Genomic DNA, 57,671 nt, shown 5'->3' on the forward strand with positions numbered 1-57,671 from the left:
GTTTTGCTTATTCTGCTTCGTCTGCTGGCAGCGCGTTCAATTGCCCAAAGTTCTGTTCGCCAATGCGATCATGCAGTTCAAGTTGTGTTTCGAGGAAGTCGATATGGCCTTCTTCGTCTGTGATCAGGCTTTCAAACAGGTTTTTAGACACATAATCGCCAACCTTGTCGCAGTGATTGCGGGCTTCGATGTATAGGGTGCGGGCATCGTGTTCCCCCGCCAAGTCACATTCCATAGATTCGCGCACGTTTTCACCGATGCGCAGGGGATCGAGGTGTTGCAGGTTTGGATGACCCCCCAGAAAGATGATACGATCAATCAGGGTGTCGGCGTGGTTCATTTCTTCGATGGATTCTTCGCGGGATTTCTTCGCCAGACGACCATAGCCCCAATCTTGTTGAAGACGGTAATGCAGCCAATATTGGCTGACGGCGGTGAGTTCAGACCGAAGGGCCTTGTTCAAATATTCAATGACTTTTGCGTCGCCCTTCATGGGTGCTTGCTCCTTATTTTTGCTAGCATTTAAATCGAAAATCACGCGGTTTTATTGAGATCAGCGCGTAAATTACACAATTCACGTGGAACACTAAGACTAGGGTTTGACCGCATATTAGCAACAAAAAGTTTCACGCAGCCGCCGCATGTCGGCTTTTTGCCGAGGGCGCGATAAATGCGTCCTGGGGTGATGACGACGTGCTCGTCCGAGGCGCGCATCCAGTCGATGGCGTTGTGGATGTCGCGGTCGGTTACGTGGGCGCAGCTGCAAATAATCATTTGAGTCGGTCTTCGTGTTGGCGTTGACCAATTAGTTGAGTATTTTACTCAGTATGTCAATTCCGATTATTTTAGTCGGAATTTTGCTACAGCGTTTGAGCACCCCAAAAGTGCGTAGTCGCGTGGTGATTGTTAACAGGTCTGCGTTTTAGGACTGTTGGGTTAGAAAATCAGAGTGCATCCAAACGGATTGGCCTGTTTCTTCGACAATCACTTCGGCCCAGTCCCCATCAGAGTTGCCTGTTGGGACAACTTCGGTTCCACGGCGCAGTTTTGCCAGAACTTGAGATTGCGTTGTGGGTTCAGAGCGGGCGTTCACGATTTTGCCCGCGACGATCATTCGTGCGGTTTCGGGTTTCTCGATCACCGGTGTTTTGGTCAGTTTTACTGTGCGGATCAGAGTGCTGGCGGCCAAACGTTGCGCGGTGAAACGGGATTTGATCGCGTCTTTCTCGGCCTTGGTCAGGGCGTTGATATGGGCGGTTTTGACGGGTTGTTGCGGATCGTCAATGAGGACCTTTGCAACGGCTGGTGTGACAGCAACGGTTTGAACCTGTGCTGCGGCAACAGGTTCGGAACGCACCACAGATGAGCCTGCGTTTGCGCCAAACCCATCGGTTTGGACATAGATGATGCCACCGAGCAGAAATAGGATAGTGAAATTTAAAATACGTGACATGTGACCCCCCACATTTTGCGGCGCGATGATCTGCGCCAACCCCCAAGTTGACGGGTAGGTAAGCATGGAATCCTGTTGTTCAATGGGGGGAGGGAGATTCTTTTGCAGAAAATTCTACCGCATCCAACTGTGCCCTAGACGGCCCTAATATGCTCGGTTATCACACGATCTATGGCAGATCAGATAGAAGACCCCAATTTGAGCGATGATGGTGGCATGACCACTGTTGAAACCCTGCGCCGTGCGATTGGCGATAGGTATCTGACCTATGCGTTAAGCACAATTATGCACCGTGCCTTGCCTGATGCGCGGGATGGGTTGAAGCCCGTGCATCGGCGGATTCTATATGCAATGAACCGCCTGAAGCTGGCATCGAACGGGAAGTACCTAAAATCCGCCAAAATCAGCGGCGACACGATGGGGGATTTCCACCCCCACGGGGACGCGGCGATTTACGATGCGATGGCGCGTTTGGCGCAGGATTTCAACGTGCGCTATCCAATGGTGGATGGGCAGGGGAATTTCGGCAACATCGACGGGGATAACCCTGCGGCGGCACGATATACCGAAGCGCGCATGACAGGCATTGCCGAAGCGATGCTGGAGGGTTTGGAAGAAGACTCGGTCGATTTTCGCGATAACTATGACGGGCGTTTGACGGAGCCTGCGGTTTTGCCCGCAAGCATTCCGAACCTGTTGGCAAACGGGTCCACGGGGATTGCGGTGGGGATGGCGACGAACATTCCGCCCCACAACATTGATGAGTTGTGTTCTGCCGCGATTAAGCTAGTGAAGAACCCCAACACCAAAATCGAAAAGCTGATGCAGTTTGTGCCAGGGCCGGATTTCCCGACCGGTGGCATTTTGGTGGAGCCGCAGGAAAATATCTTGCAGGCCTATTCCACGGGGCGTGGATCATTTCGGGTGCGGGCCAAGTGGGAATTGGAAGAGCTGGGCCGCGGGCAGTGGCAGATTGTGGTTACGGAAATTCCGTATCAGGTGGCCAAATCCAAGCTGATCGAAAAGATTGCCGAACTAATCAATGCGAAGAAAATTCCGATTTTGGCGGATGTGCGAGATGAAAGTGCGGATGATATTCGCCTTGTGTTGGAACCCCGTGCCAAGACGGTTGATCCAACGGTTTTGATGGAAACACTGTTCCGTCAATCCGATCTGGAAACGCGGTTTAGTTTGAACATGAACGTGTTGATTGACGGGCGCACGCCGAAGGTGTGTTCGTTGCGTGAAGTGTTGAAAGCGTTTGTGGATCATCGCCGTGAAGTATTGCAGCGCCGTTCGCAGTATCGCGTTGATAAGATCGAGCGACGGTTGGAGGTTTTGGAGGGCTTTATCCTTGCGTTCCTGAACCTTGATCGTGTGATTGATGTGATCCGTTACGACGAAGACCCCAAAGAGGCGTTGTTGCGTGAGGATTGGTCGCTGGATCATCCCAAAGCCACATCGGAGGCGGATTATCGGTCGCCGTCTGATGTAATTGCGGCGGGTGCAGAGCAATTGACCGAAGTGCAAACCGAAGCGATTTTGAACATGCGATTGCGGTCTTTGCGCAAGCTGGAAGAGGTCGAGCTGCGCAATGAACGGGATGCGCTGTGGGCTGAGCTGGATGAATTGGAGACGCTGCTGGGGTCCGAAGATTTGCAGTGGCAGCGCATCATCGGCGAGTTGAAAGAAACCCGCGCGAAATTTGGTAAGAAATCCGTCGGCGGTGAGCGGCGCACAGAATTGGCCGAAGCGCCCGAATTTGAAGAGGTGCCGCTGGAGGCGATGATCGAGCGCGAGCCGATTACGGTTGTGTGTTCGGCCATGGGCTGGATTCGTGCCATGAAGGGGCACATTGATCTGAGCCAAGAGTTGAAGTTCAAGGATGGAGATGGGCCACGGTTCATTTTCCATGCGGAGACCACGGATAAGCTGTTGTTGATGGGGGCAAACGGGCGGTTTTACACGCTTGGGTGTTCCACATTGCCCGGTGGGCGGGGTATGGGGGAACCTGTGCGCCTGATCGTCGATTTGCCCAATGAAGCGGAAATGGTCGCGATGTTCTTGCACAAACCAGGGCGCAAGTTGCTGGTTGCAAGCTCGGCTGGTGATGGGTTTGTTGTGGCTGAAGATGACGTGATTGCGCAGACGCGAACGGGCAAACAGGTGCTGAACGTGAAGGGGGATGTGAAAGCCTCCATCTGCACCCCAGTTGCGGGGGATCACGTGGCCTGTGTGGGTGAAAACCGCAAAGTGCTGGTGTTCCCAATCGAAGAACTACCTGAAATGGGACGCGGCAAAGGCGTTCGGCTGCAAAAATACAAAGATGGTGGGTTGAACGATGCCACCACATTTGTGCGGGCCGAGGGACTGAGTTGGTTGGACCCAGCGGGGCGGACGCGCACAGAAACAGAGCTGGACGAATGGACCGGTAAACGGGCCAGTGCGGGGCGTATGGCACCGCGTGGGTTCCCCAGAGATAATAAGTTTTGATATTTTAGAGCTTTGGGCGCATGATCGCGCCCAATAAAAAAGAATAATATTGAGGGCAGATCATGAGCAGTGATTTTTCCAACGACCCGTTTGCGCGATTGCGCCAATCAGATACGCGTGTGGCAGCGCCATCGAGCCCGCCGATGGAGCTGGAGTATCGGGGGGAGCAGGGGCCGCTGTTTTGGTTGGCGTTGAAGACGGCGTTGCTGACGTTGGTCACGCTGGGATTTTATCGGTTCTGGGCCAAGACGCGCATTCGCAAATATTTCTGGTCGGCCACGGCGCCCGGTGGGGACCCGATGGAATACACAGGCAATGGGTTGGAAAAGCTATTGGGCTTTTTGATTGCGGTGGCGTTTTTGGCAATTTATCTGGGCTTGTTTCAAGTGTTGTTGTCGTTTGTGGGCATGTCCGTTTTGTCAGGTGGGGATGGCCCTGAGGCTCGCGCGATGCAAGTTCTGTTGGGGCAGGCCACATTGTTGGCGGTGATCCCGTTCATCTTTTACGCGCAGTACCGCGCACGGCGATATATCTTGTCGCGTACCCGTTGGCGCGGGGTTCGGTTTGGCGTGGATGCGGCCGCATGGGGATATGTGTGGCGGGCGATAGTGCATTCGATCATCACCATTCTGTCGTTGGGATTGTTGCTGCCGCGCCAGACGTTTTGGCTCGAAAAGTATAAGATTGATCGCACGTGGTATGGCAACACAAAGTTCGTTCAAGGGGGCAAGTGGACAAACCTGTATCCCGCCATGAAACACTATTTCATTGCGGCGGCATTGATTGTGGGCCCTGGGCTGTTGGTGGTGCTGCAAGACCAATTTGTGTGGCTGTTCTTTACCTTTATCGGGGCGGCGTGGTTTTATTATGCTTTTGCCTATTATCGGGTTGAGAGCTTTCGCATTCTTGGGGATCAGAAACGGTTGGGTGATCGGGTGGGATTTATCACCGCCCCGCGCGCGGCCAAGGTGTTTTGGACCTATGTTTTGGGGGCGTTGCTGGCGTCTACTTGTGCGGGTCTGGTGTTTTCTGCGTTTTCGCTGGTTGCGTCGAATTTCATGGGTTTGACCACGCTTGATCTGTTGGCGCTGGGGGATCAGTTGTTTGATCCCAACAACCTGAGCGTGGCGTTTTTTTTCGGGGCGGCTTTGTTTGTGATCGGCTATATTGCGATGCTGCTGAGTTATGGTGTGTTTGGCATCATTTTTGTCAGCCAGCCCGTTTTGGAACACTATGTGGTGGAAACCAAAATTCTGAATTCCGATGCGCTTGATGATATTCAGCAACGTTCGCGCGATGAAATGGTTGAGGCCGAAGGCTTTGCTGATGCGCTCGATGTTGGGGCCGCGATTTAAGGAGAGTATGATGCTGCAATCCGCACCCGCAGAGGGCAAGTATTTCGATGGGAAATCCGCGCGGCAGTTGCCTGTTGGGGTGTTTGCCGATCAACGGCATGGCAGCCAAGTTCTGGTGATCCAACCGGTGAATGCCGCCGAGATTATCTGGCCGTTGGACGAATTGCGCGAGGTGCGCGAACAGGCGCGGGGCGAAGGTATTGTTCTGAAGCTGGGGCAAGAGGGTATCGCGCGGTTGATTTTGGTGCATGACGAGGCCGCAGAATTTGTGCGTGCCGCTGCGCCGAATTTGGGCAAGGTGCGGGTGCAGAAATCCAAGTTGCGGCAATTGGCGGTTTGGTCCGGGGGGGCCGTGGCATCGGTTTTGCTGATTATGTTCGTGATCTTGCCTGCCTTATCAAACCAATTGGCTACCATGATCCCTGTGGAACGTGAGGCGGCCATTGGCCAAGCGGCGATGACGCAAATTCATACGTTTCTGGGGGGCAGCGAAGAGAAAGATTTGACCTGTCGCAATCCTGACGGGCTGCGCGCGTTGCAAAAGATGACAAGGCGGATCGTGGGAGACACCGAGATCCCGTATGATTTGCAGGTCAAAGTGTACAAACACAAGATGATCAACGCTTTCGCCGTGCCAGGGGGCAATGTGGTGTTGTTTGAAGGATTGTTAGATGCGGCCCGATCCCCTGAAGAGGTGGCAGGTGTGCTGGGTCATGAAGTGGGCCATGTGGTGAACCGTGATCCCATGCGTTTGACCCTGCGGTCTGCAGGATCGGTGGGTATTTTGGGCATGGTGTTTGGCGATTTTGCGGGCGGGTTTATGGCGCTGGCGCTGACGGAACGGTTGATTTCGGCGCAATATGCACAGGATGCGGAATCTGGTGCAGATGAGTTTGCCCATGAATTGTTGGCGGATGCTGGATTGCCAGCCGCGTCATTCGCAGAGTTTTTCGTAACCTTGAAGGACAAGCACGGAGATCAGAAAGGGTTGATGTCCCATTTGGCATCGCACCCCAATCTGGACGGCCGTGCCGCCGCTGCGGTGGCCGCAGATGTGATTGGGGATGCGGAATATGAGCCGGTTTTGACCCCTTTGGAATGGCGCGCGTTGCAAAAAATCTGCGACTAGGGTTGTCGTTTTTAAGGTAGCGGGCAGGGAAACTTGGACGCAGGTTTGAGGGATGAAAGATATCCTAGACCTGTCCCGTTTCCCGATTGATCAAACTGGATCTGCCCCGTGGCATGATTTGGTTGCCCGATGTCGCGCTGATTTGGCCGCAGAAGGCATGTTCAACCTTGATGGTTTGTTGCGCCGCGAGGTTGCCGAAAAGACCGCAGCAGATTTGATGCCAAAGTTTGATAGCGAGAGTTTTTCGCATGTGCGGCAGCACAATATTTATTTCAAGAAGTCCATCCCAGAGCTGGACGATGATCATCCTGCATTGGTGATGCGTGAAACGTCAAACCGAACGCTGTGTGCCGATCAACTGGGGCAGGGGGCGTTGATGCGGTTATATGAATGGGAGCCGTTCATCGTGTTTTTGGCGGCCTGCATGGAAAAGCCCGTGTTGCACACGATGGGTGATCCCTTGGCGCGTGTGAATGTGATGGCGTATACTGATGGGCAGGCGTTGAATTGGCATTTTGACCGATCCGAGTTCACAACCACATTGTTATTGCAAGCGCCCGATCAGGGCGGCGCGTTTGAGTATTGTTCCGATTTGCGCCGTGATGATGATCCGAATTATGACGGCGTGGCCAGATTACTGCGGGGTGCGGAACCGACCAAACAGATTGATCTGTCCGCAGGGACGTTGAATGTGTTTGCGGGTAAAAACACGGCCCACCGTGTGACCCCTGTGATCGGGAATACGCCCCGTATGATCGCGGTGTTTTCGTATTACGAAACCCCTGATGTGATGTTTTCCGAGGAAGAGCGCCTTGGGTTTTATGGGCGGGTTTAGCCGCTGCATGTGCAGCAGATCGCGTAAAAAACCAGTGTGGGCGTTTAAACGGGCGTCACCTTTAGCGGAACGCCGCCTTCGGGGCGGAGTGTGACAACCAGAACGGGTTTCGGATCTTTGCCTGGGATGCGTTCAAATTTAAAGCGCGAGATCAGGGTTGAGAGAATGATTTGTGCTTCGATCATGGCAAAATGGCTGCCGATGCAGACGCGGGGGCCATCGCCAAAGGGCAGCCAACTGAAGCGGTCATACTCTGCGCCTTTGCCAAAGCGATCTGGATCGAACGTATCGGGGTCGTCCCACAGCAATTCGTTTCGGTGCAGTGCATAGACCGGCAGCATAACGGTGTCTTTGGGTTTGATATTGCGACCGCACAATGTGTCTGCGTCTTGGGCGGTGCGTGACAGGAATGCAGCGGGGGGATACAGGCGCAGTGTTTCTTTGATCACCTGTTCGCAGTAGGGCATTTTCGTCACGTCGTCGTATGTGGCGGTGCGCCCGTTCAAAACCGATTGAGACTCAGCGCGGAGTTTTTCCTGCACCTTTGGGTCAAAGGCACAGAGGTATAAAGCCCAGCCGAGGGTCAGGGCGGTGGTTTCATGCCCTGCTACGATAAACGCCAACAGGTTATCGCGCAGTTCGGATTGGTTCATTTGACGGCCCGATTTCGGGTCTTCCCCTTCCATCAGCAGATCGAGCAGGTCGGGGATGTCCTTGGGGCCAGAGGCGCGGCGGGCGTTGATGCTTTGATCTGCGATCTCTTTCATTTTGGTGAGGGAGTTTGGCCCGAATAGGCGGGATAGGCGTGGCACCCATGTGGGCACGCCCATAATGTCAAACAGCGACACGCGGGCAGTTTGGTCGATATAGGCATCAATGGCGCGGTGGACGGCATCAGGGTCCATGGCGCCTGATCCTGAAAAGGTTACGTCTGAGATGACTTCGAATGTGGTGCGCACCATTTCATCAAAAACGTCTGCTTCGCCATTCGCCGCGGCAAGACGATCGCTTGCGGCTTGGGCACGGGCGGACATGATGGGGGCAAGAGCGGCGATGTTGCGGTGGGAAAACACAGGGGCAGCGGCGCGACGTTGCCAGCGCCAGTGCGCCCCTTCGGCAATGAACATGCTGTCGCCAATGGCGGGGCGCAGGATGTTTTTGGTCACATCGGATTTTGGATAGATGTCGAGCTTGTCTTTTAAAATGCGGCGGTTGGCGGTGGGGTCCATGACCATATGCCAACGGATGATTCCCGTTTTACCCGTGACGATGGGTTGCTTTACGGCCACTTGCGGGATGATCGCGATCAGGTTTTTTCGCGCAAGTTGCAGGGTTTCCCAGATCGACATGATCCGCGTGACCAATTCAACCTTGGGCGGCTGTTCGCGTGTCATCTGTCCATCGGGCATTCTGTTTCCAATCGCGATAAATGTCTTGGACTAACTATAGGTGGATTTGTTGGTTTAACCAGTTACAGACACGAGTTTTGGCATTTTGCGCCTGAGGCGCAGATTTTCGAGACAAACTGCCCCAAAGCCCAATAATACTGGTTGATTTTTAAGCCAAGGCGCATTACGTGGCACGCATCTATTATAGGGGTGCAGATGCACCGCTGTCGGCCCATAGATCGGGCCAAGCAACACGGCGTAACACCGCGCCAAAGATAACGGAGGCCAGCGATATGGCAAAAGAGAAGTTTGAACGTAATAAGCCGCACGTAAACATCGGCACGATTGGCCACGTTGACCACGGTAAGACAACGTTGACAGCTGCGATTACAAAGCAGTTTTCGAATGAGTTTAAAGCCTACGACGAGATCGACGGCGCGCCAGAAGAAAAAGCCCGTGGGATCACCATTTCCACAGCGCACGTTGAGTATGAGACTGAAGGTCGTCACTACGCCCACGTTGATTGCCCAGGCCACGCTGACTATGTGAAAAACATGATCACGGGTGCGGCGCAGATGGACGGCGCGATCTTGGTTGTGAACGCGGCTGATGGCCCTATGCCACAAACACGCGAGCACATCTTGCTGGGTCGCCAGGTTGGCATCCCGCACATGGTTGTGTTCATGAACAAAGTGGACCAAGTGGACGACGAAGAGCTGCTGGAACTCGTTGAAATGGAGATCCGTGAGCTGTTGTCCGAGTACGATTACCCAGGTGATGATATCCCAATCATCGCGGGCTCTGCTCTGGCTGCTTTGGAAGACCGCGACGACAACATTGGTAAAGACAAGATCGCTGAGCTGATGGCGGCTGTGGATGAGTACATCCCGACACCCGCCCGTGCGGTTGACCAGCCGTTCCTGATGCCAATCGAGGACGTGTTCTCAATCTCTGGCCGTGGTACAGTTGTAACAGGCCGTGTAGAGCGTGGCGCGATCAACGTTGGCGACAGCATCGAGATCGTTGGTATCAAAGACACGACAACAACCACATGTACGGGTGTTGAAATGTTCCGCAAGCTGCTGGATCGCGGTGAAGCAGGCGACAACATCGGCGCGTTGCTGCGTGGTGTTGACCGTGATGCGGTTGAGCGTGGTCAGGTATTGTGTGCGCCGGGTTCTGTGAACCCACACACAAAGTTCGAAGCTGAGGTTTACATCTTGACCAAAGAAGAGGGTGGCCGTCACACGCCGTTCTTTGCGAACTACCGTCCACAGTTCTACTTCCGTACAACGGACGTGACAGGCACAGTTGAGCTGCCATCTGGCACAGAAATGGTGATGCCGGGCGATAACCTGAAGTTCAACGTTGAGCTGATCGCCCCAATCGCGATGGAACAAGGCCTGCGCTTTGCGATCCGCGAAGGCGGCCGCACAGTGGGCTCCGGTGTTGTGTCCAAAATCAACGAGTAAGTTGATTTTCGCCCGTTAATCCGGGCATCGAAATTTCAAGAACCCCGCGCAGTTTTGTGCGGGGTTTTTTCGTGGCAGGTTTGACAAATCGGCAACCATCCCAAAATGAATTTTGAATTTACGTTTGGTTCAACACGTGGGTCGGTTGTCTTGCCTATGCAATTCCGTCATTCTGGCCGCACACTTATCGCGTGTGTTTTGGGGGGCGTATGTCGCGTCGAAAGAAAATTCTGGTTACAGGCGGGTCTGGGTTTATCGCCAAGCATATCATTTTGCAGTTGTTGAATGACGGCTTTGAGGTGCGGGCGTCTGTGCGGTCTTTGGATCGGACCCCTGAAATTATGGATGCAATGGTTCAGCATGCCAAAGACACGCGCAATTTGGAAAAACGGCTGACATTTTGCCAACTTGATCTGATGTCTGATGATGGATGGTCCGAGGCGTTGGAAAATTGCCAAGCGTTGATGCACACCGCATCACCCTTTCCCATGGAACAGCCCGACAATGAAGACGATGTGATCAAGCCTGCGGTGGATGGCACGTTGCGTGCGTTGCGCGCAGCCCAAGCGGCGGGTGTTGAGCGTATTATTCTGACATCATCTGTGGTGTCGATTTACAACAAACGGTTGGCGGCAGGGCGTAATCGGTATGATGAAACCGATTGGTCTGAAAACAATTCGCCCATGGCCACGGCTTATTCCAAATCCAAAACACTGGCGGAAAAAGCGGCGTGGAATTACGTGCGCGAGCATCCTGAGTTGAAACTGACGACGATTTGCCCTTCGCTGGTGTTAGGGCCGCCGCTGGATGAAACAATTGGCACATCGTTGAAGGTGATTGCGCGTCTGTTGTCTGGCAAAGATCCGATGGTACCCAATCTGGGCATGGCTTTGGTGGATGTGCGCGATGTGGCGCAGATGCATGTGCGTGCGTTGCAGCGGCCCGAAAGTGCAGGCAATCGGTATATCGGGTCTGAACGGTTTATGTGGATGCGCGACATCGCATTGGTGTTAAAGGCGGAGTATCCTGATCGGAAAATTCCGATGCGCGTCGCGCCTGATTGGCTGATGCGGATCATGGGGATGTTCGACAAAACGATTAAGAGCATTTTGCCATCCCTTGGGCATGAAGTGCCTTTGGACAATTCCGCCGCTGCCGAAGTGTTAGGTATTGAATTCATCGAGGCGCGGCAGGCCATTCGGACATCCGCATCGAGCCTGATCCGCGCAGAGATTGTGTGATTTTACCGCCGATCTGTGGCGATTAAGACTCAGACCCAGAAGCAAGCGACCCTGACGCGGTGCGGCGGGTTCGGATCGCTTGATTTTGCGGGGCAACCGCGTGAAAACTGCGGCCATGGTAACAAATACACACTCCGCCAATCTGTTATGGCTTAAACGTTTGGTCATTTTGATCTTTGGGCTGGCCATTTTGCAAAATCTGCTGCCGCCCAACGGGTTTTCAGGCACGGTTTTGATCTTTGACTATGAATTCGGGTTGATGCGCCGTGGCTTGATCGGGGAATTGGGCAATTTTTACTGGGGCGACACGGCGTCCGCCGCCGAGGTGTTGGCGGTGTCTGCCATCATGTCGTTGTTCGGTTTGGTGTGTCTGTTGGCCCTGATGGGGATGCGGCTGTTTTCGGGGCAAACGACGTTGTGGCTGGCGTTGCTGCTGGTCACGTCTTTTGCGTTTAAGGCGATTGTCGGGTTCACGGGTTATATGGACATGATCCTGATCGGGTTGACGGCGCTGGCGGCAATGACGCCTGCGCAGCGGCTGATCGGGATTGTGGCGCGCACGCTGGCGGTGATTGTGGGGATGTTCTGCCACGAGATCATGCTGGCGTATTTTACCGTGTTTTTGTGTGTGGATTTGTGGATTGGGCGAGGGCACCGCATCACTTTGCGCGAAGTATCCTTGGCCAGTGTGCCGATGATAGGCGCTCTTGCTGTCTTTGTGGTTTTGCAGGTGTTTGGGCATGTGTCTGCCAGTGATGTGCCCCAGATCGTAGACTACGTTAACCAAAAAGCCGCGTTCACTGCGGATACGGAAGCCACCGATGTGATTGGCCGTTCGGTCCGTGATAACCTTGCGTTGATGGCGCAAAAACGCGGTGAAATGGGCTATCGCAGTTGGCTGATTTTTGATGGCATTCCGCTGGCGATCATGATGCTGTGGATGATCTGGTTGAACCTCCGGTTCATGGCGGCGCGGTTTAACGGATTGGCGCAGTTTATGGTGGTTGCTGCGATTCTGGCGCCGCAGAGTTTGAACCTGATTGCCTTTGACGTGGTGCGGTTCGGCGCGATCAGTGTCTTGGTTGGGTTTCTGACACTGATGACGTTGATCCGCGCAGATGATGAGGCAGAGCAGCGGCTGAAGGAGATTTTAACCCTGCCTGTGTTTGTGGTGGTTTTGGTATTGAATCAACAGTTTATGGTGACACAGATCAACACAGGGTTGGCGCATCTGTACGAATTGCCCTGGGTGCTACTTGAGCAGCTTACATGGTTCTAATGTGCCGCGCAAAAGTGGAAAACATCGCGCGATGGGTGGCTGTTTAAGCTTGCATCACTGCGAAAAACCAAATACCCATCGCCCCATCTGGTTTAGGGGTTTAGCTCAGTTGGTAGAGCATCGGTCTCCAAAACCGAGGGTCGTGGGTTCGAGTCCCTCAGCCCCTGCCAGATAAATCAATAACTTAACTAGAACACTGAACTGTATGAACGAGCCATTTGCCTGTTTGGGGGACAAATGGGGGACACATGCCAAAATTCGCTACTATTAATTTGTAGATTTAGTTAAAATTTTTTCCTAGGTTTGGAGCGCCTGTTTCTGCTCCAAACTATTTTCAAAAGAGAACCATCATTGATTCAAAAATACGTTCAAAAAAAACCCTTGGCTTTACTGAATTTGTTGGCCCTTGTGCTCCTTTCGCTGTTTTCGTCAACCGCCGCAGTTGAAGCGAAAAGTTGGAATGACGCGATAAAAGCCGTTTCTTTGGAAGCAGAGCGGTATAAGGCTTTTGCGCATAAAAACGATATTACTTGGGCGGGTGTGCTTTACAATGGTTACAAGGTTAAAGAACATTCTTGCGCTATTTTGGGGAGAATGCTCGGAAAGCAAAATGAGGTAGAAGCTCTTGAGAGCTTTGAATATCCACAACTTAACGAAAGTACCAACCCTGAACTTGCTCACGATATGTTGGTTTTCTCTATTTCCCTCGAAAATTGGGTGGAAAATGCAAGGCGTCTTGTAGGGACGCCGCAAACGGAAAGAGTGTCTGAATGGAATTTAGACTGCATTGGTAATTTTGGAATTAGTCTAAGTTCATTTATTCGTGGTGGCCTAAACGAAGCACTTTTTGATTTTGATATAGATTCAAAAACGCTCACGGTTTTTGGACCAGTTGATGTTGGATTTTATCATCGGTTCAAATCTCAAATATTATTGCATCAGGGCGTTGAAATCGTTTCTTTGGGAAGCGGCGGCGGTTCGGTGGCTGACGCAATATTTGCAGGCAAATTGATACGCTCGCTAGGCATTGTGACTGAAATTCATAGCAACTGTTACTCTGCCTGCCCGCTAATTTATGCGGGCGGTATAGAAAGGCGGATGTGGGCCTCTAATGCGCGGCTTGGGTTTCATCAAGTTTACAATGAAATGGGGCCTGTTGCGCCAACTCATGAGATTTACGACGATATTATTGATTACTTTTTGTCGATGGGTATCAGTCCCCAAAAACCATTGACATGGATGTGGTCAGCCTTTCCAGAAGAAATGTATGAGGCAACACCACAAGAGGTATGTGCAACTGGGTTAGCGACATGGGTGCAAAGGGTTTGTTGAGCTCGGGCTACGATCCAACGTTTCTGTTACAGTTAGTAGAGTTTTAGCTAATGTTGTTTAATTTTGATTGGGGGAACAGATGGCCAGAAAATTTGTCTTTTTGAGGATCACACAAGACTACACCGATGAGATGGTGGCAAGTTTGCGAGCTGTCGCCGAATTAAACGGATACAGTTTTGTCGAATATAATTTTGAAGGTTTGGAGGCACTGCAGGGCTATCTGTGTGGTGGCGATTTTGAAAAAGGGGAAATCGACGTCCTTTTGGTGGGTGCCCACTCAAACACAGAATGCTTTGCATCGACTAGCGCGGGCGGTGACTTAATCCGATGGGCTGAATTTGCAGATCACTTGTGCGGCTGCAATGGATTGTCTATTAACACCCACATCTTTTTGGGTTGCTGCGCTGCTGGCTCCAAGAGGGTGGCGCTCACTTTAATGCTACGATGCCCCCTTATCTGTAGCGTAATGGGCACTGCGTGCAGTTTGACTGGCGCACAGGCGAGTCTCGCCTTGCACGTCTATCTATACAATCGAGAACGGGCAGATAGCGACATAGAAACAGCGGTTTCGGCTTCGATTGGTGTAGGCTTCAGAGTTCATTCGCGCTCTGAGCTGGATGCCGAGCTAATGCAGATAGAGCTTGTGGATTATTTGGCAACCTTGAACTTGGATGTCCCTCTTATGTCTATACCAGATCAACTTAGGACCTGGAGCGCAGGTGTTCCAGAAGAAGGCTCAGAACCCGCACAAGCTGAAGGTGCAGAGAGTTGACGTTACTTTGCCCGTAGGCTGGATGATCACACCTGCAAAAAAAGTTGGAACATACAATCAAAGGTGTATGTGACGAGATGGTGATTTAGGACTCTTGTAGAGTTTCAATGAAAACACCTGCGCACTTTTTCAAAGAATTTGCCGCCAGTATAATCTCAGCGTGCAATTGCGCTTTCAGCAATTCCCATTATTTGGTGGTTCGTCATTCCGTCGCGTGTATGAATGTCAAATACTAAGAGAGTTGTCTTACTAAGGTGATCAAGATTTTAGCAATACTGTATGTTGTTGAGACAACGTAAGCGTTCGGTAAACCTGCTTAGGGATGGTTCGCTTTAGGATGATTCGTCTGATTATTGATCATCAAATTTATTTTGGATCCGCTCAATTCTAAACGCGGAAAACTCTGCAGGCAGGATGATTGCGCCCTCAATCGACAGGCTTGGAAGAATTAGGTGCGTTTCGATGATAGACAGTTTGGCTTGAGCCTCTTGCGCAGTGCTTTTAAATTCAATCAAATCAACCCATGATCCTGTCAGGCTGTGTAACCCCTCTAGAACAAACCGTTTTTTGTATGTGTTACTCATGGTTCAGCCTAATAGTAATGTGCGCTTGGGTGGTCGCCCAAATGGAACTCTTGTTAAATCCGTCCGATTGGTGTTGCCGCGGCAATTTAGACGAGATGCGGCAACACCGAGGGCAGTCAGGTTACAGCAATCGACAAAAGCGCAAAGACGCCATGCGCGATCAAAGCACCAAGAATGGCGCTTATTGCAAGGGCATACAGGATTTGTAGTTGGTCAGACATTTTATCAAAATACTCATCAAACTTGTTACAAAGCCTGTCTGACAAGAAAATGAGACCAAAAACGGGCGCTTGGGTGTTTTTTTAGGGGTGATAATGGGTAGCCGATTGTAAAAGGTTGGTGACCCATTCTCAAGATGGCATTTTTGGTGGTATGGTCAACTCGCTCGCTGTCGTCCAAAGCCACCCTAATCCAAGCGACATTACTCTCTTTCAATTTTAGATTGTTTGACAAAATTTGGCTTTTGAACGATGCCTAGTGCTTTCAAATATATGTTGGGGGCAACATGAAACGTACTATCATTATATCAACACTAGCTTTGCTTATGACAACGCCAAGTTTTGCAACAACTATCATAGCAAGCTGCTATCGGGGTCCGTCACATGAAGTAATATGGGACCATGCAAATCCCGTTTTTATTGAAACACTTGTTTTGGCAGGCCTGGAAAGACAATCGGCCGAAGTCATTGCTACGCATCTGTGCCGTGACCCCAAACTGGTCGGAAATCCTGATGGAATGCGGCGGGTGTTGAGTGGGCTAATGAACAGTTAAAGGTGCTTCCAGCACAATACTGTGGCATTTACACTTGAAAAGTACGTTCTGGTTCCTAAATGTGCATTAGTTCATATTAGCGAGTACTCAAATGTCATATCCAGTTTTAATGTTGTCTCAAAGTGCGTTGATCAATCATGGACTTGGGCCATCAGATGCAAAAGCATGTAACAACATGGTACGATTTGAAAGCCGAAGGAAAAAGACGCCGGTGATCAAGAATATTGGGTTGCGCTTTACGTTGGTCGAACAACGTTTAGCAAGCATGTACCTGATTCCTTCCACTGATATTTGGCCAAACCAAAATGAGCGTGTAAAACGTAAGCACTTGGAGAACCTGTTCCAGTAGGCGAACCCCTAGCTTCACCCCTTGTAGTTCCAAGGTAGCAGCTCATCAATTCTGTTGATCTTGTGGTTGGCGATGCGGGTTAGGACGTCTGTGAGCCACTCTTGGGGATCAACGTTGTTGAGCTTGGCGGTTTCCATGAGGGTATAGATGATGGCAGCTGACTGGCCCCCGCGTTCAGATCCCATGAACATGTAGTTTTTGCGGCCTATGGCAATGCCACGCATGGATCGTTCTGCTGTATTGTTGTCCAGCTCCAGAAAGCCATGATCCAAATAGTCACGCAGCCTCTTCATGCGGGTCAGTGCGTATCTGATTGCATTGGCCAATGGCGTTTTGCCCGATAGTTTGGGTAACTCGCCTTGCAGCCAGCTTTCCAGATCATCAAGAATAGGTTTTGCTTTTTGTTGTCGCAGTGCGACGCGCTGGCCTGGCGGTGAGCCGCGTGCTTCCTTCTCTACGGCATAGAGCTGGGCGATGCGCTGTATGGCCTCTTCAGCCACATGCGAGCCTTGGGACTTGAACACGTCTACAAACTTGCGTCTGATATGGGCCATGCAGGCCACTTCCTTGATCTGGCCAGAACGGTAAAGCTCTTCAAATCCTGCGTAGCCATCGGCATGCATCCAGCCTTGGTAACCTTTGAGATGTTCGCTTGGTCGGATACCTCTGCGGTCTAGCGTGAACTCATACCAAGCAGCTGGTGGGGTATCACTGGCCCAAGGGCGTTCGTCCCTGTCATAGGCCCAGAGGCGGGCTGTCTTTGTCTTGCCAATGCCTGGCGCCAGCATCTTCACGGGCGTATCATCGGCAAAGATGGCTTGGCCTGACAGAACGTGACGTTTGATGGCCATCGCCAGTGGTTCCAGCAACGCTGCGGATTTACCCACCCATCCCGCCAGTGTCGAACGATCAATGTCCAAGCCCTCACGGGCAAAGATTTGTGCCTGACGGTAGAGCGGCAAGTGATCCATGTATTTGCTGATCAACACATGGGCTAAGAACCCTGGGCCGGGAATGCCCTTCTCAATCGGGCGTGACGGCAGTGGTGCTTGGCTGATTGCCTCGCAACACTTACAGGCCACGCGGGGGCGGATGATCTGGTTCACGACAAAGCGTCCCGGGACGTATTCCAGCTCTTCTGTTGTATCGCGGGCCAACTCGCGCAGTGCACCTCCACACTCGGCGCAGTCATCACCGACAGAAAGAACCCGTTCCACGCGTGGCAGATGATCAGGCAGTGGTTTACGCTTGGGTTTGATCTTTGCATGCGCAGCAGGTTGCTCAGGCGGCGCATTGGGCGCGATCACAGCTTGAGCAACTTCTTCATCCTCAAGTCGCAATTGTAGCTGATCGATGCCCTCGGCCTTCGATCCAAAGCGGTGACTGTTCTGCCCTGCAACCTGATGGCGCAGCTTCTCAATAAGCAAGTCACGGTTCTTCAACTCGGCTAATAATCCAACGGTGAACTCGCGCAACTCTGTGGGTTCGGAGGGGATTATATCGGGTGCATCGGGCATGCGTTCCTATACTTGATGTGGTCAGCGTCGTGAATCCCTGAACGTACAAAAACCAACAAATATGCACCTATCCAACTTGCAATGGCCGCCACGTCTTCTGGGGCATGCGCCAGTCGATGCCTTCCAACAGCATTGATAATTGTGCGGGCGTTACACTGATCTTGCCGTCTTTTGCAGCAGGCCAAACAAAGCGGCCTTTCTCCAGCCGCTTGCTGAATAGACATGCGCCCTGTTGATCCCACCAAATGATCTTCAAAAGGTCACCCCGACGGCCACGGAACACAAACAGATGGCCCGAGTACGGGTCTTGTTCTAGGACGCTTGCCGCTTGCGATGCCAGTGTATAGAAGCCGCGCCGCATGTCCGTTACGCCAGCCGCAAGCCAAACCCGTGTATTACTAGGAACGGGGATCAAACGGCCAATCCTTCGACCAAACCCACAACCGCGCTCAGCGCTGTTGGCCCCTCAATCAAAACCCGTCGTCCATCCGACAACGTTAGATCAACGCGCGTCGCACAAAGAGCTGAAGCCGAAGGGGTAGTGACCATCCTATCTATCGGCTGAGCGCTCAGTTCAACTTCGACAGGCAGAAAAGCGTCTTCGGGGGGAGAGGTTATGTCCTCCGTGGGCGTTGCAAAGCGGGGATCCTTCATCCAGTTGTGAATCAAGTTTGCGTTCACTGCATAACGTCGTGCAACTTGCGCGACAGAAAAGCCCTCCGTTGCCGCTTGGCGGCAAATCTCTCGCTTCTCGTCATCCGACCAAAAGCGCTTCTTTCCTCGGCTCATAAAATGCCCCTAAGTGTCCATTCTCAATAGTGGACACTTAACTCATTCCCTCACTCTCCGTCAGAGCGGGTTCGCCAAACGCTTACGAGACAACGCAACCTAACCCATATTGTTTGCCCATTGCTCCCAAATTCGAAAACTCACGACACTGTAGGAAAGTTGATTATATGACTGAAACTTTATTAATCGGTATCATTATAGTCGTTATTACTAATTTGATTTACACAATAAGCGACGGTTTACATAACCGAAGAGAGCATAATGCGGCTATCAATAAGTTGAATAAAGACCGACGCGAGCTTGAAGCAAAACTACTAGAAATGGAAATACGTTTGTCTGAGAACAATGTGGATTTAAGCAAATGAAGTCTTGGCAAGTGAAGATTACAAGACGTGTGGAAGGTGGCATTAAGACACCGCTCTTACATTTTAATGTATATGGCTAAATGTATATATGGCAGGGATTTCCCACATATAATTTGCTTAAAAACGAGCCAAAGCGGTGGGATTTTCCGACATTCAAATCTTGAAAAGACGGTTTTGCTGACTTTGCCTGTCGGATTTTCCTGCCAATAAATGTCGGGTTTCTCTACGGGGTTTTTATTTTGACCATTGCAGAAAGTCCTTGGTCGCAGCCTTTAATCCCACTGCTGACTCGGTCAACGCATATGTGCTAGATTGCCCGACACCTGCAGGCCCAAGGCAGTGCCCTCTTGTCTTATTGATAAATCCACGGTTCTCCAATTCGGCATAGTATCCTGCGACCGTATCCCGTCCTATATTTAAAGCTTTTGCGGCATCTCTATGGCTTAGGAAAATGTCACCATTGTTTCCGCCGTTAAAGCGACGTTTGAGTTCAATGTATAACGCTCTGGGGCCAGGTTTCATGGATGACCATGCTTTTGAAGATTGAAACCACTCTTCGAGTCGTACATGGCGAGAGCCTTTTCCTCTTTTTCCAGTCTTGTAAGCCACTATGCCGACGTCCTATCGGAGGCCACTTTCCTTGTAAGGGTTTGGCCCTTCGACTTCTGTTGCACACGGCTCACTAAGAAATAAACACCATACCGTTTGGCGCCAGTTTGAGGGTCGTCACAATAGTTCTTGGTTATGATATCCACGCCCAATCTTCGGAGTAATGCGATTTGATGAGATAGTCGGCAAATGCTAGCTGCATAAATTGGGCCCTTCATTAAAGCTTCCAAAGTTTGTCTTGTTCTTTCTGCAAGCAAAATTTCAAATTCCGTGGTTCCATTTTTTACAAAGTAGCTGGCGGTTTCGGTTTTTGGTGGAAGGTCAAACCATTTAGCAATGCGTAAGATGTTTGTGTGTTCAATTGGCGCCCATTCCACTAGCGGGGATTGTGGGATTTGAATTTTCATAGCGTCTTTCCTTAGCGATTGAACGGAAAGAGAAAGCGAAGTAATCTGTATGTGTTCGTTCCAATGAACATCAATAGAAACTCCCCTCCGCTCAAACCGCGAGTGAGAGGGGTTTTAATTGGCGATAGCGTTTTCGTTTACGAAACGATCTAGTTCAGAAACTTCGATACGGCGTGAGTTACCAAGTTTGATAGAAGCAAGCTTACCTTCTTTCATAAGAAGCCAGATTTTAGCCCTTGAAAAGCCAAGGTATTCGGCTGCTTCTCGGTCGGTGAATAGGCGTTTAGACATATTGAGACACTCCTAGATTGCGAATTGCCTAGAAATGTAAAAGCCAGTTTATCCAAGAGCATTGTTTATTAGATTTTATTTTCTTAATCAAAAATACCAATAACAAAAACAATTACTTACCATTTAATTTCGCTAGTGCTCGTTTTGCAGGTGCATTGATTGACGCAATGGTATTGTGGTTCCCACGGACATCGAATGCTTCGAAAGCAATAGCGAGAAGGCGACCATACGCATTTAGTTCTGCTTCTTGGTTGCCAGACGGAACTTTGGCTTCCTTACCTGACTTGATTAAAACCGTTGCAATTCGAATTGCTAACCAATCTGTTGCAGGGTACCTAATACCTGAATTTGGTATGCTTGCCATAATTTCGGAAAACCCAAAGCCATCTGGGTTTGAAAAGTGATTGAGCGGAACCTTGAATCTCTCAATTGCGTTCTCAAGATAATCGGGCAAAGCAAATTCGGGGTTAAAAAGCGCCTCAAGTTTTTCGCGCCACTCCTTGACCCGCTTCACGTCTTCCATTTTGGGATTGGCGTAATGCAATGTTATGCTGGTTTGAACGTGTCTAATTGAATCCAGTAATTCATCACCAGTCCAAGGATGTATAGTTTCACCATCAACCATAATCTTGGCGACTTGACGCCGCTCTATTTCGCAATGAGCAGCAATCGCATTTAAAGCCCTACATCTTGGTTTGAACCACTTGATTTGCATCGAATTTAGATTCAATTGCCTGGCATAATTTCTATCCATACAATTTGGTTACTTTCCCACGCTTACCTGTCACCATATCCGCCCAACGATCCAATGCCTTTGCACGTTGCTTCAACAGTTCAGATTGGTTGTATACTCGCGCAACTGCGCTCGGCGCTGATCCGCTGGCAACGTGGTTCAAAATGCGGTCCACGACACTTTCGGGTTCTCCCGCCTCAGCCAAGGCCGTTGCGAGGGCTGTGCGTAAGTCGTGTAATCGCCATGGGTGAACCCCTTCGAGAAGGCCATCCAACCGCCTCTTGGCTTTGCTGTGGCCTGATACGGGCGTTTTGCCTGTGGTGGTGAAAACAAATTCGCTGTTGTTGCTGGGCAGGGCTTCTATTTCGTTAAGGGCTGCTGTGGAGAGGTGGGTAGTATGCGGTTTGCCGTTTTTGGTCGCCGAACCCGATTTCACAATCTGCGCTTTGTCCGTGTTGATTTCATCCCATCGTAAATTGGCTATTTCACTGCGGCGTTGCCCCGTCAAAATGAGTAATCGCAACATCGGACCCCAGAGACTTCCCATTTGAAAAGTGGCTTCCCAAATCGCGTGAATTTCAGAGAGGCTTAGAACGCGTTCGCGAATTTCCTCTTTGGTGGCGTTTGGAAGGCCAGCGCCAATGTCAGCTTCTATGTAGTCCCGCTGTGCTGCCCAGCGCGTGAACGTTCTTAGCGTGGATCGGATGCGGTTTGCCGCGACCTTACGGCCTTCACCCGCTTTGCGGTCTATAGCGGCCTGTAGGTGGCTTTTCGTTAGGTTTTGAATTGGGTGGTCCAGTTGATCCTTAAGGGCGCTTGTAAGCTGCCTCAGGCGCTCTTGGTGGGTCCGTAGATTGGAAAGGTGCAGCTTTTCGTAGATACCCAGCACTTGCCGCGTTGTTTTGATATTGGCTTGAGCGAGTTCTTCCGCAAGCTTTTCGGCTTTGCGGTTCGCAATCCTATCAATCCCTTTTTCAGCTTCGGTTGCTATCTCTTGGGCGATGCTTCTCGCTAAAGCCAGACTAACTTGAGGGTATTGGCCAAGCGTGTGCTTCCGTTTTGGTCCATCCTTGACGCGCTTTTCAAACATCCAAACAAAGCGGGGTGGTGATCCTGAGTAAACGCGCAGCCTGAGACCGCGCCTTAGCGTGTCGGATATTTCCACACGGCCCGTGTCTGGGGCTGCCAAAGACTTCAGAAATTGGTTAGTTAATTCCTTGCGCATTTGTCCCCTACGCGGCTCTGGGGGACAAATAGGGGACAAAAGTCCCTTGATTGCCCTGTACAGTTCTGGACGAACCTAGACACTTTTGTATTGGGGGACAAGTCGATGAGAAGACAAATATCCAATAAAATTTGGGCTTTTCTATACCTACTTGGACATCTTTAGATTTTGGTAGACGGTTGACCAAATTAGCTATGTCACGGTCTCCAAAACCGAGGGTCGTGGGTTCGAGTCCCTCAGCCCCTGCCAGATGAAATTCCTTAGAGCTGCTAATGACGTGGTCTCGCCAAAAGGGTCTTTTGGCCCTTTGGGGTACTGGTCGTCCATTTCACTTCGTGAGTTCTGCAAGTTTTAGTCGTTGAATTTTGCCAGATGGGCCTTTGGGCAGTTCATCCATGAGGTGGATCGTGTCTGGGCTTTTGAATTTGCCAAGCCGTGATGTGCAGACTTCGAGCAGGTCATTTATTGTCGCTTTGGAATTGCCAGTGAGTTTCACTGCCGCTTCTATTCGTTCGCCATAGCTATCGCAGGGGCAGGCAAAGGCGGCGGCCTCGACCACATCTGGGTGTGCGTAAAGTGCATCGTCGATTTCGCGTGGGGCGATGTTTTCACCGCCTTTGATGATCAGTTCCTTGAGCCGACCCGTTACGTAGAAATAGCCGTCCGCGTCTTGGCGGCCCAGATCGCCCGTGCGCAGCCAGCCATCGGGCGTGAATGTGTCGGAGGTTGCCTGAGGGTTGCGCAAGTATTCGAGCATGACATTCGGACCGCGCACTGCGATTTCGCCTTCGGACCCATCGGTGACGATTTGCAGTTCTTTGGACAGGATGACGGTTTCATTGCCGATGGCAACGCCTGGGCTGCCGATCTTGCGGACGCCTGGAGGTAGCGGGTTCGAAAGCATTTGGGCCGCGGTTTCTGTTAGGCCCATGGTTTCTACGATGGGAACGTTGAAACGATTTTCGAACTGGGTTTGGGTTTCTGGGGCAAGGGCAGAGGAGGCAGAGCGGCCAAAACGGATTTTGTGTTGACCCGGTGTCGCTGTGCTGTGCAACAGGTGCGATATGATCGTGGGCACGACAGAAAACCATGTGGCGCCCGTGTCTTCGATATGGGTCCAAAATTTACTGGCGGAGAATTTCGGGACCATAACGAGGGAGCCCCCTGCGATGAGGGTTCCCATTACGGTCACGCAGAGCCCGTTGATATGGTAAATCGGTAACACGCAATAGCCTCGGTCGGCTTGGGTTAGTTCGTGTGCAAGGGCGGGTGTCCAGCCCCCTGCGAGCAGGCTGGCGTGCGTGTGGACGACGCCTTTGGGGCGGCCCGTGGTGCCTGAGGTGTACATCAGGAGGGCGTGGTCTGTTGGGGCGATGGAATGCAGATTAGCGGTGTGAGCGCCATCTAAGGCCAGTTTTTCGATGCCCTTGGCGGCGGATTGAAACAGAGGATCGGCTTGATCGTGAACAAAAGCGAATTTGGCCTCGCTGTGTTCCAATGCGTAGGCAATGGCGTCTTGCCCTGCCACGAGATTTATCATCGTGGCGCGGAACCCGCCATACAGCAGACCAAACAGAGCAAGCACGCCGCCGCGCCCGTTGGGGTGCATGACCGCTACACTGTCACCTTTGGCAACGCCCTGTGCGGTGACATGGGCGGCGATACGGGCGGCCTCTGTTTGCAAATCACCCCATGTAAGTGTTGTTTCGCCTTCTGGAAACAGAAAGGCGGTGGCGTCGCTGCCTGCGCGTTTGTCGAGCCAATCGCGGATGGTTCCTTGAGGTGCGTTCATTTTCCTGCGGCTGCCCAATAGTCTGCGAAGATGTCTTCGACCGCGGGTTCAACAGGAGGGATTTCGCGGATGACTTTCGTGGTTTGTATGAAGTGTTTCCAGTTCAGGTTGTCGTCAATCGCATTGCCGCCCCAGCTGCCGCAGCCCATGGACAGGGAAAACGGCATACCGTTGTTGAACGCGCCGCCTGTGGCAAAACAATGGGCTTGGTTTACAATCACGCGGCAGGTTGGAATGGATTGGCCGAGCGCAATGGCGCGACTGTCATCTGTGGAATGGAGGCCGATGGAGTGGCCTGCGCCCATGTGGGACAGGATTTCGGTGGCGATATTGGTGGCATCGTCGAAGTCCTTTGCACGATAGAGTGCGAGAACGCGGCTGAGCTTTTCGCCAGAAAGAGGATGTTCGGGGCCGATGCCTGTGGTTTCCACGGCAAGGAATTTTGTGTCGGCAGGTACTTCATCCGCAAAGCCGAGCGCATGAAGCATTTTGTCCGCGTCTTGGGCGATGACTTCGCGGTTGAGATGCCCGTCGGGCCAAAGTTTGGCGATGATGCGCGCTTCGTCTTGCACCAGCGCACCGCCTGCCTTGGCCATTTCTGCGACGAACGCGTCATAGACGGCATCAACGACGATGACCTCGTTTTCCGAAGAACAGGAGGTGGCGTTGTCAAACGTTTTGGATGCGGTGATTTTTTCGGCGGCGGCCTTTAGGTCTGCGGTTTCGTCAACAATCACGGTAACGTTGCCAGCGCCCACTGCCACGGCAGGGGTGCCACAGGTTTGAGCACGTTCCACGTTGTTTTGGCTGCCTGTGCAAATGACGCGGTTGACACCTTCCATCATGCGTTGGGTTTTCGCCTTTGATCCCGGTGCAGGGATCATCTGGACGAGGTCACGTGACAGGCCGAGTTTGTCGAATTCCGCGTGGATGTATTCGAGAAGCAATTCGCAGGAGGCCACGCCTTTGGGCGATGGGGCGACCACAATGGAATTGCCGCCTTTCAGCGCATTGATGATGTTATTTGCGGGGGTTGCAGCAGGGTTGGTGGAGGGCACAACTGCACCGACGACGCCAACAGGGCGGGCAATTTCGGTGATACCTGTTGTAGGATCATCAGAGACCACGCCGCAGGTTTTGGCATCTGCAATGTCGCGCATTAACCCAAGTGTCTTGCGGTGGTTTTTGATGATCTTGTCAGGCACGTTTCCAAGACCCGTGGTTTTCACAGCCAGTTCAGCGAGCGTTTTGTTGCGTGTGGGTTCCATAATGGCCCAAGCCGCAGCCTGCGCTGCGCGGTCATAGCGGTCTTGGGTTGCATTGGTTTCATAGGCTTTTTGGACCGCTGCCGCGCGGGCGAGGATTTCATCTACAGCGATCAGATCGTCTTGGACGTTCATGTCTATCTTCCTGTAATTGGAGCGTTTTGCGAAAAATCTGTTGAAACAGAGCTTGCGCAAAAGGCCAAGGATCGTCTTCGGGCGAGATCGTGAAACCCCGCCCGCTGACGACGTAGTCTTAAAGACCCTTGAGCAGTTCTTCCAAGGTTGCTTGGCGTTTGGCCCACATGGCCTGAACCTCTTCGCGGTTCATAATCGCCATTGGGGAGCCGCCTGCTTTCATACGCTTGGCGACGCGTGCGTTTTCAAACATGGCTGGCACGGTTTCGGCCAGTTTGTCGATTACGCCTTGAGGAGTGCCTTTTGGCACCATCACGCCGCGGAAGTTTACGGAAGCGTTGTCGATGTCAAAGCCTTGCTCTTTCATTGTTGGCACGTCTTCCATGAAGGCGTTGCGTTCCAGATCGAACACACCGAGGATTTTCACTGTGCCAGCTTCGCGGGCGCGGAATGCGTCAGACAGGTTGTTCACGCCGCCCAAAACTTCGCCCGCGACAACGGCCTTCATGGCCCCTGCGCCGCCCTTTTTGTTTGGGATGTAGGCCAGTTTCACGCCTGCCGCTTTTTCAAGTTGTAGGGCTGCGATGTGGTGACCCACAAAGAGACCCGCGCCAGAGAATGTCAGCTTACCTGGGTTGGCTTTGGCGAAATCCACAACGTCTGCCATGGAGTTAAATTCGCTGTCTGCGGCAACCACAAACACAGCAGGGTCTGCGCCCCAGTTTGCGATGGGTTCAAAGCTGTCTGTGGAATATTCCACGCCACCTTTGATGGACTGTGCGATGAAGTGTGGCACGTTGTAAGCGGACAGGGTGTAACCGTCTGCTTCGGCCTGTGTGGCGAACCAGTTCCAGCCAACGCGGCCACCCGCACCTGGTTTGTTCAGGATCGCGATTGGCATGCCAAGTGCGTCTTCGTTGCCTGCGGTCATAGTGACGATGCGGGCTTGGAAATCTGTTGCCCCGCCTGCGCCGTAGCTGACGACCATCATTACAGGCCGATCTGGATAGTTTGCGTGGCCATCGGCCTGTGCTGTTCCTGTAAGTGCGGCAAGCGCGATGGCTGCCCCTGCTAGTAGTTTCTTCATGATAACTCCTCCCTAGAGTTCTTGGTTGAACTGTTGCGCGGCTTAGCGAAACAGGATTTCCCTTGGAGTAAAGACCCCAAGGAGCATTGCAAAAAGCAGGTACATCACAGCGACGAACCCTGCGGTAATAAGGATGCGTTTGATCCATGCTTTGACTTCGCTGTGGGGGGCGGGGTCGTAAATGGACACAAGTGTGAAAACGACAATGGCGGTGGCGGTGTAAAAGCCCAAAGCCTTGCCAAGGTAAAAAGCAAAGATGCCACCAATGATCAGACCGGGTAGGATGTTCATCCATGTTTTGGCTGAAATGGTGACGCTGCCTTCGGATGGTTTGATCAGTGTTGTGGCAAAGGTCCAAACGGAGAGAACCACAAACACAGTGGACACAAGACGCGGAAAGACAAAAGCTTCGGCTGGGGTTTGTGTGTAGCTGACCCATGCGACCCAAAGGCCGACCGCCATGATGATGCCTGCGGGAATGGCGTGTTCCAGACGGTTCATGATGCTGCTCCCGCTTTGCGATTGCGCAGTTCCAACCAAACAGAATAGCTGATGGAGGCAAGGACCATGAGGATCAGCACCATGTTGAGCGTGCCAGTCAGGAAATAGGTGGCAATGCCGTTTTGTGCGTTTGCGATCATTGCGCCTTCAACAAAGCTGCCTTCTGCGATGGGGCCAAGGATCAGGCCAAGCACAAGGGGTGCGGCGGAGTAGCCGTAGCGTTCGAGAAAATACATACCGACGCCGAGGATCATCATCACGTAGACATCGTTCATGGAGGTTTGCACCGAATAGCTGCCGAATACGGCGAGCGCGAGCACGATAGCGGCCATAATGTGCGAAGGCACGCGGGCGATGCGGGCGGCGTAACCTGCGATCATCAGGCCAAAGATACACATCAGGATTTGGCCGATGAGCATGGAGTTGATGAATGGCCAAACGACCGCGGGGTAATCGCGAAAGATGTTTGGGCCAGGAAAAATGCCGTGAATGATCAATCCGCCAAGCAACACGGCGGCAGTTGGGCTGCCTGGGATAGAAAGCGTTAGCAGCGGGACAAGCGATGGCCCCACCATGGCGTTGTTCGCGCTTTCTGCGGCAATGATACCCTCGGGGTGGCCCGTGCCGAATTTTTCGCGATCTGGAGAGAAGTTTTTGGATTGGTCATAAGCCACAAGACCAGCAATTTGGCCACCGACCCCTGGGATCAGGCCGATGATGGACCCAACCGTTGTGCCGATGCCAAGGGCGCGGATGGAGCCAATTGTTTCGCGGATAGATGCGACGAGCGGGTGTGGTTTGACGTCGATGACTTCCATGTCTTGCGCTTGGCGGCCTTTGGCGAACATGGAAATGACTTGCGGGATTGCAAACAGGCCGATCAGTGCTGCGATGATGTTAATCCCACCTGACAAGGAGGAGTGGAAGATGAACCGCTGCGTGCCCAGAATATCGTCAAAACCGATAGTGGACAGCCACAGACCTATGCAGCCTGCGAGCAACCCTTTGACCACTGATCCACCGCCCAGCGTTCCGATGATTGTAACCCCAAGGATTGCGACCCAAAAGCTCTCGGATGGGCCAAAGGCCAACGCCCAAGACGCGAGTACTGGGGTCAAGAAAATCAGAAGCAAAACGCCGATCACGCCGCCAAATAGCGATGCTAGAAACGAGACCTGCAAAGCGCGTGCGCCTTCGCCTTTTTTCGCAAGGGTGTGGCCATCGAGTGTGGTGGCGATGTTAGCGGGGGCTCCTGGAATTTTCAAAAGGATTGCTGATACCGCGCCGCCCGCGACCGTAGACGTATAAAGTGCGCCAAGCAGGATCAGGCCCTGTGCGGGTTCCAGTTTGAATGTAAACGGAATTGCCAACGCAACCGCCATAGTGGGGGAGAGGCCCGGTGTCGCGCCCAAAATCAGGCCAAAAATCGTGCCAAGTAGCAGCAATCCAAATGACGTGAATGTAAACACTTCACCAAAGTAAAAGATAAATTCCATACCGCCTCCCAACGGATCGTTTCGCAAAAGCCTGCGGGCACGCTTTTGTTGACTTATCAGGTTAGGGAATGAAAATAGTATTGCAAATGTTTTCATAAAATTAGCTGAAAAGGGAATTTAATGGCGGGAAAACAATCAGGTAAGGTGGATATTGTTGCGGTGGCAAAGGCTGCAAAGGTGTCTGCTTCGACGGTGTCGCGCACGTTCAATCACCCTGATTTGGTGAATCCAGCGACTCGCAAAAAGATCGACCGAACAATTAGACGGCTCGGGTATATCCGAAATCGGGCGGCTCAGGCGATGCACGGGAAACGCTCTAGTACGGTTGGGCTTGTGGTTCCGACAATTGATCACGCGATATTTGCCGAATTGGTGCAGTCGTTTTCCGAAACGTTGGAGGCAGCAGGCTTTACGATTCTGATGACGTCACACGGGTACGATCTGGAGCGTGAATACGCTGTTGTGCGAAAACTGTTGGAACATCGCGTTGACGGTGTTGCATTGATCGGTTTGGAGCATTCTGACGAAACCTATCGATTGTTGGAGCAGCAGGAACTGCCCACTTTGGCGGTTTGGAATTTTGACAAGGCATCGCGCGTGTCCTGCGTGGGTGCAGAAAACATGTTGGCAGGGCGCATGGCTGCAGAGCATTTGTTGGAGCTGGGGCATCGCGACATCGGCGCTGTTTTTCCAAATACGCAAGGCAATGACCGGTCGTTCGACCGTTTGCGTGGCGCGAAAGCCGCGCTGTCGGAAGCTGGAATTACGGTGCCCGAAAATCGCCAGTGGACGACCCCTTACAGTGTCGCGCAGGCCAAAGCGGTGTGTCTGGAAATTTTGGCGAAGACGGATAGACCGAGCGCGCTGTTATGTGGCAACGATGTGATCGCGCAGGGGTGTTTGTATGCTGCCGCGCAAAGGGGCCTGCGTGTTCCCCAAGATCTGAGCGTGATGGGGATTGGCGATTTTAAAGGGTCCAAAGATATCGAACCTGCTCTGAGCACTGTGCGACTGCCTGCACAGACCATTGGTGAAAGAGCCGCGAAGCTTATCGTGCGCTTAATAGCAGGCGAAAAAACGGAAATAACCCGAGAAGCCTTTCCCCCAAAGCTTATGGAGCGTGTCAGCACGCGGCGTTTAGAGACCACGGGCGTTCGATAAATACGTAGCTTGGCGGTAAAATGTTTTTTGAAACATCTTCTAAGGTCCGTCAGCCGCTGCCCGCAGAAGTTTCAAAAACTATGGTTTGATCGGGCCTTCTGACCATTGGCTTGGATAAATTCTTGGATGCACTTTTGGCGTGTGTTGGCTTTTTCCTGATCGGCTCTGGGTTTTAATGTGCTGAAAAGTAAGGGAAAACCGAGCGATGGGGGTGTTTGGAATTTTGGTTTACGTTGAGGTGAATTGTGGAAGTTTGTTGCGCAATTGGCACAAAAATGGCGGGGAATTGAGTGTCAAGGGCGGAGCAAAACTGGGCCAGTAGGGCGGCGTAAAAGTGAGCCATTCGGGGTGTAGTGAGAGGGCTGGGATTGGGCGTGCGCCCGGGAACCAGCGGCTCGTCACAAAGCAAGCGGGTTCCCGAGCGCATTGCCCCGTCAGGGGCAATTTCTTTTCAGGATTTTTTGGTGGTTTTCCGGCTCTGTGCGAGGCGGTAGCTTTCGCCATTCATCTCCAGGATGGAGACATGGTGGGTCAGTCTGTCGAGTAGCGCGCCGGTGAGGCGTTCTGAGCCGAAGGTCTCGGTCCATTCCTCAAAGGGCAGATTGCTGGTGATCAGGGTCGAGGATCGCTCATAGCGCTGCGAGATCAGCTCGAAGAGCAGTTCCGCGCCGGTTTTGCTGAGGGGCACGAAGCCCAGTTCGTCGATGATCAGCAGCTTTGGGGCCAACATCTGTTTTTGCAGACGCAGGAGGCGTTTCTCGTCGCGTGCTTCGATCAGTTCGTGCACGAGCGCGGCGGCGGTGATGAAGCGCACGGGCAATCCCTTTTGGCAGGCCGCCAGTCCAAGACCGAGGGCGACATGGGTTTTGCCCGTACCAGAGGGTCCCAGAGCAATGACATTCTCCCGGCGCTCGATCCAGCCGCAGCGGGCCAGGTCCAGCACCTGCACCTTGTTGAGAGCCGGGATTGCCTTGAAGTCGAAGCTGTCCAGGTTCTTCGGCGCGGGGAACTTTGCGGCTTTGATCCGGCGCTCCACCATGCGCCGCTCGCGGTCGATCAGTTCCTGTTCGATCAGGCGGAGCAAGAACTGGATATGATCCAACCCTTCGGCAGCGCATTGGCGAGCCACCTTCTCATACTCACGCAAAATGGTGGGCAGCTTGAGCTTCTTGAGGTGATGGCCCAGCAGGATATCGGGGGTATCGTTCATACCGCGCCCTCCGACAGGAGCGCCATGTAGCTGGACGGCTTGGTCGTCGAGACCTCCGCTCTCGGAAGATAGGGGTAGAGCGACAGATCAAGCCGGGCGGGTCGGCGCTCGACCTGACACAGTGCAAGATGTTTGATCGCATCAAAGGCTATGGCCCGCTTTTGCAACGCCACGCGTACCGCCGCGCACAGAACCGGAAGCTCAAAGCTTTCCAAGAGCCGCAGAACCTGAACAAACTCCCGCCGTCCCTGCCGGGCTTGGCGCGCTTCCATCAGGCGGCGCAGGGTTTGCAGTTCCTCTGGCATCTCCCAATTGGCCAGGGGCGCAGCTTGATCCAGCGCGCCGGGCTTGCGCTCCAACAGGGCAAAATAATGCACCGGGTTGAAGACCATTTGCTCGCGTTCATAGCAACGAGGATGGCGCGCGATGATCGCGCCGCCACAGCCGATCTCAACCACATCCACAAAGGCCCGGATCGTCACATCCCGGAAGCCGTAGGTGCTGGGCACCGAGTAGTCATTCGTCTTATAGCGCACCAGGGATTGTGAACTCACGCGACCGGTGGCCTTGGCACAGGCCTCATAGGGTGCGGATGGCAAGGACCGCATTGCCGCAAGGTCGCGTTGCAGCCGTTCGTCAATGGTCTCCGTGTGCCCATGCAGGATGGCCGACTGCCGCTTGCGGCATTGCTCTTCCAGCCACACGTTGAAGCTCTCGATGTCAGGGAACTCCGGCAGCGGCACCATCATGTTGCGCCGCGACCAGCCAACCAGGCCTTCCACATTCCCCTTGTCATTGCCCTTGCCCGGACGGCCGTAACGGTCGTCAAACAGGTAATGCGACAGCATCTCGGTGAACATCTGTGTCCGGCGACGGCGGCCATCCGCCTCGATCTTCGCAACCAGGCAGCTGTCATTGTCGTAAACCACCGACAGCGGCACCGCGCCGAAGAACGCAAAGGCATGAACGTGTCCGTCCATCCAAGCCTCCGACGTGGCCGCAGGATAGGCCCGGATGTAGCAGGCATCGCTATGGGGCAGATCAAAGGCAAAGAAGTGCAGCTTCTGCTCGACCCCGCCGATCACCGCAACCGCTTCGCCAAAATCAGCTTGACCATGACCCGGCGGGTGCGACAGCGGAATGAACATCTCACGCGAGACACGGCGGTGCGCGCGAACGTAGTCCTTCACCGTCGTATACCCGCCCGTGAACCCTTCTTCTTCGCGAAGACGCTCATGGATCCGCTTCACCGTATGGCGCTGCTTCTTCGGGCGATCCAGATCTTCAAGAAGCCACTGATCGATCTTGTCGGTGAAACCGTCAAGCTTGGGGCGCCGAATATCCTGAACGCGCTGATAGCCCGGCGGCACAGGATAGGCGCACATCTTCCTCACTGTGCCACGCGCCAAACCAAAATCCCGAGCAATCGAGCGCTGACTGCGCCCCTCATCAAAATGCGCGCGGCGCACCTGCAAATAGACTTCCACGGTGTAAATCCTCCAGCCCTCCCTGCTCAGACAGTTCAGGCAAAAAGTGGACGACTTTTTCGCCGCCCGCACCGCCACTTTGGCGGCGCTACCGTGGTCCAATATTGCGCCGCCCTTTACAAATTGAGGCCATTGTCGTCAACGATGACACAATCTGCCCCCTTTTGAACACATTTCAACGTCATTTAGGGGCATCTGCCTGACGAGGGCGGAACAAGAAGAGCGAAAAGCTCTCGTGTGCTTTGAGGTGGTGAGTAATGCCTGATTATACAATCGGCGTGTACGACTTTGATCCCTTTTTCACGTTCTCTCGAACGGTAAATGGGGAGATTGTCTATGGTGGGCCGGCAAATTCTGAAACGACTGCGGTCATTACAGACAACGGCAGTGGTGTTGCGGGTGAAGGGATCACGGATTCCGACGAAACGGCCACGGGTACGATTACGATCAATGGCAATACGTCCACTGGTGTGGATATCAGCGCCGAAGAAAGCTGGACGCTATTAAACGTTGATACTGGCGAAACCTTTCAAATTATTACCTTTGAAATCGAGAGTGGGCCAGCGGCTGGGTATTACACGATTTCCGAACAGCCGCTTGTGCCGGGGGCGACCTATCGCACAATAACCTTTGATACGGATCCGTCAGGGTCTGATGCGACGTTCAGTTATGCCGATTATGTCACCGATATTCCGGATGGTACCGTGGATGGTACGGACGGGGATGATGTTATTGACGGCAGTTACGAGGGTGATCCGCAGGGGGAGGAGGTCGATAACCTTGACAGCCCCACTGTAACGCCTGTGAGCCTTGATCTGAATTGGGATGCAGAAGGTGCGGATGAGACCGATCTGTTTGGTGGCGTGTCCCAAGATACGGGCGGTATTCAGGTAGACGTTAGTTTCACCGACGATGGGGCTGGGACAGAGTGGAGTGTTGAATCCACACAAACCCAATACGTTGGACCAGGTGAGTCCTTTGATGCCAATTCCGCATTGTTGTTATTCGGGAACGGGCCGACGGGTGACACATCGACCATGCAAGTGGATTTTTCATCCGTTTCGGGGTCTGGGTACAGTGACGAAGTTACCGATGTTCAATTCCGCATCAACGACATTGATAGCGCGACTGGTGGGTTTCGGGATGTTGTCACCGTTCGCGCCTTTGATGCGGACGGTAATGAGGTTGAGGTGCAATTCACCATTGGGGGTGATGAAACCCTGTCTGGCAACACCATTACAGGGGGCGATAACGCCAACTCTGAATCTGATCTGGATGGGTCTGTTCTGATTACCATTCCTGGCCCTGTTGCGTATTTCATCATTGATTACGATCAGGGCGGTACAGGCACGCAGGCTGTTTACATCACGGATATCGAATTCAATGCGATGCCATTGGGCGCGAATGATGACGTCATTGATGCGGGTGCTGGGGATGACAGCATCGACAGTGGTGAGGCGACGGATACTGTTTTTGGCGGCACGGGCGATGACACGATCAACGCGTCTGAGGATGATGACACGCTGTTTGGTGGCGATGATGCCGATACGTTCCAGATGGGCGATGGTCTGGGTGACGACAGTATTGTGGGCGGCGAAGGTGGCACCGACAACGACACCATTGATGCGTCAGCGCTGACCTCGGGTGTTACGGTAACATTCACGGGGGGCGAAGAAGGCACGGTTGATGGCGTTGATACGGACGCCACATTCAGTGAAATCGAAACACTGATCCTGACAGATCAGGATGATGTTGTGAATGGTTCTGCATCGAGCGAGTCCATGACCATTGTCGCAGGGGATGGGGATGACAATATCACCGGCGGGTCTGGAGCCGACAGCATAGATGGCGGTGATGGGGACGATACCATTAACCTGAATGATGGGTTTGGGGCGGATGCGATTGATGGCGGTTCTGGGGGTGAAACCGAAGGGGACACACTGGACGCGTCTGATCTGAGCAGTGGCACAACTGTGACCATGGATGGGGATGGTTCTGGCACGCTGACGGACGGCACAGATACGGCAACGTTTGATGATATCGAGATCATCGAAACAGGGTCCAATGATGACACGATTGACGGGGCTGCTGACACCACAGGGATGACCCTGATTGGTGGCGGGGGCGACGATTCCATCGAAGGGGGGTCTGGGGATGATGTCATTTATGGCGATGGCGGTGACCCAAGCGAACCCGGTGTATGGCTGTTTGAATATTATGATCTGGATCCGACTGGGGACCCGCGCACGCTAGAGCAAGCTGGATTTACCTTGAATGGGGGGCGGGATCACGAAGGCACGCCCACCGACACAGGGTATTCCGACAGCATTGATCCAACGGATTATGACACCGCAGATGATTATGCGTTAAGTTTCACGTCTCAAATCTCTATCACCACTGGGGGTGATTATACGTTTGAAACGACATCCGATGATGGATCACAGCTGTTTATCAATGGTCAGCTGGTGGTGGACAATGATGGACACCATGGGATGGTGTCGCAGAACGGTACGATTACACTGCCGCCTGGCGATTACATCATCGAGATCATCTATTATGAAAACAACGGCGGGAATGGATTAACCGCATCGGTTTCTGGCCCAGACACGGGCGATGTCGCGACGAATTTGACGGGGTATCCGGGCCTTTCGCCTGTGCCGGAAAGCGGAAGTGATACGCTGAACGGTGGCGCTGGGGATGACACGATTTTCGCAGGTGCGGATGATGATACCATCATCCTTGAAGATGGTTTTGGCAATGACACCATCGAAGGTGGCGAAGGGGGTATCGACAGTGACACGATTGATGCGTCTGCCGTCACGGAAGGGGTCACGCTGACGTTTACGGGTGGCGAAGAAGGCACGCTGACAACCGCAACGGACACGGCTACATTTTCTGAGGTGGAGCGCTTCGTTCTGACGGATCAGGACGACACGGTCGATGGCAGCTTGTCTGATGACGAGATGACCATCCTTGCGGGTGCTGGGGATGATACCATCATTGGCGGCACGGTCGCTGATATCATCTTTGCGGGTGCGGATGATGACACACTCACGGGTGGCGATGGCAATGACACGCTGTTTGGCGGGGACGGGGATGACACGATCACCGCTGGCGAGGGTGACACAGCCACAGGTGGGGACGGGGACGACACGTTCATCATTGACCAAACCGATACGGGGACGGGTGGCATTACCATTGTGGGTGGTGAAGGAGATGAAACAGGCGGCGATACGCTGGATTTCAATGGTCTGCTGGATCTCGGCTCTTTGGTTATTACGGACGATGATGACGCGAATGGTGGCCTGACGGGCTTTGCGTTTTTGCTCGACGGCACGCGGGTCGATTTTTCCGAGATTGAGAACATCATTTGTTTTGCCCGTGGCACCAAAATCCTGACCCATTCGGGTGAAGTGTTGATCGAGGATCTGGCCGAAGGGGACCAGATTGTAACGCTGGATCATGGGTTGCAGCAAATCCGTTGGATCGGGTCGCGCAGTGTGCCCGCTACGGGAGATTTTGCGCCGATTACGATCAGCGCAGGTACGCTTGGCAATCACAGCGATCTGACGGTAAGCCCGCAGCACCGCATGTTGGTGTCTGGTCCGATGGCGGAATTGCTGTTTTGCGAGCCAGAGGTGCTGATTCCTGCCAAACATTTGCTGAGCTGGGACGGGGTGTATCGCGCACAGATGGACACGGTGGAGTATTTCCACATCCTGTTTGACAGCCACCAAGTGATCCACGCCAACGGCGCCCCATCCGAGAGCTTTCATCCAGGCGAACAAGCCATGGATGCTGTATCACAGGAGGCCCGCGCTGAAATCTTGGCCCTGTTCCCAGAACTGGCAGACCAACCCGCCGCCTACGGCCCCGCCGCCCGCGCGAGTTTGAAGGGGTATGAGGCCGAAGTGCTGGGCCGTGGGATGGCGTGAGAGTAGGTCACGTAACTTTGCTATGGCAGGTACTTGTCATATCCACTTCAAACGCGTATCTGGGCCATTGAAATAGACCACAGGAGCCGATCATGGCTATCACCAATCCATTGCAGTTTATGCAGCAGGTTCGCGCTGAAGTATCCAAGATTGTTTGGCCGACGCGTCGGGAAACGTTGATCACGACCGTGATGGTGTTTGTTATGGCGTTTATCTTTGCGTTGTTCTTCTTTGGTGTGGATCAATTGGTGCAGTTTTTTCTGACGATGATTTTGGCAATCTGATCTTGAATTTGCCGCCCTCGCGCGGTATTGCGCCCCATCCCTTACAGTATCAGCCTTTAGAATCAGACAAGGCAAATGTATCTGGCGGGATTTCAGGTGCATAAGTATCTGTAAATGAATTTACGGCGGCAAGGTCCGCCCAACACGAAGGTATCGGTCAAGATGGCGTTACGTTGGTATTCGGTTTCTGTGCTCTCTAACTTTGAGAAAAAGATTGCCGAAGCGATCCGCGAGGCGGTTGCACAAGAAGGTCTGGAAGACGAAATCACAGAAGTGCTGGTTCCGACCGAAGAAGTGATCGAAGTGCGCCGCGGCAAGAAAGTTCCGACAGAGCGTCGTTTCATGCCAGGGTATGTTTTGATCCGCATGGAGATGTCTGAAAAAGGCTATCACCTTGTGAGCAACATCAACCGTGTGACGGGTTTCCTTGGCCAGCCAGGCAAACCCTCCCCGATGCGTGACCGTGAAGTTGCTGCGATCCTGAACCAAGTGGAAGAGGGGGCAGAGCGCCCACGCACATTGATCAGCTTCGAAGTGGGCGAGAACGTGAACGTGACAGACGGCCCGTTCGAAGGTTTTGCAGGCATGGTAGAGGACGTGGACGAAGAAAACGCCCGTTTGAAAGTGACCGTGTCCATCTTTGGCCGCGCCACACCTGTGGAACTGGAATACACGCAGGTTGCAAAACAGACCTAAGTTTTTGATCAGCTGCTGACAGATTGAACCGCAAGAGGCCCTGCCTTTTGCGGTTTTTCTTTTGGTAACAGGCCCTAAGATCTGTACAGGCCAGGAACCAAGGTTTCTGCCAAATCTTGCAGGATTTCAGGGGCCGTGCCGTGCGGTTGGACAGGGCCATAATGCACATCATAACTGCCGCCGAGTTTGGCGAAAATCTCGGATGCGTAGCGCAGGGAGGCAACGCGGCGGCCCAGTTCGTCATTTCCGCCCGACAGAACAGCGGCCAAGCGGCGGGTGCGGTAATAATGCGAAGAGTTGCGCATATCCGTGGATGCAGGAACGATTGGGGCGGCGCATTCATCAGAGATGCGCGTGATGCCATTGCGCCATGGCCGTTCAATCAACAGGCCGTTTTCCATACGAGGCACGCGCCCTGATCCAAACACCAACAGGGCGCCGCCTTCGTTCAGATGCGCGCGCATACCGTTTAGGGTTTGGCGGGCGGTGATCACCTGGTCTTTGCGATCAAGGTCCACGGCGATAATGCGATCTTTGCCCAAGAAACGTTCTGCTTCGCGGCCCGCAACAACTTTGAGATCGGAGCGATGTGCGCGCAGTGCCCCTGCGTGGGCGATGAAATCAAACGTGCCGATGGGATGGGTTGCACCGATCACAACGGGCCCTTGGGGCGGTACATTTTCAAGGCCAATTGGGGTGATCGTTGTGCCACCGTTCATGGTGAGCAGCGTTTCCACAAGAGCATCCCCTGTGCGCCCATCGAGCGCCACAAGCATCTGGCGTGTTTCGCGCAAGGCAAAGAAGGGCTGTCCTGTTGTGGCGCGGCTGATGCCATCAATTGTGCCCATAAAGCTGCGCAGTGCTTTGAGTTTGAAATTTGATCCCACAGGGATTCGAAGCCGTGCGCGTAACAGCTCTTCTAACGGGTCTGGTGCGTGGCTGTTCACAAGTCTCTCGTGTGGCGTGCGCAATGCGCGATTTAAAAATGATACGGCACCGCACTTGGGTCTGACCGCGCTCAAGGAACTGACATACACGTTGCATCACGTTTTCCAAGGTGGCAAGGTTTTCTAAACGGGTGTGACCGTTTCGGATTGAAACAGGGGGGATCATGTTGGGAGCAGACGGGGGCGACATCGATTCTGTTGTTCTGAATTTTTCACCAACCAGTTTGACCGTTCTGAATTTGGTTCTTGCTGTGGTTATGTTTTCCATCGCGCTTGAATTGCGGCCCAGTGATTTTGCGCGCTTGGCCCGCGCCCCGAAACCAGTTTTGACGGGACTGTTTTCGCAGTTTATTGCGCTGCCAGCTTTGACGTTTTGTTTTGTGGTGGTGATGCAGCCGCAGCCGTCTGTGGCGCTGGGCCTGATGTTGGTGGCGGCCTGTCCGGGGGGGAATATTTCCAATTTTATCACCCAGCGGGCGGGGGGGAATTCGGCGCTGTCGGTGACGATGACCGCCTTTGCCACGGTGTTTGCCATTCTGCTGACGCCTGCCAATGTGGCCTTTTGGGGTAATCTGTATGAACCAACACGGCGGATTTTACGCGCGACCGAGATTGATCCCGTGTCAGTGGCGATCACGGTTGGGTTTATGTTGGTGCTGCCGCTGATATTGGGGATTTATGCGAATGTTGCGCGCCCCGCGCTGGCGGCCCGATTGCGCCGCCCCATGCAGAACCTTTCGATGTTGATATTCATTGCGTTTGTGGTGCTGGCGTTGGCAGCAAACTGGGCGTTGTTTTTGCAATATGCGTCCATGGTGGCGGTGTTGGTGTTTTTGCACAACGGTTTGGCGCTGGCGGCAGGGTATGGATTGGCGTCTGTTGTGGGGGTGTCTGATTTTGATCGCCGCGCGATCACCATTGAAACGGGCATTCAAAACTCGGGCCTTGGGCTGATCCTGATTTTCGGGTTTTTCGACGGGCTGGGCGGCATGGCTGTTGTCGCCGCGTTTTGGGGCATGTGGCATATTATTTCGGGCATTTCGCTTGCCAGTGTTTTGGGGCGCACAAAGGCGGCCATGTAGGTTGGTTTACGGATAAAAAGGAGAGTGTGATGGGGAAATATGTGTCGGATGAGACTGTTGCGGAATTTCAGACGCAGGGGGCAACGCTGTTAAAGGGCGTGTTCGCCGATTGGGTGGATGTCCTGCGCGATGGGGTTGCGGCGAACATGGCGGACCCTGCCCCCAATGCGCGAAATTACGAGACCGAAGGCGGAGGGCGGTTTTTCGTGGATTACTGCAACTGGGATCGGATTGATCAGTACCGCGATTTTATCTTTAACTCGCCTGCGGCTGCCATTGGGACCGAATTGATGGGCAGCAAGGGGGCGCGGTTGTTCCATGAACATGTGCTGGTGAAGACGCCGAAATCTGGCACGCCAACGCCGTGGCATCAGGACTTGCCGTATTACTGTTTGGACGCGAGCCAGACGGTAAGCCTGTGGATTCCGCTCGATGATATTCCAAGGGATCGGACGCTGGAATTTGTGGCGGGATCGCATGAGTGGGGCAAGTTTTATCGGCCTCAACGGTTTGATGGCACGCCTTTGAATGAGGATGATGGGTTGGAGGAATTGCCCGACATTGATGGAAACCGCGGTGATTACGATATCCTCGGTTGGGCGCTGGGCCCCGGGGATGCGCTGGCGTTTGATTATCGCACAGTGCATGGGGCGCCTGCGAATACATCGGCAAGCGCGCAGCGGCGGGCGTTTTCGTTAAGGCTGGTCGGGGATGATGCGACGTTTGCACGGCGGGAGGGGGTTGTGACATCGCCGCCGTTTCCTGATGTGGCGTTGAAGCATGGGGATGTGTTGGAGGGGCGGGAGTTTCCGAAGTTGTTGTGAGGGGGAAAGTAATGACATTTCCGCGTTAGTAGATTGAATACCTTACATTGCGGCTTAGCCAGTCATGTGCAAATTAAGTTCGTTACCTATCAATGATATAAGTCGTAAATTTAAGGCGGTCCAATGTTGTTAAAATGTGCTTTAAAAAAATCTTCGAAAAAGCCATCGCCGAGAATGATTCCATTTTCTGGCGCCGAAGTTTTGAAGCAAGATTATTACAGTATAAGTCTTGTTCGCAAAGATCGCAGTCACCCAGATCTTTTGGTTAAGAAGTCAGGGAAACGGGGTATCGCCTGTAAACAATGGATTGAGAATGCAGATGGGCCATCAAGAGGTAGTTATTCAAAAAAACTGATAGTTGATTGGGGTGAGACTGAGAACGCCAATTTAGAAATAAGGCATTATCTAAAAGGCCACGAATTTAGATATAGTTCTGCACATAGCTTTCTTTTCCATCAGGCGTTTTGCCTGCCTTATTTGAACGTCAAAAAAACGAACTGTATCAGGCAATTTATAACTCCCTAACTCCTGTTCGTTCATCGCGTGTCGATCTGTTAAAGTGGTTGGTCAATCGGCGAATTGAATACCATGCCAAAAATAATAGTTATCGCATTGGAAATGAACATGGCGATTCCGTGGTAACCATTTTGGCAGAAATGTATGGCAATCGTATTTACTCTCACCCCAAGAAGGATGAGTACCGAGCGAATCTCTTAATTGATTTGGATTCTCTAACAGCAACTGATGATGTAAAAATCGTAGATAACAATTATGTCGCAACAGGCAGAGCAGTTGTAACCATAGCTGAATATGAGGTAGAGAACCGTCATCACTTAGACAACAAGAAACACAACAACCGCATTTTCTGGCTTACAATTGTTCTTGTTTTAGTTGGCATTCTTCAAGTTCCATACGTTCAAGAATACTTGGGAATAAGAGCGCAATAACAATTCAAATTGTTTGGTTGAAATGCGGGGAGTGAATGGCCGTGTTTGAATTTGATTTTGGATGGGCTTTTCAAATGGTCATCATAGCGCCCCCCCTTGCCAACTACCCAATTCCCCCCTATACGCCCCTTCTGTCGCCACGAGTCCGTCGGGGCGGCATCCATTGTGGGAGGCGACGGTCACGCGTGATCGGAACCGAACCACACCATAAACCCGCTTGGGCACGCGCGCCTGAGCATTGGAAAGGAAAAGCTGATGGCTAAAAAAGTCGCTGGCACTATGAAACTGCAGGTTCCTGCAGGTCAAGCCAACCCCTCCCCCCCAGTGGGCCCAGCGTTGGGTCAACGCGGTATCAACATCATGGAATTCTGTAAGGCGTTCAACGCCAAGACGCAGGAGCTTGATCCAGGTGCGCCGTGTCCAACGATCATCACGTATTACGTGGACAAATCCTTCACCATGGACATCAAGACGCCACCTGCGTCCTACATGTTGAAGAAAGCTGCGAAGCTGAAATCTGGCGCGAATTTGCCAGGTCGTGAAATCGTGGGTTCCGTGACAACCAAGCAAGTGAAAGAAATCGCTGAAGCGAAGATGAAAGATCTGAACGCCAACGATATCGACGCTGCTATGTTGATCATTCTGGGTTCTGCCCGTTCTATGGGCATCGAGGTGAAGTAATGGCTAAGTTTGGTAAAAGAACAACTGCCGCACGCGAAGCGTTTGCTGGCAAAGAAAACGTTTCTATCGCGGATGCGGTTGCACTGGTTAAGGCCAACGCGACAGCGAAGTTTGACGAAACAGTTGAAATCGCGCTGAACCTGGGTGTTGATCCACGTCACGCAGACCAGATGGTTCGTGGTGTTGTGACCCTGCCAAATGGCACAGGTAAATCTGTTCGCGTTGCTGTGTTTGCTCGTGGCCCAAAGGCCGAAGAAGCGCAGGCTGCTGGTGCAGACATCGTGGGCGCAGAGGACCTGATGGAAACAGTACAAGGCGGCAAGATCGAATTTGATCGCTGCATCGCCACACCAGACATGATGCCAATCGTTGGCCGTCTGGGTAAAGTGCTTGGCCCACGTAACCTGATGCCAAACCCAAAAGTTGGTACAGTGACCATGGACGTTAAAGCCGCTGTTGAAGCCGCCAAAGGTGGTGAAGTGCAGTTCAAAGTGGAAAAAGCTGGTGTGGTTCACGCCGGTGTTGGCAAAGCCTCCTTTACGGAAGCCCAACTGGCCGAGAACGTGAAAGCGTTGATCGACGCGGTTCAAAAAGCCAAGCCATCAGGCTCCAAAGGCGCTTACATGAAAAAGATCGCACTGAGCTCCACTATGGGCCCAGGCGTGACTGTCGATGTAGCGGGCGCGCTGGAGCAGTAAGCTTTAACAGCGTTAGAGAATTAGGGCGGCCTCGGAGGGAACTTCGGGGCCGTTTTTTGTAAGGAATCTAAAGGTATTGTCAGAAGGTTTAGCGATTTTTAAGATTCTGAGCTGATGATAAAAAAGCCATAAAATGCTACACCCTTGTCTAATTTGAATTTTATCCACATATGGTGGCATAGATATGCTACCTATAGAAGCATTCAGAAACTGGAGAGAAAATGATCTTAATATCACATGAGACTTCTTTGAGTGCTTACGTGAAGAAAAATCGGTCACTAACTTTGCTGAGATATACAGACTTATTACGCGGTTTGAGTTAATGGGACCATTTGATTCACGTGTAATTGCAAACAGAATCTTGGATATTGCTGAACAACGAAATATTCGACTTACAATGATGCAGTTGTTAAAACTTGTGTATATCGCACATGGCTGGTGGTTGACGTACTCTGGCGGCCAACCACTGACGTCAGATAAACCACAAGCTTGGCAGTATGGTCCGGTGCATCCACTTGTTTACAACGCGTTTAGACGTTTTGGGGCGACTGCAATCACTGAAAGAGCACGAGACCCAGAAACTGGCTTTGCATATTCAGATGAAATAACTTCCGATATTGATAGTATTCTAGGAAGCGTCGTTGACTCATATGGAAAACTACATGCTTATCGCTTGTCTGATATGACACATCAGGTTGGAACACCTTGGGATCAGGCAAGTAAAAAGTGGGGTAATTACGCTCCAATCACTGATGCTTCAATTAAGGAGCACTTCGATGAGCTCAGAAGACAACGGACGTAAAACGAAGTCAGGAATTCAGGCAATTATCGGTGAAATTGCCGCGAATGCTGGTGAAATAGCTTCAACAGAGAGAGACAATTCTCTACGCGACAGAATTGATAGTCTTGAGCTTCTTGTTGAAGAGTTTGGACAAGCCCGTGAACTTCAAAACGAGCTGAAAGAGTATGTTAGTGACCTCAAGGAAGAGGTGGCAGACATAAGAAATTATCGCTTCTGGGTTACAACCTTTGCGATGGTGACTTCGGTGTCGCTCTTTGCGCTCCTCATTTCATGTATGGTTATGAAGCCAGAGTGGTTTATGAATCTCACGGGTCAATTGAAAGTGTCTCTTATCATTGCGTTGGGTGGCGGGTCTGTTTTTCTCACTTCATTGGTTTTGCGCGGCGTATACCGTAGTAGGCATGAACGCAACCATGGTGAAATGCTTCCTGAAGCGGTTAGGATTGCACTTGAAACGATGAACAAGTAGCATTACCCCCTTGCCCATTCCCCCGTCCCCGACTATGTACCCCTTAGCAACAAAAGCGTGCGATTCGTCGTGCGCTTTTTCTGCGTTCGTCCAAGACGGTGAGTGTGGGTTACCCGCTTAATTTCTTGCCTGAGACGGGAACTGAACAAAATGCCATGTGGTGAAAGCCTCGGGCGGTTTGGGAGGGGACCGTAATTAAGGACCCTAAGTGCCAGTTTGGTTTCGGTCAGGCTGGTAAAAACGAGCCGGGGAGCAATCCCCATAAATTGGAGCATAACTGTGGATAGAGCCCAAAAAGAAGCAGTGGTCAGTGAACTTGGCCAAATCTTCACGGACTCTGGTGTAGTGGTCGTATCTCACTATGTCGGTCTTACAGTTGCAGAAATGCAGGACTACCGCGCGCGCATGCGTGAGGTTGGTGGTTCTGTACGTGTTGCCAAAAACAAGCTCGCCAAAATCGCTCTTGAGGGCACTCCATGTGAAGGCGTGAAAGACCTGTTGTCAGGTATGACCGTATTCGCATACTCCGAAGATCCGGTTGCTGCGGCGAAAGCCACAGAAGCCTTTGCGAAGGACAACGACAAGCTCGTGGTTCTTGGCGGTTCTATGGGGGAAAACCTTCTGGACCCTGCCGGTGTGAAAGCCGTTGCGGCAATGCCATCCCGCGAGGAGCTTATTGCTTCTATCGTTGGTTGCATTGGTGCACCTGCATCTAACATCGCTGGTGCGATTGGCGCGCCTGCTTCGAACATCGCGTCGATACTTTCGACCGTTGAGGAAAAAGCAGAGGCTGCATAACAAAACTGCAATTGATGATCGGTATGTGAAACATCTTCACACCGGAACAACAGAAAACTACGGAAACGGAAATATCAAATGGCTGATATCAAAAAACTTGCTGAAGAGATCGTTGGTCTGACACTTCTCGAAGCACAAGAACTGAAAACAATCCTGAAAGACGAGTACGGCATCGAGCCTGCTGCTGGTGGCGCTGTAATGGTTGCTGGCGCAGCTGGTGGCGACGCTGGTGGTGCTGCAGAAGAGAAAGACGAATTTGACGTCATTCTGAAATCTGCTGGCGACAAGAAAATCAACGTCATCAAAGAAGTTCGCGCCATCACCGGCCTGGGCCTCAAAGAAGCTAAAGACCTCGTAGAAGCTGGCGGAAAAGCCGTTAAAGAAGGCGCTACAAAAGCTGAAGCTGAAGAGATCAAGACAAAGCTCGAAGAAGCTGGCGCTGAGATCGAACTCAAGTAATTCAGCGCGAACTTCGGTTCGCCTGTTTTCAAATTCTGGCTGGATCCGCGATTTCGTGGGTCCAGCCGAAAACGTCTTTGGGGATTGCCCAAGACAGCAGTAGAAAACGCCTCTTTCTAGGCATCCCTGATGTGGGATTTCTTGAAAGACGCGGGGTTGCTCGGGTGCGGAAGGTTGGGTCCTTTTGCAAGAATTGAGCCCCCAGTCTGTGAGTTGGCCCGAACAACCGCCGCCCAACGGTTGTGACAGGTGGACATTAAATAAAGGTGACGACGCGCATGGCTCAGACCCATTCCGGCTTCAAACGCATCCGTAAGTATTTCGGCAAAATCCGTGAAGTATTGGATATGCCAAACCTGATCGAAGTACAGAAAAGCTCTTACGATCTTTTCCTGCGGTCCGGTGATCAAGCAGAACACACAGACGGTGAAGGCATCCAAGGTGTTTTCCAATCGGTGTTCCCGATCAAAGATTTCAATGAAACTGCCATTCTGGAGTTCGTAAAATACGAGCTGGAACGTCCGAAGTACGACGTTGAAGAGTGTCAACAGCGTGACATGACGTACAGTGCGCCGCTGAAGGTGACATTGCGTTTGATCGTGTTTGATGTGGATGAAGATACAGGCGCGAAGTCTGTTAAAGACATCAAAGAACAAGACGTGTTCATGGGCGATATGCCTTTGATGACGCACAACGGTACATTCGTTGTGAACGGCACCGAGCGTGTGATCGTTTCCCAGATGCACAGCTCCCCTGGTGTGTTCTTTGACCACGACAAAGGCAAAACCCATTCGTCTGGTAAGTTGTTGTTCGCATCCCGCATCATCCCATACCGTGGGTCATGGTTGGATTTCGAATTTGACGCCAAAGATGTGGTTTACGCGCGGATCGACCGTCGTCGTAAATTGCCAGTGACAACGTTGTTGTATGCCCTTGGTCTGGACCAAGAAGGCATTTGTGACGCGTATTACGACACCGTGAACTACCGTATGATCAAGAAGAAGAACGGTTGGGCGACCAAATTCTTCCCAGATCGTATTCGTGGCACGAAACCTGCTGCTGATGTGATTGACGCCAAATCTGGTGAAGTGATCGCAGAAGCGGGCAAAAAGGTTACGCCACGCACAGTGAAAAAGCTGAAGGATGATGGCAAAGTCACCGAGATTTTGGTTCCATTCGAAGCGCTTGCAGGTCGTTTTTCTGCGAAAGACATCATCAACGAAGAAACAGGCGAGATCTGGGTCGAAGCGGGTGATGAGCTGACGATCGAATACGACAAAGACGGCGAAATCAACGGCGGTACAATTCCGTTGTTGGTGGAAAATGGTGTCACTGACATCCCAACGCTCGACATCGACAACGTAAATGTTGGCCCTTACATCCGTACAACGATGGCAGTGGACAAAAACGCGGGTCGTGACACAGCGTTGATGGATATCTACCGTGTGATGCGCCCAGGCGAGCCACCCACCGTTGAAGCCGCATCTGCGTTGTTTGATACACTGTTCTTTGATGCAGAGCGTTATGATCTGTCCGCGGTTGGCCGTGTGAAAATGAACATGCGTTTGCAGTTGGATGCCGAAGACACGCAGCGCACATTGCGCAAAGAAGACATCATTGCTGTTGTAAAAGCATTGGTTGATCTGCGTGACGGCAAAGGCGACGTGGACGATATTGACCACCTTGGGAACCGCCGTGTGCGCTCCGTTGGTGAGTTGATGGAAAACCAGTACCGTGTTGGCTTGCTGCGCATGGAACGTGCGATCAAAGAGCGGATGTCATCCGTTGAAATCGACACGATCATGCCGCAAGACCTGATCAACGCGAAACCAGCTGCGGCTGCGGTGCGTGAGTTCTTTGGCTCATCCCAGTTGTCCCAGTTTATGGACCAAACCAACCCATTGTCCGAAGTCACGCACAAGCGCCGCTTGTCCGCGCTTGGGCCTGGGGGTTTGACCCGTGAGCGTGCTGGCTTTGAGGTGCGCGACGTGCATCCAACGCACTATGGTCGGATGTGTCCGATTGAAACACCGGAAGGGCCAAACATTGGTCTGATCAACTCGCTCGCGTCTTTTGCGCGTGTGAACAAATACGGTTTCATCGAAACACCATACCGCCGCGTTGAAAACGGCAAGGTTACAGACGAAGTGCAATACATGTCTGCGACCGAAGAAATGCGTTACACTGTAGCGCAGGCCAACGCGCAATTGGATGAAGACAACAAATTCGTAAACGATCTGGCGTCTTCGCGTCAGGCGGGCGAATATATGCTGACTTCGCCAGACAACATCGATTACATCGACGTTTCCCCAAAACAGCTGGTGTCTGTTGCGGCGTCTTTGATCCCATTCCTTGAAAACGATGACGCCAACCGCGCATTGATGGGGTCAAACATGCAACGTCAGGCTGTTCCATTGTTGCGGGCAGAAGCCCCATACGTTGGTACAGGGATCGAAGAAGTTGTGGCACGGGATTCCGGTGCTGCGATCACTGCGCGCCGCGCAGGTATCATCGACCAAGTTGACGCGATGCGTATTGTTGTGCGTGCGACAGCTGATCTGGAACCTGGTGATCCAGGTGTAGACATCTATCGCCTGCGTAAATTCCAACGCTCTAACCAGAACACATGTATCAACCAGCGCCCATTGGTGAAGGTTGGTGACACCGTGTCCAAAGGCGAAGTTGTTGCCGATGGCCCGTCTACCGATTTGGGTGAATTGGCGCTTGGTAAGAACATCCTCGTCGCGTTTATGCCTTGGAATGGCTACAACTATGAGGACTCCATCCTGATTTCCGAACGGATCGTGAAAGAAGACGTGTTCACATCTGTCCACATCGAAGAATTCGAAGTGGCGGCCCGTGATACGAAACTGGGTCCAGAGGAAATCACACGCGACATTCCAAACGTTGGTGAAGAAGCGCTGCGCAACCTTGATGAGGCTGGTATCGTTTACATCGGTGCGGAAGTTGGCCCTGCGGATATCCTTGTTGGTAAAATCACGCCAAAAGGCGAAAGCCCGATGACGCCAGAAGAAAAGCTGCTGCGCGCCATCTTTGGTGAGAAAGCATCTGATGTGCGTGACACGTCCTTGCGTTTGCCACCAGGGGATTACGGGACTGTTGTTGAAGTTCGCGTGTTCAACCGCCACGGCGTTGAAAAAGACGAACGTGCGCTGCAAATCGAACGCGAAGAAGTCGAGCGTTTGAGCCGTGACCGTGACGATGAGATGGCGATCCTTGATCGGAACATCTATGCGCGTCTGCGGTCCTTGCTGGAAGGCAAGCCAGCGGTCAAAGGTCCAAAAGGCGTTAAAGCTGGTTCGACCATTGATGCTGATCTGCTGGAAGCATTGTCCCGTGGACAGTGGTGGCAATTGGCACTGGGCGATGACAAGGAAGCGGCAGAAGTCGAAGCCTTGAACGCACAGTACGAAGTGCAGAAAAAGGCGCTGGAAGCCCGCTTTGAGGACAAGGTAGAGAAGGTTCGCCGCGGCGACGATCTGCCCCCAGGTGTGATGAAGATGGTTAAAGTGTTCATCGCGGTGAAGCGTAAGCTGCAACCAGGTGACAAAATGGCCGGTCGTCACGGCAACAAAGGTGTTATTTCCCGCGTTGTTCCTGTGGAAGACATGCCGTTCTTGGCCGATGGTACGCCCGTTGATTTCTGTCTGAACCCGCTTGGTGTTCCGTCACGGATGAACGTTGGTCAGATTTTGGAAACACACATGGGTTGGGCCGCGCGCGGCTTGGGCCAGACCATTTCCGAAAGTCTGCGTGATTATCGTCGTACAGGGGATATGACCCCTGTGAAGGATGCCATGAAAGTGGCTTACGGCGAAGATCTGTACAACGAAGTTGTGGCAGACATGAACGACGAACAGTTCCTTGAAGCTGCTGGCAACGTCACGGGGGGTGTTCCAATCGCGACGCCTGTTTTTGACGGTGCGAAAGAAGCAGATGTGAACGACGCGTTGACACGCGCTGGGTTCGAAACCTCTGGTCAGTCCATCGTGTTTGACGGCCGCACAGGCGAGCAGTTCGCACGCCCTGTTACGGTTGGTGTCAAATACCTGCTGAAACTGCATCACCTTGTGGATGACAAAATCCACGCGCGTTCCACTGGTCCATACTCCTTGGTCACACAGCAACCGCTGGGTGGTAAGGCACAGTTCGGTGGTCAGCGTTTTGGTGAGATGGAAGTTTGGGCATTGGAAGCCTACGGCGCCGCTTACACCTTGCAGGAAATGCTGACGGTGAAATCGGATGACGTTGCAGGCCGCACCAAGGTCTATGAAGCCATCGTGAAAGGCGAGGACAACTTCGAAGCTGGTGTTCCAGAATCGTTCAACGTTCTTGTGAAAGAAATCCGCTCGCTCGGCCTGAATGTCGAGCTGCTGGACGCGGAAACAGAGTAAGGCGTTCGCGCCTTACTCCTTTTGGAAATCGAGATTAGGATCAAAAAATGAACCAAGAAATCACGAACAACCCGTTTAATCCGGTCCAGGCCCCACGTACGTTTGACGAGATTAAAATCTCGCTCGCGTCGCCAGAGCGGATTTTGTCTTGGTCTTTCGGCGAAATCAAAAAGCCAGAGACCATCAACTATCGTACGTTCAAGCCAGAGCGCGACGGCCTGTTCTGTGCGCGTATCTTTGGCCCGATCAAAGACTACGAATGTCTGTGCGGTAAATATAAGCGGATGAAGTACCGCGGTGTGACCTGTGAAAAATGTGGTGTTGAAGTTACGCTGCAAAAAGTACGCCGTGAGCGTATGGGCCACATCGAACTGGCTGCACCTGTGGCGCACATCTGGTTCCTGAAATCCCTGCCTTCCCGTATCGGCCTGATGCTGGACATGACCCTGCGCGAGCTGGAGCGTGTGCTGTATTTTGAACAGTATGTGGTGATCGAGCCGGGTCTGACGGACCTGAACTATGGTCAGATGATGAACGAAGAAGAGTACATGGACGCGCAAGACGTCTATGGCGAAGATGCGTTCAACGCGGGTATCGGTGCGGAAGCCATCCGTGAGATGTTGTCCAACATTGATCTGGAAGCAGAAGCGGATCAGCTGCGTGCTGATCTGGCCGAAGCCACTGGTGAGTTGAAGCCAAAGAAGATCATCAAGCGTTTGAAAGTTGTTGAGAGCTTCCTTGAATCTGGCAACCGTCCAGAGTGGATGATCCTGACAGTGATCCCTGTGATCCCACCAGAATTGCGCCCCTTGGTGCCGCTGGATGGTGGTCGTTTTGCGACGTCTGATCTGAACGATCTGTATCGTCGTGTGATCAACCGGAACAACCGTTTGAAGCGTCTGATCGAACTGCGTGCGCCTGATATCATCGTGCGTAACGAAAAACGGATGCTGCAAGAATCTGTGGATGCGTTGTTTGACAACGGCCGCCGTGGCCGTGTGATTACAGGGGCGAACAAACGCCCGCTGAAATCCTTGTCTGACATGCTGAAGGGTAAGCAAGGTCGCTTCCGTCAGAACCTTTTGGGTAAACGGGTCGACTTTTCTGGTCGTTCGGTGATTGTGACGGGTCCAGAATTGAAGCTGCATCAATGTGGTTTGCCCAAGAAGATGGCGCTCGAGCTGTTTAAGCCGTTTATTTACAGCCGTTTGGAGGCCAAAGGCCTGTCATCCACTGTGAAGCAAGCCAAAAAAATCGTGGAAAAGGAACGCCCAGAAGTTTGGGACATCCTTGACGAAGTGATCCGTGAGCATCCGGTTCTTTTGAACCGTGCGCCGACGCTTCACCGTTTGGGTATCCAAGCGTTCGAACCCACGCTGATCGAAGGCAAAGCCATTCAGCTGCACCCGCTGGTGTGTTCCGCGTTTAACGCCGACTTTGACGGTGACCAAATGGCGGTTCACGTTCCCTTGAGCCTTGAGGCTCAGTTGGAAGCGCGTGTTCTGATGATGTCCACGAATAACGTTTTGTCTCCTGCCAACGGTAAGCCGATTATCGTTCCTTCACAGGATATGATTTTGGGTCTGTACTACATCACTATGGAGCGTGAAGGCATGAAAGGTCAGGGTATGACCTTTGCTAACCCGCAAGAAGTGAACCATGCGCTGGACGCTGGGCTGGTACACCTGCATTCCAAGATCAACTGCCGCATGGAGCAGATTGACGAAGAGGGCAATTCGATCTTTGTGCGGTTTGAAACCACACCTGGTCGTGTGCGTCTTGGCTCTATGCTGCCTTTGAACGCAAAAGCGCCGTTTGATATCGTCAACCGTTTGCTGCGTAAGAAGGAAGTGGGCGAGGTCATTGACACCGTGTACCGCTACTGTGGGCAAAAAGAGTCTGTTATCTTCTGTGACCAGATCATGTCTTTGGGCTTTAAAGAAGCGTTTAAGGCAGGGATTTCGTTCGGTAAGGACGACATGGTTATCCCAGACAGCAAATGGCACATCGTGAATGACACACGTGACCAAGTGAAAGAGTTCGAACAACAGTACCTCGACGGTCTGATCACTCAGGGCGAGAAGTACAACAAAGTTGTCGACAGCTGGTCCAAGTGTTCTGACGCAGTTGCGGATGCGATGATGGGCGAAATTTCGGCCATGAAAGTCACAGACGCGGGTGCGGAAGAAGAGCCAAACTCTGTTTACATGATGGCACACTCTGGTGCGCGTGGTTCCCCTGCACAGATGAAGCAGTTGGGCGGTATGCGTGGTCTGATGGCCAAGCCGAACGGCGAGATCATCGAAACGCCGATTATCTCTAACTTTAAAGAAGGTCTGACCGTTTTGGAGTACTTTAACTCCACTCACGGTGCGCGTAAGGGCTTGGCCGATACGGCTTTGAAGACTGCGAACTCTGGTTATCTGACTCGTCGTTTGGTTGACGTTGCGCAAGATTGTATCGTGCGCATGATCGATTGTGGCACAGAGCAGGGCATCACAGCATCTGCAGCCGTCAATGACGGTGAAGTTGTTGCATCCTTGTCCGAGCGTATTTTGGGCCGCGTCACTAATGAAGACGTGATCAACCCAGCCACGGACGAAGTGATTTGCCCTCGTGGTGAGTTGATCGACGAGCGTATGGCTGATCTGATCGAAAACTCTGGCGTTGCCACGTTGTCGATCCGTTCACCGCTGACATGTGAAGCCGAAGACGGCATCTGTGCGACCTGTTATGGCCGCGATCTGGCACGGGGCACGCAAGTGAACCCAGGCGAGGCCGTGGGCATCATCGCGGCGCAGTCCATTGGTGAGCCAGGCACACAGCTGACAATGCGGACATTCCACATTGGTGGTATTGCGCAAGGTGGTCAGCAGTCTTTCCAAGAGGCCAGCGCGGACGGCAAGATTGAGTTGCGCAATGCAAACATTCTGAAAAACCGCGATGGTGAAATGGTTATCATGGGCCGGTCCACCGAGTTGGCGTTGATCGACGAAAATGGGGTGGAGCGTGCGTCGCACAAACTGTCCTATGGTTCGAAGATCATGGTTAAGGATGGCGCGAAAGTGTCCCGTGGCGACAAGCTGTTTGAATGGGATCCGTACACATTGCCGATCATCGCTGAAAAAGACGGTGCGGCGAAGTTTGTGGACCTGGTTCCAGGCATTTCGGTGCGTGATGAAACAGATGACGCAACTGGTATCAGCCAGAAGATCGTGACCGACTGGCGTTCTGCGCCAAAAGGCAGCGATTTGAAGCCTGAGATCATTGTGATGGACGAAAATGGTGATCCTGTGCGCAATGACGCAGGGAACCCAGTGTCCTATGCCATGTCTGTGGACGCTATTTTGTCGGTTGAAGACGGCCAAGACGTGAAAGCGGGTGACGTTGTTGCACGTATCCCACGTGAGGGCGCGAAGACCAAAGACATTACAGGTGGTCTGCCACGGGTTGCGGAATTGTTCGAAGCACGTCGTCCGAAAGACCACGCGATCATCGCCGAAATTGATGGTTACGTGCGCTTTGGCCGCGACTATAAGAACAAGCGTCGCATTTCCATTGAGCCAGCTGATGAGTCCATGGAGCCAGTGGAATACATGGTTCCGAAGGGGAAACACATTCCTGTTCAGGAAGGTGATTTCATCCAAAAAGGCGAGTACATCATGGACGGCAACCCAGCGCCGCATGACATCCTGAACATTATGGGTGTTGAAGCGTTGGCCGATTACATGGTGGACGAGGTTCAGGACGTGTACCGTCTGCAAGGCGTTAAGATCAACGATAAGCATATCGAAGTGATCGTGCGTCAGATGCTGCAAAAATGGGAAATCACCCATTCTGGTGGCACAACCCTGTTGAAGGGTGAGCAGGTGGACAAAGCCGAGTTCGATGAAGTGAACGCAAAAGCCGAGGCCAAAGGTCTGGAGCCAGCCAAGGGTGGCCCAATCCTGTTAGGTATCACCAAGGCGTCTTTGCAAACACGTTCGTTTATCTCTGCGGCGTCGTTCCAAGAAACCACACGTGTTCTGACGGAAGCCTCTGTTCAGGGTAAGCGCGACAAGCTGATTGGTCTGAAAGAGAACGTGATCGTTGGGCGTTTGATCCCAGCGGGTACGGGCGGGGCAACCCATCAGATCAAGAAGATCGCGTCTGATCGGGACAATGTTGTGATCGAAGAAGCAAAAGCCGCTGCGGAAGAAGCAGCAGCACTGCTCGGCCCTGTGGGCGACGACAACATGGAAGGCTTTGCCCCATCTGATGATGGCGTCATGGGCGAAGACATGTCCGCCGGTTTCGGTGAGGGTGGCGACGGTACGGAACAACCGACCTAAGCCTGATCTGACGGTTTAAGCATTGCGAAAGCCCGGCCAGATGGTCGGGCTTTTGTGGTTTTTGGAGGGCGGAGTTGGTGGGGAGCGGCCCCCGATCTGATCGGGGGTGGTGCGGATTTTGGGGTGCGTTCGGTGGAGGATGGTTTGGCGCGTTAGCCATGTTTTAGAAAAAAGCAAACTACCCCGCACCTGAACGACGGAGCAAAGGTTAATGAAAGAGGTTAATGCATTGCATTTGGGAGAGAGGGTGGGTTGATTTTTCTGCAACCCAAAGCAACCATAGGAAGAGTGTTTTGAAAGGAGTATTATTTTGACTATTCATAATTTGGGAGGCAGCTGGACCGAACAGAAACTAAATTGTGTGAAAGGATATGCTGAAGCTTGGGTGAAGGTGATGGAGTCTATTAAAGCGCGTGGTTTTATTGATTCTTACATCTACATCGATGCTTTCTCTGGAACGGGAAAATATCAACATAACGCGCAACCAAATGTAGAGAACGACGACTTCTTTGATACGCCAGAAGAAAAGGAGACTTTGCGTAAAGGATCAGCACAAATTGCTTTGGAAATTTCGCCAAAGTTTGACAAGATTCATCTCATTGAACTTAAGCCTGAATTTGCTCGCGAACTGAAAAACAATTTAGAAAAAAGCGAGGAACATCGCGTAGATATTCATCAAGCTGACGCTAATGAAGCTTTAATAGAAATTTGTGGTGGTTTGGGGCCAAGACAAAGAGCATTGATTTTCATAGACCCGTATGGTTGCGAAGTGGACTGGCAAACGCTTGAGAGAATTGCTGAGAGCAAAGTTGCTGATGTTTGGTACCTCGCTCCATCAGGTGGTATCAACCGTCAACTCTCCAAAAAACCAAGTGAGATTGAAAACTATAAACGTGCTCGATTAAACCGTGCATTAGGAACTGAAGATTGGTTAAGTCACTTCTATGAAGAGGAAACTTATCCCGATCTTTTTGGCAATCGCAATCATTCAAGAAGTGCTGGTGCGAGCGCGGTGGAACAATTTTACATAGAGCGACTTCGAACGATTTTTTCTTACGTTCATCCCGAATGCTTGCAATTGAAGAACAGCAAAAACGGACATATGTTTTCACTCTGTTTTGCTGTTTCAAACGATAGCAAACCAGCTCAAGATGCTGCGAAGCGGATCGCTGGGCATGTTATTAAAAAGTGGAGCAATCGATGACTACAAGTGGAATTGAGTGGACTGATGTTACTTGGAACCCAACTGCAGGATGTTCGATTCTGACAGAAGGATGCACAAATTGCTATGCCATGAGAATGGCGGCTCGTTTGGAAGCGATGGGTGTAGAAAAGTATGCGGGTTTGACAAGAAAGACTGGTGGAAAACATAAGTGGACGGGCGAAATCAGATTAGACCAAAGTTCACTACACATACCATATTCTTGGAAAGCACCTAGAATGGTTTTTGTGAACTCGATGTCTGATCTCTTCCACGAAAAGTTAACGATTTCTGAAATCTCGAGTGTTTGGAAAGTTATGTCTGATTTACCACAACACACGTTTCAGGTTCTAACAAAGAGAGACGAAAGACTTCGCGATGTAACGAAAGAACTCCCTTTGCTTAAAAATGTTTGGCTAGGTGTCAGCATAGAAAGCAAGACCCAACTAAAAAGAATTGAAAACCTGAGAAAAGCAAATTCTTTTGTCAGATTTATTTCTTTTGAACCATTGATTGAAAGCGTTGGGGAACCTGATTTGAAAGGAATTGATTGGGCGATTGTGGGGGGAGAGAGTGGTCCAAATTCACGTCCAATGAGTAAAAATTGGGTCGAGGAACTATATAGAGCAAGTCGAAAATCTGATCTCGCCTTTCACTTTAAACAATGGGGAGGGCCGCAGAAGAAAAGAAACGGCCGCATACTTCATGGCAGGACGTATGATGAGTTCCCTCAAGCAGTAGTGTAGAATCGATCAACTCAATCTCTCCCACCTACCGAGGCTGAACTGTTTCGACCAATTTCGCGAAAAAGCTCGCGCCAATAGGAGCGATTTCGTCGTTGAAATCGTAGTCTGGATGGTGGACAGGAGCGCCGTCGCCTTGGCCAAGGAACAGGTAAGCGCCAGGGCGTTCTTCGAGCATGTAGGCGAAGTCTTCGGCGGGGAAGATGGGGTTGGTGTTTGCGTCGACGTTGGTGTCCCCGACCACAGTGCGTGCAACATTTGCGGCAAGATCTGCTTTTGCTGCATCGTTCACTGTGGGTGGGTAGCCGTATTCGTATTCCAGAGCCACATCCACATCATAGCTGGTGGCAACACCTTCGCAGATTGCGGTCATGCGTTTGGCGATGGTGGCTTGAACAGCTTTGTCAAAAGTGCGCACCGTGCCAGAGATATATGCGGAGTCGGGCACGATGTTATTGGCCGTGCCTGACGTGAATTCGCCTACGGAAATAACTGCTGTGTCCAACCCGCCCAGATTGCGCGAAGAAATGGTTTGAAAGCCCTGAACAATCGCGGTGCCTGCGACCAATGGATCGCGGGTGTTTTCAGGTTGCGCCCCATGCCCACCAGAGCCGTTTATGTTGACATAGAATGTATCCGCGGCGGCCAAAAGAGGGCCGTTTGTGGTGTGAAACGTGCCTTCGTCCGTGCCTGGCATGTTGTGGATGCCGAACACTTGGCTGATGTTGAAGCGATCCATCATGCCTTCGGCGCACATAACCTGACCGCCACCGCCGCCTTCCTCGGCGGGTTGAAAAATCAGGGCCACGCGGCCAGAAAAGTTGCGTGTTTCAACCAGATATTTTGCAGCACCGAGCAGCATTGTGGTGTGTCCGTCATGGCCGCAGGCGTGCATTTTGCCTGTGTGCGTAGACGCATGGTCCGCAGTGCTGTTTTCTGTGATCGGCAGAGCATCCATATCAGCGCGCAGGCCAATTGTGGGGCCATCTGATTGACCGTTGATAATGGCGACCATGCCCGTTTGCGCGATTCCTGTGTGCAATTCATCTACGCCAAATGCGCGGAGTTTTTCTTCGACAAAGGCAGAGGTTTTGTGCAGGTCAAAGCCCAGCTCTGGAATGCTGTGGAGGTGGTGACGCCACTGTTTCATTTCAGGGGCAAGGTCGGCGATACGGTTTACGATGGGCATGAGATGTCCTTTTTCCTTACAGCGTACAATGGAACGGGCGCGTTCACCATAGGGAGGTGCGTGTCGGGTGTCTCGTTGCCGCAAGGTCTGACTTTATGAACAAAAAGTTAACCATGACGCGTCATAGACGACGCGTGTTGGGCGACGCGTCGTGGATAACGCGTCTTTCACAACGCGTCTGGGTTAAGGGATTGGAAACTCTTGGGCGCTATGGTGGCGTTAAACGCGCACCCCCAAACCTGAAAAGGACGCTCAGATGCAACACTATCGCCCCGACCGTTTTTCCGCCGCTTATCTTCATTTCAAGGGGGCAGCGGTATGGGAATGGCTCCATCAACCAGACATCCTGATTGTGCTTGAAACCGCCAGTGTTTTGCGTCGGCCTGCCGTCGAAGGATTGTCACCGCATCTGAAAAAGGCATTTCCAGATCTGGTCACTTGTTTGAAGTTTCGCCAGATGGTTGGCCATATGGTGCGCCAAGTCATGGATGGGCAGGGGTATGCCTTGCACCGTTCAAACGTGCGTATTCCTCAATCTGCCAGCATTTATGGGTATGGTAATGTGTATCGCATCCCGCAGGCCGCCTAGGGATCAGCGTTTTGCCGAGTCCAATTGCCGTGTGCTCAGCCCGAGCTTTTTGGCGTA

Annotated in this window: 50 protein-coding genes and 1 tRNA gene (1 of these 51 only partly in view); 28 read left to right on the top strand and 23 right to left on the bottom strand. The window is 52.2% G+C overall.

What is annotated here, in order from left to right; genetic code table 11:
* Positions 1–7: 7 nt before the first annotated feature.
* The 3 genes from bfr to QBD29_RS02925 form a co-directional block, all read right to left on the bottom strand.
* Entirely contained in the window at positions 8–493 is a 486-nt protein-coding gene (gene bfr, locus QBD29_RS02915; protein ID WP_280099830.1) for a bacterioferritin, read from the bottom strand.
* A gap of 41 nt (positions 494–534) precedes the next feature.
* Positions 535–774 (bottom strand): (2Fe-2S)-binding protein, encoded by a 240-nt coding sequence (locus QBD29_RS02920; RefSeq protein WP_280099831.1) that lies wholly within the window; start codon positions 772–774, stop codon positions 535–537.
* A gap of 148 nt (positions 775–922) precedes the next feature.
* Positions 923–1,453 carry an SH3 domain-containing protein gene (locus QBD29_RS02925; RefSeq protein WP_280099832.1) on the bottom strand — a complete coding sequence of 177 codons (531 nt, stop codon included), beginning with the start codon at positions 1,451–1,453 and terminating at the stop codon, positions 923–925.
* 171 nt (positions 1,454–1,624) lie between these two features.
* Between QBD29_RS02925 and QBD29_RS02930 the strand changes: the two genes are divergently transcribed.
* From QBD29_RS02930 to QBD29_RS02945, 4 genes are all read left to right on the top strand, one after another.
* A complete protein-coding gene (locus QBD29_RS02930; protein WP_280099833.1) occupies positions 1,625–3,946 on the top strand; it encodes a DNA topoisomerase IV subunit A in 2,322 nt (773 codons plus the stop codon).
* A gap of 62 nt (positions 3,947–4,008) precedes the next feature.
* Positions 4,009–5,301 carry a DUF898 family protein gene (locus QBD29_RS02935; RefSeq protein WP_280099834.1) on the top strand — a complete coding sequence of 431 codons (1,293 nt, stop codon included), beginning with the start codon at positions 4,009–4,011 and terminating at the stop codon, positions 5,299–5,301.
* 7 nt (positions 5,302–5,308) lie between these two features.
* A complete protein-coding gene (locus tag QBD29_RS02940) occupies positions 5,309–6,430 on the top strand; it encodes a M48 family metallopeptidase (protein WP_280099835.1) in 1,122 nt (373 codons plus the stop codon).
* Between the two features lie 52 nt (positions 6,431–6,482).
* Positions 6,483–7,265 (top strand): 2OG-Fe(II) oxygenase, encoded by a 783-nt coding sequence (locus QBD29_RS02945; RefSeq protein ID WP_280099836.1) that lies wholly within the window; start codon positions 6,483–6,485, stop codon positions 7,263–7,265.
* Positions 7,266–7,309: 44 nt separating this feature from the next.
* Here QBD29_RS02945 and QBD29_RS02950 read toward each other — a convergent pair whose 3' ends face one another.
* A complete protein-coding gene (locus QBD29_RS02950; RefSeq protein WP_280099837.1) occupies positions 7,310–8,674 on the bottom strand; it encodes a cytochrome P450 in 1,365 nt (454 codons plus the stop codon).
* Between the two features lie 272 nt (positions 8,675–8,946).
* On the opposite strand from QBD29_RS02950, the gene tuf reads away from it, so the two are divergent.
* The 6 genes from tuf (at position 8,947) to QBD29_RS02980 (ending at position 14,749) form a co-directional block, all read left to right on the top strand.
* Positions 8,947–10,125, top strand: coding sequence for an elongation factor Tu (tuf, locus tag QBD29_RS02955; RefSeq protein ID WP_280099878.1), 1,179 nt, complete (start codon positions 8,947–8,949; stop codon positions 10,123–10,125).
* Between the two features lie 209 nt (positions 10,126–10,334).
* Positions 10,335–11,366, top strand: a complete 1,032-nt coding sequence (locus QBD29_RS02960) for an NAD-dependent epimerase/dehydratase family protein (RefSeq protein WP_280099838.1) — start codon at positions 10,335–10,337, stop codon at positions 11,364–11,366.
* Positions 11,367–11,481: 115 nt separating this feature from the next.
* Positions 11,482–12,645 (top strand): hypothetical protein, encoded by a 1,164-nt coding sequence (locus QBD29_RS02965; RefSeq protein ID WP_280099839.1) that lies wholly within the window; start codon positions 11,482–11,484, stop codon positions 12,643–12,645.
* Between the two features lie 94 nt (positions 12,646–12,739).
* A tRNA-Trp gene (locus QBD29_RS02970) sits at positions 12,740–12,815 on the top strand.
* A gap of 181 nt (positions 12,816–12,996) precedes the next feature.
* Positions 12,997–13,977, top strand: coding sequence for a hypothetical protein (locus QBD29_RS02975; RefSeq protein ID WP_280099840.1), 981 nt, complete (start codon positions 12,997–12,999; stop codon positions 13,975–13,977).
* A gap of 79 nt (positions 13,978–14,056) precedes the next feature.
* Positions 14,057–14,749, top strand: coding sequence for a hypothetical protein (locus QBD29_RS02980; RefSeq protein WP_280099841.1), 693 nt, complete (start codon positions 14,057–14,059; stop codon positions 14,747–14,749).
* A 350-nt stretch (positions 14,750–15,099) separates the two neighbouring features.
* Here the strand turns inward: QBD29_RS02980 and QBD29_RS02985 are convergent, their stop codons facing one another.
* From QBD29_RS02985 to QBD29_RS03050, 14 genes are all read right to left on the bottom strand, one after another.
* A complete protein-coding gene (locus QBD29_RS02985) occupies positions 15,100–15,333 on the bottom strand; it encodes a hypothetical protein (protein WP_280098720.1) in 234 nt (77 codons plus the stop codon).
* A 1,135-nt stretch (positions 15,334–16,468) separates the two neighbouring features.
* Positions 16,469–17,971 (bottom strand): IS66 family transposase, encoded by a 1,503-nt coding sequence (locus tag QBD29_RS02990; RefSeq protein ID WP_280098719.1) that lies wholly within the window; start codon positions 17,969–17,971, stop codon positions 16,469–16,471.
* Between the two features lie 67 nt (positions 17,972–18,038).
* Positions 18,039–18,386, bottom strand: a complete 348-nt coding sequence (tnpB, locus tag QBD29_RS02995) for an IS66 family insertion sequence element accessory protein TnpB (protein WP_280098718.1) — start codon at positions 18,384–18,386, stop codon at positions 18,039–18,041.
* Entirely contained in the window at positions 18,383–18,760 is a 378-nt protein-coding gene (locus QBD29_RS03000) for a transposase (protein WP_280098717.1), read from the bottom strand. Before QBD29_RS03000 ends, tnpB begins: the two co-directional genes overlap by 4 nt.
* A 599-nt stretch (positions 18,761–19,359) precedes the next feature.
* Entirely contained in the window at positions 19,360–19,734 is a 375-nt protein-coding gene (locus QBD29_RS03005) for a hypothetical protein (protein ID WP_280099842.1), read from the bottom strand.
* A complete protein-coding gene (locus tag QBD29_RS03010; RefSeq protein ID WP_280099843.1) occupies positions 19,734–20,141 on the bottom strand; it encodes a hypothetical protein in 408 nt (135 codons plus the stop codon). Before QBD29_RS03010 ends, QBD29_RS03005 begins: the two co-directional genes overlap by 1 nt.
* Positions 20,142–20,255: 114 nt before the next feature.
* Positions 20,256–20,432, bottom strand: coding sequence for a helix-turn-helix domain-containing protein (locus QBD29_RS03015; protein WP_280099844.1), 177 nt, complete (start codon positions 20,430–20,432; stop codon positions 20,256–20,258).
* Positions 20,433–20,544: 112 nt separating this feature from the next.
* Entirely contained in the window at positions 20,545–21,186 is a 642-nt protein-coding gene (locus QBD29_RS03020) for a hypothetical protein (RefSeq protein ID WP_280099845.1), read from the bottom strand.
* On the bottom strand, positions 21,179–22,390 hold the full coding sequence (locus tag QBD29_RS03025; RefSeq protein ID WP_280099846.1) for a tyrosine-type recombinase/integrase: 1,212 nt from the start codon (positions 22,388–22,390) through the stop codon (positions 21,179–21,181). The genes QBD29_RS03020 and QBD29_RS03025 overlap by 8 nt, the downstream gene beginning before the upstream one ends.
* A 328-nt stretch (positions 22,391–22,718) precedes the next feature.
* Positions 22,719–24,182: an AMP-binding protein gene (locus QBD29_RS03030; protein WP_280099847.1), complete on the bottom strand. Its 1,464-nt coding sequence runs from the start codon at positions 24,180–24,182 to the stop codon at positions 22,719–22,721.
* Complete coding sequence (locus QBD29_RS03035) at positions 24,179–25,582, bottom strand: aldehyde dehydrogenase family protein (protein ID WP_280099848.1); 1,404 nt, start codon at positions 25,580–25,582, stop codon at positions 24,179–24,181. Before QBD29_RS03035 ends, QBD29_RS03030 begins: the two co-directional genes overlap by 4 nt.
* Before the next feature lie 118 nt (positions 25,583–25,700).
* On the bottom strand, positions 25,701–26,669 hold the full coding sequence (locus QBD29_RS03040) for a tripartite tricarboxylate transporter substrate binding protein (protein ID WP_280099849.1): 969 nt from the start codon (positions 26,667–26,669) through the stop codon (positions 25,701–25,703).
* Positions 26,670–26,711: 42 nt separating this feature from the next.
* Entirely contained in the window at positions 26,712–27,170 is a 459-nt protein-coding gene (locus tag QBD29_RS03045) for a tripartite tricarboxylate transporter TctB family protein (RefSeq protein ID WP_280099850.1), read from the bottom strand.
* On the bottom strand, positions 27,167–28,666 hold the full coding sequence (locus QBD29_RS03050; RefSeq protein WP_280099851.1) for a tripartite tricarboxylate transporter permease: 1,500 nt from the start codon (positions 28,664–28,666) through the stop codon (positions 27,167–27,169). The genes QBD29_RS03045 and QBD29_RS03050 overlap by 4 nt, the downstream gene beginning before the upstream one ends.
* 120 nt (positions 28,667–28,786) lie before the next feature.
* On the opposite strand from QBD29_RS03050, the gene QBD29_RS03055 reads away from it, so the two are divergent.
* The gene (locus QBD29_RS03055) at positions 28,787–29,827 is read left to right on the top strand and encodes a substrate-binding domain-containing protein (RefSeq protein WP_280099852.1); all 1,041 of its coding nucleotides are present in this window, start codon (positions 28,787–28,789) and stop codon (positions 29,825–29,827) included.
* Positions 29,828–30,278: 451 nt separating this feature from the next.
* Here QBD29_RS03055 and istB read toward each other — a convergent pair whose 3' ends face one another.
* Together istB and istA are read right to left on the bottom strand one after the other, a co-directional pair.
* On the bottom strand, positions 30,279–31,037 hold the full coding sequence (gene istB, locus QBD29_RS03060; RefSeq protein WP_280099366.1) for an IS21-like element helper ATPase IstB: 759 nt from the start codon (positions 31,035–31,037) through the stop codon (positions 30,279–30,281).
* Positions 31,034–32,533 (bottom strand): IS21 family transposase, encoded by a 1,500-nt coding sequence (istA, locus tag QBD29_RS03065; protein ID WP_280100939.1) that lies wholly within the window; start codon positions 32,531–32,533, stop codon positions 31,034–31,036. Before istA ends, istB begins: the two co-directional genes overlap by 4 nt.
* Positions 32,534–32,781: 248 nt before the next feature.
* Between istA and QBD29_RS03070 the strand changes: the two genes are divergently transcribed.
* From QBD29_RS03070 to nusG, 3 genes are all read left to right on the top strand, one after another.
* Positions 32,782–36,459: a Hint domain-containing protein gene (locus QBD29_RS03070; RefSeq protein WP_280099853.1), complete on the top strand. Its 3,678-nt coding sequence runs from the start codon at positions 32,782–32,784 to the stop codon at positions 36,457–36,459.
* A 92-nt stretch (positions 36,460–36,551) separates the two neighbouring features.
* The gene (gene secE, locus QBD29_RS03075) at positions 36,552–36,743 is read left to right on the top strand and encodes a preprotein translocase subunit SecE (RefSeq protein ID WP_280099854.1); all 192 of its coding nucleotides are present in this window, start codon (positions 36,552–36,554) and stop codon (positions 36,741–36,743) included.
* A gap of 162 nt (positions 36,744–36,905) precedes the next feature.
* Positions 36,906–37,439 carry a transcription termination/antitermination protein NusG gene (nusG, locus tag QBD29_RS03080; protein WP_280099855.1) on the top strand — a complete coding sequence of 178 codons (534 nt, stop codon included), beginning with the start codon at positions 36,906–36,908 and terminating at the stop codon, positions 37,437–37,439.
* A gap of 74 nt (positions 37,440–37,513) precedes the next feature.
* Here nusG and QBD29_RS03085 read toward each other — a convergent pair whose 3' ends face one another.
* Positions 37,514–38,386, bottom strand: a complete 873-nt coding sequence (locus tag QBD29_RS03085; protein WP_280099856.1) for a 1-acyl-sn-glycerol-3-phosphate acyltransferase — start codon at positions 38,384–38,386, stop codon at positions 37,514–37,516.
* A 164-nt stretch (positions 38,387–38,550) separates the two neighbouring features.
* Here QBD29_RS03085 and QBD29_RS03090 point away from each other — a divergent pair, with 164 nt between their 5' ends.
* The 13 genes from QBD29_RS03090 (at position 38,551) to QBD29_RS03150 (ending at position 55,839) form a co-directional block, all read left to right on the top strand.
* On the top strand, positions 38,551–39,468 hold the full coding sequence (locus QBD29_RS03090; protein ID WP_280099857.1) for a bile acid:sodium symporter family protein: 918 nt from the start codon (positions 38,551–38,553) through the stop codon (positions 39,466–39,468).
* Positions 39,469–39,497: 29 nt separating this feature from the next.
* The gene (locus tag QBD29_RS03095) at positions 39,498–40,292 is read left to right on the top strand and encodes a phytanoyl-CoA dioxygenase family protein (RefSeq protein ID WP_280099858.1); all 795 of its coding nucleotides are present in this window, start codon (positions 39,498–39,500) and stop codon (positions 40,290–40,292) included.
* A 464-nt stretch (positions 40,293–40,756) separates the two neighbouring features.
* On the top strand, positions 40,757–41,239 hold the full coding sequence (locus QBD29_RS03100; protein ID WP_280099859.1) for a hypothetical protein: 483 nt from the start codon (positions 40,757–40,759) through the stop codon (positions 41,237–41,239).
* A 255-nt stretch (positions 41,240–41,494) separates the two neighbouring features.
* Entirely contained in the window at positions 41,495–41,920 is a 426-nt protein-coding gene (rplK, locus tag QBD29_RS03105; protein WP_280099860.1) for a 50S ribosomal protein L11, read from the top strand.
* Entirely contained in the window at positions 41,920–42,618 is a 699-nt protein-coding gene (gene rplA, locus QBD29_RS03110; protein ID WP_280099861.1) for a 50S ribosomal protein L1, read from the top strand. Before rplK ends, rplA begins: the two co-directional genes overlap by 1 nt.
* Before the next feature lie 322 nt (positions 42,619–42,940).
* Positions 42,941–43,420, top strand: coding sequence for a type II toxin-antitoxin system antitoxin SocA domain-containing protein (locus tag QBD29_RS03115; RefSeq protein ID WP_280099862.1), 480 nt, complete (start codon positions 42,941–42,943; stop codon positions 43,418–43,420).
* Positions 43,395–43,889: a hypothetical protein gene (locus QBD29_RS03120; protein ID WP_280099863.1), complete on the top strand. Its 495-nt coding sequence runs from the start codon at positions 43,395–43,397 to the stop codon at positions 43,887–43,889. Before QBD29_RS03115 ends, QBD29_RS03120 begins: the two co-directional genes overlap by 26 nt.
* 279 nt (positions 43,890–44,168) lie before the next feature.
* The gene (rplJ, locus tag QBD29_RS03125; protein WP_280099864.1) at positions 44,169–44,687 is read left to right on the top strand and encodes a 50S ribosomal protein L10; all 519 of its coding nucleotides are present in this window, start codon (positions 44,169–44,171) and stop codon (positions 44,685–44,687) included.
* 78 nt (positions 44,688–44,765) lie between these two features.
* Positions 44,766–45,146 carry a 50S ribosomal protein L7/L12 gene (gene rplL / locus QBD29_RS03130; protein ID WP_280099865.1) on the top strand — a complete coding sequence of 127 codons (381 nt, stop codon included), beginning with the start codon at positions 44,766–44,768 and terminating at the stop codon, positions 45,144–45,146.
* Positions 45,147–45,424: 278 nt separating this feature from the next.
* The gene (rpoB, locus tag QBD29_RS03135; protein ID WP_280099866.1) at positions 45,425–49,561 is read left to right on the top strand and encodes a DNA-directed RNA polymerase subunit beta; all 4,137 of its coding nucleotides are present in this window, start codon (positions 45,425–45,427) and stop codon (positions 49,559–49,561) included.
* Between the two features lie 47 nt (positions 49,562–49,608).
* Positions 49,609–53,892: a DNA-directed RNA polymerase subunit beta' gene (gene rpoC / locus QBD29_RS03140; RefSeq protein ID WP_280099867.1), complete on the top strand. Its 4,284-nt coding sequence runs from the start codon at positions 49,609–49,611 to the stop codon at positions 53,890–53,892.
* Between the two features lie 310 nt (positions 53,893–54,202).
* Positions 54,203–55,096: a 23S rRNA (adenine(2030)-N(6))-methyltransferase RlmJ gene (gene rlmJ, locus QBD29_RS03145; RefSeq protein ID WP_280099868.1), complete on the top strand. Its 894-nt coding sequence runs from the start codon at positions 54,203–54,205 to the stop codon at positions 55,094–55,096.
* Complete coding sequence (locus QBD29_RS03150) at positions 55,093–55,839, top strand: DUF5131 family protein (RefSeq protein ID WP_280099869.1); 747 nt, start codon at positions 55,093–55,095, stop codon at positions 55,837–55,839. Before rlmJ ends, QBD29_RS03150 begins: the two co-directional genes overlap by 4 nt.
* A 25-nt stretch (positions 55,840–55,864) precedes the next feature.
* Here QBD29_RS03150 and QBD29_RS03155 read toward each other — a convergent pair whose 3' ends face one another.
* Complete coding sequence (locus QBD29_RS03155) at positions 55,865–57,025, bottom strand: M20 aminoacylase family protein (RefSeq protein WP_280099870.1); 1,161 nt, start codon at positions 57,023–57,025, stop codon at positions 55,865–55,867.
* 256 nt (positions 57,026–57,281) lie between these two features.
* Here QBD29_RS03155 and QBD29_RS03160 point away from each other — a divergent pair, with 256 nt between their 5' ends.
* Positions 57,282–57,614, top strand: a complete 333-nt coding sequence (locus tag QBD29_RS03160; RefSeq protein WP_280099871.1) for a hypothetical protein — start codon at positions 57,282–57,284, stop codon at positions 57,612–57,614.
* 3 nt (positions 57,615–57,617) lie between these two features.
* Here the strand turns inward: QBD29_RS03160 and QBD29_RS03165 are convergent, their stop codons facing one another.
* Positions 57,618–57,671, bottom strand: the 3' portion of a protein-coding gene (locus QBD29_RS03165; RefSeq protein ID WP_280099872.1) for a sterol desaturase family protein. Its footprint extends 714 nt past the window's final position; the window shows 54 of its 768 coding nt (coding positions 715–768); its start codon lies beyond the right edge, outside the window — the gene reads right to left on this strand; the stop codon is at positions 57,618–57,620.

Origin of the sequence: Amylibacter sp. IMCC11727, from assembly GCF_029854195.1 — a bacterium.
Lineage (GTDB): Bacteria > Pseudomonadota > Alphaproteobacteria > Rhodobacterales > Rhodobacteraceae > Amylibacter.

Excerpts from the sequence above, each read along its gene's own strand:
- bfr (WP_280099830.1), bottom strand. The coding sequence starts at position 493 with ATGAAGGGCGACGCAAAAGTCATTGAATATTTGAACAAGGCCCTTCGG.
- QBD29_RS02920 (WP_280099831.1), bottom strand. The coding sequence starts at position 774 with ATGATTATTTGCAGCTGCGCCCACGTAACCGACCGCGACATCCACAAC.
- QBD29_RS02925 (WP_280099832.1), bottom strand. The coding sequence starts at position 1,453 with ATGTCACGTATTTTAAATTTCACTATCCTATTTCTGCTCGGTGGCATC.
- QBD29_RS02930 (WP_280099833.1), top strand. The coding sequence starts at position 1,625 with ATGGCAGATCAGATAGAAGACCCCAATTTGAGCGATGATGGTGGCATG.
- QBD29_RS02935 (WP_280099834.1), top strand. The coding sequence starts at position 4,009 with ATGAGCAGTGATTTTTCCAACGACCCGTTTGCGCGATTGCGCCAATCA.
- QBD29_RS02940 (WP_280099835.1), top strand. The coding sequence starts at position 5,309 with ATGATGCTGCAATCCGCACCCGCAGAGGGCAAGTATTTCGATGGGAAA.
- QBD29_RS02945 (WP_280099836.1), top strand. The coding sequence starts at position 6,483 with ATGAAAGATATCCTAGACCTGTCCCGTTTCCCGATTGATCAAACTGGA.
- QBD29_RS02950 (WP_280099837.1), bottom strand. The coding sequence starts at position 8,674 with ATGCCCGATGGACAGATGACACGCGAACAGCCGCCCAAGGTTGAATTG.
- tuf (WP_280099878.1), top strand. The coding sequence starts at position 8,947 with ATGGCAAAAGAGAAGTTTGAACGTAATAAGCCGCACGTAAACATCGGC.
- QBD29_RS02960 (WP_280099838.1), top strand. The coding sequence starts at position 10,335 with ATGTCGCGTCGAAAGAAAATTCTGGTTACAGGCGGGTCTGGGTTTATC.
- QBD29_RS02965 (WP_280099839.1), top strand. The coding sequence starts at position 11,482 with ATGGTAACAAATACACACTCCGCCAATCTGTTATGGCTTAAACGTTTG.
- QBD29_RS02980 (WP_280099841.1), top strand. The coding sequence starts at position 14,057 with ATGGCCAGAAAATTTGTCTTTTTGAGGATCACACAAGACTACACCGAT.
- QBD29_RS02985 (WP_280098720.1), bottom strand. The coding sequence starts at position 15,333 with ATGAGTAACACATACAAAAAACGGTTTGTTCTAGAGGGGTTACACAGC.
- QBD29_RS02990 (WP_280098719.1), bottom strand. The coding sequence starts at position 17,971 with ATGCCCGATGCACCCGATATAATCCCCTCCGAACCCACAGAGTTGCGC.
- QBD29_RS03000 (WP_280098717.1), bottom strand. The coding sequence starts at position 18,760 with ATGAGCCGAGGAAAGAAGCGCTTTTGGTCGGATGACGAGAAGCGAGAG.
- QBD29_RS03010 (WP_280099843.1), bottom strand. The coding sequence starts at position 20,141 with ATGAAAATTCAAATCCCACAATCCCCGCTAGTGGAATGGGCGCCAATT.
- QBD29_RS03015 (WP_280099844.1), bottom strand. The coding sequence starts at position 20,432 with ATGTCTAAACGCCTATTCACCGACCGAGAAGCAGCCGAATACCTTGGC.
- QBD29_RS03020 (WP_280099845.1), bottom strand. The coding sequence starts at position 21,186 with ATGGATAGAAATTATGCCAGGCAATTGAATCTAAATTCGATGCAAATC.
- QBD29_RS03025 (WP_280099846.1), bottom strand. The coding sequence starts at position 22,390 with ATGCGCAAGGAATTAACTAACCAATTTCTGAAGTCTTTGGCAGCCCCA.
- QBD29_RS03030 (WP_280099847.1), bottom strand. The coding sequence starts at position 24,182 with ATGAACGCACCTCAAGGAACCATCCGCGATTGGCTCGACAAACGCGCA.
- QBD29_RS03035 (WP_280099848.1), bottom strand. The coding sequence starts at position 25,582 with ATGAACGTCCAAGACGATCTGATCGCTGTAGATGAAATCCTCGCCCGC.
- QBD29_RS03040 (WP_280099849.1), bottom strand. The coding sequence starts at position 26,669 with ATGAAGAAACTACTAGCAGGGGCAGCCATCGCGCTTGCCGCACTTACA.
- QBD29_RS03045 (WP_280099850.1), bottom strand. The coding sequence starts at position 27,170 with ATGAACCGTCTGGAACACGCCATTCCCGCAGGCATCATCATGGCGGTC.
- QBD29_RS03050 (WP_280099851.1), bottom strand. The coding sequence starts at position 28,666 with ATGGAATTTATCTTTTACTTTGGTGAAGTGTTTACATTCACGTCATTT.
- QBD29_RS03055 (WP_280099852.1), top strand. The coding sequence starts at position 28,787 with ATGGCGGGAAAACAATCAGGTAAGGTGGATATTGTTGCGGTGGCAAAG.
- istB (WP_280099366.1), bottom strand. The coding sequence starts at position 31,037 with ATGAACGATACCCCCGATATCCTGCTGGGCCATCACCTCAAGAAGCTC.
- QBD29_RS03070 (WP_280099853.1), top strand. The coding sequence starts at position 32,782 with ATGCCTGATTATACAATCGGCGTGTACGACTTTGATCCCTTTTTCACG.
- secE (WP_280099854.1), top strand. The coding sequence starts at position 36,552 with ATGGCTATCACCAATCCATTGCAGTTTATGCAGCAGGTTCGCGCTGAA.
- nusG (WP_280099855.1), top strand. The coding sequence starts at position 36,906 with ATGGCGTTACGTTGGTATTCGGTTTCTGTGCTCTCTAACTTTGAGAAA.
- QBD29_RS03090 (WP_280099857.1), top strand. The coding sequence starts at position 38,551 with ATGTTGGGAGCAGACGGGGGCGACATCGATTCTGTTGTTCTGAATTTT.
- QBD29_RS03095 (WP_280099858.1), top strand. The coding sequence starts at position 39,498 with ATGGGGAAATATGTGTCGGATGAGACTGTTGCGGAATTTCAGACGCAG.
- rplK (WP_280099860.1), top strand. The coding sequence starts at position 41,495 with ATGGCTAAAAAAGTCGCTGGCACTATGAAACTGCAGGTTCCTGCAGGT.
- rplA (WP_280099861.1), top strand. The coding sequence starts at position 41,920 with ATGGCTAAGTTTGGTAAAAGAACAACTGCCGCACGCGAAGCGTTTGCT.
- QBD29_RS03115 (WP_280099862.1), top strand. The coding sequence starts at position 42,941 with ATGGGACCATTTGATTCACGTGTAATTGCAAACAGAATCTTGGATATT.
- QBD29_RS03120 (WP_280099863.1), top strand. The coding sequence starts at position 43,395 with ATGAGCTCAGAAGACAACGGACGTAAAACGAAGTCAGGAATTCAGGCA.
- rplL (WP_280099865.1), top strand. The coding sequence starts at position 44,766 with ATGGCTGATATCAAAAAACTTGCTGAAGAGATCGTTGGTCTGACACTT.
- rpoB (WP_280099866.1), top strand. The coding sequence starts at position 45,425 with ATGGCTCAGACCCATTCCGGCTTCAAACGCATCCGTAAGTATTTCGGC.
- rpoC (WP_280099867.1), top strand. The coding sequence starts at position 49,609 with ATGAACCAAGAAATCACGAACAACCCGTTTAATCCGGTCCAGGCCCCA.
- QBD29_RS03150 (WP_280099869.1), top strand. The coding sequence starts at position 55,093 with ATGACTACAAGTGGAATTGAGTGGACTGATGTTACTTGGAACCCAACT.
- QBD29_RS03155 (WP_280099870.1), bottom strand. The coding sequence starts at position 57,025 with ATGCCCATCGTAAACCGTATCGCCGACCTTGCCCCTGAAATGAAACAG.
- QBD29_RS03160 (WP_280099871.1), top strand. The coding sequence starts at position 57,282 with ATGCAACACTATCGCCCCGACCGTTTTTCCGCCGCTTATCTTCATTTC.